We start from the raw sequence: 51,303 nt of genomic DNA, 5'->3' as shown, positions 1-51,303 counted from the left end.
AAGGAGATCGCATGCTCTCCCTGGCTCTGCCCAAGGGGTCCTCCCTGGAGGGGCGCACTCTGGAGCTGTTCGCCGCGGCCGGTCTGGAGATACGGCGCACCTCCCCCCACACCTACCGTGGCAGCATCGAGTACGGCGGCACCATCCGCGTGGCCTTCTACAAGCCGCGCGAGATCCCGCTCGTGGTGGAGAGCGGATCGTTCGACCTCGGTCTGACCGGCGCGGACTGGATCGAGGAGATGGGGGCGAAGGTCGAGACGCTTCAGTCGTTCACGTACGCCAAGCTGACGGACGCACCCTGGCGCATCGTCATCGCCGTCCCGGCGGAGCACCCGGCCAGGCACGCCGAGGAGCTGGCCGCCGGCACACGGGTGGCGTCGGAGTACGTCAACATCGGACGGGACTTCTTCCAGGACATCGGCGTACGCGTGCAGATGGTGCGGTCCTTCGGAGCCACCGAGGCCAAGATCCCCGAACTGGCCGACGCGGTGATCGACGTCGTGGAGACGGGGGATTCCCTGCGGCGCAACGGCCTGCGCATCCTGCAGACCATCCGCACCTGCACGCCCCAGGTCATCGCCTGCCCCCAATCCCTGGCCGATGAGACCACACGTGAGCGCATCCGCAGCCTGGTGCACCGGCTGAGTGCGGCCGGCCCCGGCAAGTCCCGCGTCCTGATCACGACCCGGGTCCGGGTGGACATGCTGCCCGCGGTGACGCCGCTCATGCCCGTCGGGTCCTGGCGGGCGGGGGTGGACCTGGCCGACGCCGACATCGTCGTGCTCCAGGGCCTGGCGCCGCGCAGTGAACTGCTGGCGGTCACGGACGCCATCCTGCAGGCCGGCGCCCTGGAGGTGACCGAGTCCGACGTGCTCAAGAGCGTGTCGGCCCTGGTGTGACCGGTCAGGTGCCGAGGAGGCTCTGCGCCCTCGCCGTCGCCCGGGCGTGCACGGCGATGTCACGCACCATACGGTCCACCCGCTCGTCCAGCATCCCGTCCCCGAGTGCGGTGCCGGGCCCGGCGAACCCGCCCGTGGTGATCACCGCCGTCGGCACGGTGGTCGCGTGCAGGGCCCGGCAGAAGTGGTCCATGGCGCTGATGGCGTTGGCGCCTCCCATGGGAGTGCCGCCCACGGCCATCAAGCCGGCGACCTTCCCGGTGAGCCAGGGCCGCTCGTCGCCCGCCAGGGCCTGGAGGTGGTCGACCGCGTTCTTCAGAGCCCCGCTGATCGTGCCGTGGTAGACGGGACTGCAGAAGACGATCGCGTCCGCCTTGCGCACCGCAGCCAGCAGATCCACCACGGCCGCGGGCGGATCGGTCAGCAAGGACTCCCGGAACACCGGCACGTCATGGCGGCCGAGGGAGTACAGCTCGGTGGCCATTCCCGCGTCCCGGGCGACGGCGAGGGTCCTGCGCAGCAACAGCTCGGCGCCGGAGCCCTCGCGGGTGCTCCCGCCCAGGCCGAGCACGGCCAGCCGGCGATCCATCAGCCCACCGGTCCGTGTGAGCGGCCGGCGCCGGTGCGGGTGTTCGAGGGGGGAAACTCCCCGGACGAACGGTGGGGGTTTTCCGTGCTCGCGCTCCGACAGGTCACCACATCACGGTCCTCTTCAACTGACACAAGGCCCTCCGTCCTGAGCCGTCCAGCGAGATGTCCGTCTTCGTCAGGCAGCGTACGGAGAACCGATCAGTAATGCATCAACATCCCATCAACGCCTCAAAAACGGCGGGCGCTTCCTTTTCCACTGCTCCCTCCCTTTTACTTCCCCTTCGAAGCGGATCCGCCGTACGGAGGCAGCGGATTCACCCTTGCCTTCCTCGTGGTCTTCCTCGTCCTCGCCTTTCTCGCGAAAGGAGCTGCGTTCATGCCCACCGCTTATCGGGCCTTCTTCGCCCAGCACCGGGTACCGTCCTTGTTCACCGCCAATTTCCTCGGCCGGGTCCCGAACGGGATGGCCCCGCTGGGTATCACCCTTTTCCTCCGATCGCATCACCACGGGTTCGGCTTCATAGGACTGGTGGTGGCCGTCTTCCAGTTCTCCCTGGCCGCGGGCGGCCCGCTGCTGGGACGGGCCGTCGACCGGTTCGGTCAGACTCCGGTGCTGTGTGCCGGCGCTCTGGGCTCCGGCACCGGGTACGCCCTGCTCGTCGGCGTGGGGGCCGGGCACCCCCAGGGCGCGCTCGCCGCCGTCGCGCTCGCGGGGTTTCTGGCACCGCCGCTGGAGCCGTGCCTGCGCAGTCTGTGGCCGTCCGTGCTGAGCGGCCCCGAGATGATCGCCACCGCCTACGCTCTCGACGCGGCCTTGCAGGAGATCATCTTCATCACGGGCCCCCTCCTCATCGTACTGGTGGGCGAACTGGCCGGCCGGGGCGTGGCGTTGCTGCTGACGGCAGTGCTCATGCTCGCCGGTACCGCGGCGTACGCGCTGCCCCACCAGGTGGTGCGCACCTGGCGCGGTCGGCCTCAGCAGCCCGACTGGGCCGGTCCGTTGCGGTCGAACGTGCTGCGGCGCTTCGTGCTGGCCATGGTCGGGATCGGCGTCGGACTCGGAGCCATGAACATCGGCATGGTCGCCTATGAGGAGCACGTCGGGCGGCCGGGCCTGTCCGGCATCCTGCTGGGCACCTTCGCCGGCGGATCGATGGTGGGCGGCCTGTGCTACGGCCTGCTGCGCTGGCGCATCCCCCCCACGCAGCGGCTGCCCTGGCTGATGTCGGGCGGCACCCTGGGCTTCGCCCTCCTCATCAGCATCCCGCACCCGGTCGTGGCGCTGATACTGACGGCCTCGGCAGGGCTGTTCCTGTCGCCCGTCATGGCCTGCGGCTTCGCCGTGATCAGCGACTGCGTGCCGAGTGGCACGGCCACAGAGGCGTTCGCCTGGATGGCCACCGCCGTCACCGCGGGCAACGCCCTGGGCGCCTACCTGGCCGGCTGGACCGTACAGCAGGGCGGTCTGCGCGCCTGCTTCGGCCTTCCCGTGCTGGCCGGTCTGACGGCCGCCCTCATCGCGCTGACCCTGCGGCAGGCCGCGCGCCGGGGACCTCTCACGGGCACCCCCGTGGTGGAGGAGGCAGTGCGCTGACGCTGCCGGGGCGCCGCCAGTCATGCACTGGGCGCCCCGGAGCCCCGTCCCGGCCCGGTGACGTCGCCCGCGCTCGCGCCGTCAGGAAACGGTGCGCGCCAAGGTGACGTGGTCGATGCGCTCGCCGTTCTCCGCCAGTGCCGAGACCACGAGTTCGGCTTCGCCGCCGACCGGTGCCGGCCGGCTCTCCACCGCGAGGAAGGAGTAGCCGGCGTAGCGTACGCGCGACCACTCGACCGTTTCGTCCACCTTGGCGTCCTCGCTCACCCAGTAGTAGGTGTCGATGCTGTCCACGTCGTGGACGTTGCCCTCGTAGCTGTCGGGTGCCGTGAACGAGTACAGGCCGGCACCGGCGCCGCCCGCGGTGACGTACACGATGCCGTCGTGCTCGGGGCGGACGGTGGCGCCTATCGGGGCGGGCTGTGCGACCGCGTTCTTCTTGATGGCGTCGGTGCGCTCGTAGATGTGGTTGTGGCCGTTGATGACCAGGTCCACCCCGTGCTCCTCGAAGAGCGGGACCCACGCGCCGCGGACGCCGGCGTCGGAGGCGTGCGCGGTGGTGCAGTAGGCGCAGTGGTGGAAGAAGACGACGACGAAGTCCACCTCGGGCTGCGCACGCAGGGACCTCAGCCGCCGGTCGAGCCAGGAGGTCTGACTGCCGCCGCTCAGGCCGCGGTTGGCGGGTATCTCCACGGTGACGTCGTTGGCGTCCAGCGCGATGACGCCGACGTTGCCGTAGACGAAGGAGTAGCAGCCGGGCGTGTCCGCTTCGCGGGCGCCGTTGCCGGGCATGCTGAAGCGCGCCTCGTGGCCGCCGTAGCCGTTGGGCGAGTACCAGGCCTCCATGTCGTGGTTTCCCATGGTGACCATCCAGGGCACCCGAGAGGCGACGGTCTCGGTCTGCGCCAGGAACTGGTCCCACACCCGGGCGTCATAGGCGTCGTCGGTACTGCCGGAGCCGGAGGTGTCGGCGTAGCAGATGTCTCCGGCGTGCAGGTGGAAGGCCGGGTTGTGGGCGAGGATCAGGCTGTCGTTGGCCAGCGCGTGGTAACTGACTCCCTGGTCCCCGAAGGCGGTGAAGACGAACCCCTCCCGGCGGCCGGCCGGGGGCGCGGTGGTGAAGGAGCCCACGGTGGCGAAGGCACGGGGTGAGGCGGGGTCGAAGCCGTCGTGGCCCACGCCGTAGTAGTACGTGGTGCCCGGACGCAGGCCGTCCAGTGCCGCGTGCAGGTAGTACTGGTCCACGGCCGGGGCCTTGGGGGTCAGTACGGGGGTGTGCAGGACGCGGACCTCCGCCTCGATCTTGCGGCTCAGGTCCCACGGTGCGGTGCCGACGCGCAGGTACGGCCGCCGCACGGCGAGCGGCACCTGCCAGGAGATCCGCATCTGGGTGCGGGCGTCCGCCCCGAAGGCGAGGTGCCGGCCGAAGGGGGCGACCAAGGAACCGTCCACCGCCGGGGAGTGCAGCAGCGGCGTGGGGGCGGCGCTGCGGCTGTGCGCGGCGGCGGGCGCCAGGCCGAGGCCCGGTCCGGCCAGGGCGCCGGCCGCAGCACCGCCGCGGACCAGGCTGCGGCGGGTCAGCCTGGCGCGGAGGTACTCGTGCTGTTCGGCCATGGTCATGCCTGCGGCGAGCCGGTCTGGGATGCCCGTGCGTGGTGTCTTCATCCGGGGAAAATTTCACGAGCACCGCCGCCGGGTAAACGAATGTTGAACAGGGCACGACGGCCCTGCGAACCCGGCGCTGCTGCTAGGAAGGACCTGGTGGGGTGTCCCGCCCGTCCACCCGGTCAGCCCAGCTGCGGGCGCCCCGGCGTGTCCAGCCAGGTGCTGAACAGGTCGTCCAGCTGCTGTCCGGAGATCTTCTCGGCCAAGGAGACGAACTCGGCGGTGGTCGCGTTGCCGTAGCGGTGTGTCAGGTACCAGGTGCGCAGCAGGGTGAAGAAGGCGTCGTCCCCGATGCGTTCGCGCAGCACCTGCAGCGTCATCGCACCGCGGTGGTAGACGGGTGAGCTGAAGAGGGTGTCGCGCTGCGGGTCGGAGACCTTCGTCTGCCAGAAGGCGGAGTCGGCGGGGCGGGAGTCGTAGTCGGCCAGGAAGGAATCGTGCGCGGTGGCGGTCCCCTGGTGCTCGGCCCACAGCCAGGTCGCGTAGGTCGCGAAGCCCTCGTTGAGCCAGATGTCCTGCCAGCGGCTGACCGAGACCGCGTCGCCGAACCACTGGTGAGCCAGCTCGTGCACGACGGTGGTGTCGTAGAGCTGGGACGAGTAGGCGGGTTTCGTCTGCAGTTCCAGCGAGAAGCCGATCTGCGGCACGTTGTCGACGATGGCTCCGGTCTCCTCGAACGGGTAGGGGCCGAAGAGCGTGGACCAGTAGTCCGTGACGGCGGAGGTGAGGCCGTAGACGTCCACGCCGTTGGTGTCGGGCAGGGACGGGTCGATGGCCACGTAGACCGGGATGCCACCGGGCGTGCGTCCGGTGCGGACGTCGAAGTCGCCTATGGTCGCGGTGGCCAGGTAGGTCGCCATGGGCTTGGCCTCGCGCCAGTGGGCCGTCGTGGTCGCGCCGTGACGGGTCGTCGACAGCAGCCGGCCGTTGGACACGGCGGTCAGACCCGTCGGTGCGGTGATCCGCAGGTCGAACGTCGCCTTGTCCGAGGGATGGTCGCTGCCGGGGAACCAGGTGGAGGCGGAGTCCGGCTCGCCGGCCACCAGGACGCCGTCCGACGTTCTGAGCCAGCCGTAGTCCGAGCCGCTGAGGATCGGCCCGTTGCGGGGTTGCGGGACGCCGCCGTACACGACGTCGACGGTGAAGCGGTGCCCGGCGCGCAGCGGGTGCTCGGGGGTGACGACGAGTTCGTCGCCGCTCCGGGTGAACGCGGCACGGTGACCGGAGACCGTCACGGACGTGACGTCCAGTTGCTGGAGGTCCAGGTCGAAGGCGGACAGGTCCTGCTCGGCGCGTGCGGTGACGGCGGCACGGCCGTCGAGCCGGCCGGTGGCAGGGTCGTAGGAGACGTCCAGCCCGTAATGGGCGACGTCGTAACCGCCGTTGCCCAGGTCGGGGAAGTAGGAGTCGCCCACTCCCGCAGCGCCGGGGACCGGCGCCGAGGTCGGCGCGGCCGCGATCAGGCAGGTCGTCAGAGCGGCGACGGCCAGATACGTCCGGCGCCGGGATGCTGTCCTGGTCCGGGAGGAACCTGTGGCGCCGGCAATGGCACCTGGTGCGGGCATGAGTGGTCCCTTTCAGTGGTGCGTATGGGGTCAACCGGTGTGTCCGCGCATCGGCGGCAGCCGGAGGATGGGTGTCAGCCGTCGGTGTCCGGGAGCCCGGCGGTGACGAGGACGGAGTTGGAGTAGCGGACGTCCTCGGTCACCTCGGTGCCGAACCAGGCCGGCGGGCGAAAGCGCCGCGCCTCCTCCTCGGTGGCGAACTCGACTTCCACCATGACCAGTCCGGCCAGGTGCTCGGCGAACACGTCGACGCAGGCGGACCGCCCGTCGGGCAGGGACACGAGGCGACGGGTCTTGGTGACCCGCGCCCCCTCGGTAGCGGGCCACAGGGCGTCGAAATCATCCGCGCTCAGGACGATCTCGTATTCCTGCCTCGTGAGTCCGCGCCCCTTCTTGACCGTGAGCGTGTAGGCGTCGCCGCTCTTCCTGATGCGTACGTGTGCACCGTCCGCCCGCACCAGATAGCCCTGTTGCACCGGAACGGCCGGCACGTCGGTGAACGGGCCGTCGGCCGGTGCGGTGAACTTCCGCTCTATTTCGCTGGGCACGAGCATCGGGTCCTTCCGATCGTCCAAGCCGTGTTGTCCGGAGCGTGCCGATGATCGGCTGCGACTTTCGGCGCCCGCCAGATACACCGAAGTGGGTGTCCTTTCGGGGGTAGCCGATCGTGCACCTCCAACGGTGCGACCCATGGCGCACTTGTCGGCCCTTCGGGCGGGGGCCGATGATTTCAGTACCTGGCCGGAATCTCCGGGGCTCCGCGGCAATCGCGTACGCGTCCGCGACCGAGCAACACCTCTTGGGTGAATCTGCAACAGGAGAAGGTGCGATGGGTGTGCAAGCCGCTTACGACGGCATTCTCGACGGCCTGGGGCCGCGCGGCCTGGAGGCTGTGCTGCGGACATTACCGCGGGCCACCGACGAGCGGAAAAAGGACGACAACCTCGAATTCGTCCGCCGCCTCGGAGCCCCGGCCTGCATCGGTGACCTGCTGTCCGCTTATCTCGACGACGACGAGTCGCTGAAACAGGTCGCGGGCCGCTCCTACCGGCACGTCAATCACTTCGACAAGATCGTCCTGGTGGATCCGGGAATTGTCGGCGGATATCGGCTCACGCTGCACGCGTGGTGTCCTCCCTATACCGAGGACGAACTGTGCGACGAACTCATCCACGACCACCGTTTCAGCTTCTGGTCGACCATCCTGACGGGTCGTCTGGTGTCACAGAACTTCTCCCGCCGACCCGCCGGCATGACGGAGCAGGCCGGTACGGCCGGTGGCGCGGTGACCAGCCTGCGGCAGTACCGCTACAGTCCGGAGAAGGCGGGTGTCTCGACCCAGGCGAACTTCTACCGGTTCGTCGACGAGGCGGCCCTGGAAATGACCGGTGAGTCCGTGGAGGACATGGGCAACGCCTACTACCTGGAATACCACCGCATTCACCGCGTGGTGCTGCCCATGGAGTCGATGACGTGCACTCTCGTGCTGCGCGGGCCACGTGAGCGGGAATTCTCCAACGTGTACAACACCGCCTATCCCTCGACCGACACCCAGTCCGCGAACGTGATGTTCACCCCCGACGAGCTGGCGGGCAAGCTGCGTGCCATCCGGCAGGCGGTCCTCGCCCGTCCCGGTGTCCGCGCCCTTTGAGGGTGCGCACGGCTCACCCGAGGCTTTCCGGGCGGGCGTGCGCGCCGTCGAAACGGTCACGGACGACTGGCTGACCCTTGCCAAGTACCACCTTGAGGTAGCGGATTCGCACGGCGAACCGCGGCAGCTGACCCGGCTGACCGCCCATCGCGGCGACCGCGCGGCAGTCCTGCTGTGCTCCCGCCGCCACGGCACGGTTGTGCTGACCAGCCAGCTCCGCCTTCCCGTAGTGCTGCACGGCCGACCGGACGGCCAACTCCTGGAAGTCCCCGGCGGGTTGCTGGACGAGCAGGACGTCTCCGAGGCCGTGCGACGCGAGGCCGAGGAGGAGACCGGTTTCCGTGTCGCCGCGCTGCGGCCCGTCTGCTGCGTCTACCTGGCCCCGCAGCTCAGCAAGGAACGCACGTACTTGTTCGTCGCCGACTACGACCCGCACGACCGGGTGGGCCCCGGGGGCGGTGTGGCGGCCGAGGGAGAGGACCTCCGCGTGCTCGAAATGACGTTGGAGCAGGCACTCGAACGTGTGCAGCGGCAGCAGCCGGCGGACGCCAAGACCCTGCTGCTGCTGTGGCACGCGCGGGCGCAGCGGCTGTGCGGCTGACGGGCCGGCGCTGCACGCAGTGGTCGTGACCGGCACGTCGGGACAGGGACAAGACACACATGAGAACAGGTGGCCATGACACAGCCCTCCCTCCACACCCCGGCATCGTCGCCCGCCTCTTTGCCCGGGTCGCCGCCCGGCGTCGACTGGCACCACGACAGGGGCATCCTGCACGTCCGCTGCGCACCGGACACCGGGCAGCCGGACGAGCACGACGACGTCCTGACCCGGATCGAGGTGGAGACGGACAACCGGGACAGGGTGACCGACGTCGTCATCAAGGACCTGCCCGCCTCCGTCGTGCGGCGGCTCGCCGGATACACCCGCGCGCCGGTCGACGAGTCCTCGCCCGTGGCCGGTGTCTCCGTCGACCCCGACGCCGGCCGGCTCTGGCTGCACCTGCGCGAAGGCCGGCACGGGCGGCGGCCCGACAGCCGCGGACATGTCCGCCTCTCCTTCGGCCATGGCCAACTGACGGGGGTAGAGGTGCAGTTGCCGGACCGCGGTGCCGCCGAGGCGCCCCACGAACCCCCTTGATGACACCTCTGCGTGCGTCCTCGATCCCGACGCGAGGCGCAGCTACGCCTTCGGCGGCACGGCCCGCTGTCGCGAACGACCCGCCAGCCACCGGCCCGATGCCACCGCACCGCAGGCAGCGGCGACCGACCAGATTCTGGAGGACCAAGCCCGATGAACGTGGCACTCATCGGTACGCGCCGAGCGGCGACGCACGCCCAATGGCTCGCCGCCGCCCCCGGCTTCACCGTCACCGCTATCGCCTACGACACCGACGAGCGGGCCGCCGTCCAACTGGCCGCCCGCCATCCCGGCGCCGAGGTCACCGCGGACGCGCTGTCCCTGATCAAGCGGGAGGACGTCGACATGGTCGTGGTGGCGACGCCGCCCCGCGCCCACGAGGAGATCGTCGCCCTGGCCCTGCGCCGGGATGTGCGGGTGGTCTGCGAGACACCGCTGGCCGCCGACCGGACCACGGCGCTGCGGCTGGCCGAGCTGGCCGCGATCCGCGGCACCCGCGCCCACGCCTCGTTCCCGTGGCGGCACAACCAGGGACTGCGCGAGGCCCGGTCCCGGATGCTCGGCGAGGAGATCGGTGAGATCGTCGCCATCGACCTGGTCCTCCACGACGACTCCCACCTCGGTCCCGGCACCCGCTGGCCGTGGCGGCAGCGCCGCGGCGAGGGCGGCGCCCTCATGGAGCTGGCCCCCCACGCCTTCGACCTGCTGCGCTGGATGACGGATGTCGCCGTGTGGGAGGTCCGCTCGGCCTGGACGCACCGGTTGTCCGACACCCGGCGCGGCCCGCACGGCGACACGGCCGTGGAGGTGGACGACGTGGCGCAGGTGGAGTTGACGGCGTTCGGGCGGGCGACGCGCGCCCGGGTGATGGCCTCGCGGGTCTGTCCCGAACGGTCGATGGAGGTGGTCCTCACCGGCAGCAAGGGCATCCTGCGGATCAAGGCCGACCCCAGCGACGGGTCCTCGGTACTGACCCTGAGGACCGGATCGAGGTCGGTGCAGCGGCTGACGGGACCCGACGACATGAACCCCTACACGCACTTCGACGACGACGCCCTGAGCGCCACCACCGCGACGTTCGACGACGCGCTCGCAGCGCTGGCATCCGCACACACCGCGCTCGCCGTGGCCACACTCCAGAACGAGGCGTGACCATGCCGGCCACCACCGGCGCCACCGCCCACCTGCTGTGCGCCCTGGCGGCACTGCTGATCGCGGCACACACCGTCGGACGGCTCTTCGCACGTCTGCGGCAGCCGCAGGTGATCGGGGAGATCCTCGGCGGAGTGCTCCTCGGCCCGATGGCGCTGGGCACAGCGGCACCCGCGGCGCAGCAGTGGCTGCTGCCCCCGCACGGAGCGGTCGCCGACGCGCTGAGCGGCTTCTCCACCCTCGGCCTGCTGCTCCTCGTCCACTTCACCGGCTCGGACCTGCGCCGCCCGGACAGCGCAGGCGAGCGGCGCACCGTCGCCCTGGTCACCGTCACCGGCCTGGTCCTGCCCTTCGCCGCCGGATGGGGCACGGCCCACCTGGCCGACCTCACGGGACTGTCCGGACCCAACGGCTCCGCCGCCACCCTGACGCTGGTGTTCGGAATGGCGATCGCGGTCACCAGCGTGCCCGTGATCTCCCGCATCATGCTGGACCTGGGCATCCTCAACTCGCTGTTCGCCCGCATCGTGCTGGCGGTCGCCATCGCCGAGGACGTCGTGCTGTACGTCGTCCTGGCCGTCGTCCTGGGGTTCGCGCAGGCCGGCAACTCCGGCGTTGCCGTGTTGCAACTGGCCGGCGGCGACGGGACGGTGCCGCCCGCCGTCACGTACGCGTACTACGGCGTCGTCCCCGTGGCGTTCCTCACCGCCCTGTGCCGGTGGGGTCCCGCGCTGTTCTCCCGCCTGGCCGGCGCACGCGCGAACCCGGTGGCACGGCGCAGCCCGCTCGCCCACCGCCTGGTGTTCGTCCTGCTGCTGTGCGCCGTGTGCTGCGGGCTCGGCATCGATCCGGTCTTCGGCGCCCTGGCCTCCGGGATGTGCGTCTCGCGGGCGACCGCCCCGTCGCTACGTCACGACCCGACACCCCACGGCCCCGGCGCGGCCACCGCCGGCGCACGCGAGCAGGAGCCGGACACGCTGCGCTCCTTCGCACTGGCGGTGTTCATTCCGCTGTACTTCGCCCTGGTGGGCCTCCAGCTCGACCTGGCCCACCACTTCGACCCCGTGTTCTTCTGCTGGTTCGTGGCCCTGGCCTGCGGGGCGAAGTCCTTCAGCGTGTGGGCGGGCGCACGCCTGGCCGGTGAGCGGCAGGCCACGGCCGTGAACCTCGCCGTGGTGATGAACGCGCGGGGCGGGCCCGGCATCGTCCTGGCCTCGGTCACCTATGCCGCCGGCGTCATCGACCAGGACTTCTTCACCGCACTCGTCCTGCTGTCCGTGATCACCTCCTACCTGGCGGGCCAGTGGCTGGGCCGGGCGGTGGCCCGCGGCCTGGCACTGACCGACAGGGACGCCCAGGGCCCGTCCACCGGCTGGCAGCAGGCGCCGGACACCGCACACCCCGGTCACGGGCCGGCGACGGCCCCCCACCCGAAGGAGCACTTGCCGTGATCGATCCGAAAATGCCCCAGGCCCAGGCCGTCTACCAGCGCTCCGGAGACTTCGTCGTCTTCAACCAGCTCGCGGTGAAGATCGAGATGGACTCCGTCTCCAACGACGACTACTACCGCTGGCTCGACGACATGACCGCGACGATCGGCGATCTGGTGCCCGGCGCGCAGATCGCCGAGAAGGCCGAGGCGCGCACCGCTCCCCCGCTCAACACGGCCGTCTACTACGACACCGAGGACTTCCGCATCCTGCACACCGGCGCGTTGCTGCGCACCTCCTGCAACAAGATCACCCACGCGTTCTGCGCCTTCAAGGCCGCGCAGGACGATCACCACGTCAGGCGTGACCACCGCTATGTCTTCGACGGCGAGGAGAAGGCGACCATCCAGGCGGCCCCGGACTCCGCCGAGGCGGTGGCGATCGTGCAGCGGCTGCTCGCCCGCACCGACATCGAGCACCCCGGGCTGTTCCTGGAGCGGGAGTACGGCATCCCGCGCACCGAGTTGTTCCCGGCCGTGCGCCTGGACGACTACCGCTACACGTTCTTCGTCTGGCTCGATCAGCAGGACGCCCTGCGGTGCAGCATCGACCGGGCGTTCGTCAGCAATCTCCGGCTGCCGTCCGAGCAGCGGGAGCGCCGGCCCGTCAGCGAGGTGGAGTTGGCGATCTACCCGCGGATCGCCGAGGACATCGCACAGGACCCCCGTGTGGTGCAGCTGATCAAGGTGCTCTCCAGCGAGTTGTGTGAACGCTTCGACACGCGCGTCACCTCGGACATCAAGTACCAGCGCGCGGCGACCGCGCTCCGGATGGGCGGCCGCTGACGGTGCCGGTCACCCGCCCCTCCGGTGGCCGGCGGCTGCTGATCTACCTGGTGCGCCACGGCCAGTCCGAGTGGCAGCTGGCCCCGGGGACCGATCTGGACATGCCGCTCAGCCCGCTCGGACACGAGCAGTCCCAGCGCCTGGCGGAGTGGTGTGCGCGTCGTGAACTGCTCGACACATCACGCCGGTTCGACGTCGGACTGCTGCGGACCAGCCCGCTCAAGCGGGCCCGGCAGACCGCCGATCACCTCGCACGAGCCCTGCCTCTGCCCGTGGGCACACAGCCGGCTCTGGCGGAGGCCCCCTTCCGCGTGGCCGACGAACTGCCGCGCTCCACAGACCCGTTGACCACTCCCTCGGGCGAGTCGTCCGAAAAATACGGGGCGTTCCAGGAACAGGTGGGCGGCGCATTCACCGAACTGGTACGGCTGGCGGCGGACAGTCACCGACCGGTGCTGGCCGTCACGCACGGCGGCGTCATCAAGACCTTGCTCAGAACGGTCGCCGGCAGCGACGCCTTCAGCGCCACGCTCTACAACTGCGGCATCACGGCCATCGAATGGAAGGACGGCCGGTGGCACGTGGTGCACGTCAACCTCTGGGACCACCTGCCGCCCGGCATGCGAACGGTCTGACGGCAGGACTCCGTGCAGCGGCGAACACAAGTCGCCTGCCCGCCAATTTCGCTTCTACGACGAGGCCCACGGAACTGCCGTACACGCTTCGCCCCGTAGAGCCGGGGCATACTTCTCCGCATGCGCACGACCCGGCGCCGGCGCGGTCCCGGCCGCGTCGACACTTACGCAAGGATTTTTGTCATCGCCGCCCTCGACGCTAGTCTTTGGCGTGGAGAGCGACGAGTTCACGACCATTTCGCCAGGCCGACGAAGCCGGTAGACGAACGACCACGCCGCCGGACGGCCAACAACTGAGACCACCCGCCTACCGGTCAAGAATGTGTGCGTTACCACGGGGAAAAGAGAAGGGCCAGCGGGTTGACGGACGAGTTCCACTTTGTCTTACTGGGAGCGGTGCGGGCTTTCCGAGGCGGCGCCGAGGTCCGCGTGGGTCCACCTCAGCAGCAAGCCGTACTGTCGGTGCTGTTGCTCAATTCCGGCCACGCCGTATCCATGACCAAACTCGTCGAAGCGCTATGGGGGGACAAACCACCCCATCGTGACGTGACGACGATACGCACCTATGCCTGGCAGTTACGCAAGCTACTGGAACCCGATGCGGACGGGCCCCGCGTGCTGAAGTCCGTCGGAGGCGGCTATCAGATGGCGGTCCCCCGCACGGCACTGGACGTACGCCGGGCGGAATCGCTGCTGAACGAGGCGCTGCGCGCCCGCGCGGAGGGACACAACCAGCAGGCCGACCACCTGCTCGGCGCGGCCTTGCGGATGTGGCGCGGCGACCCGCTGACCGGAGTCCCCGGCCCGTTCGCCGAGCGGCAGCGCGAACGGCTGGAGGAACTGCGGCTGGTCATCCTGGAAGAGCGCTATGACCTGGCTCTCGCGCGCGGGCGCCACCACATGGTCATTCCCGGGCTCACCGAACTCATCGCCTCCCACCCGCTGCGCGAGCGGCCGCACGGCCTGCTGATGCGCGCGCTGTACGCGGTCGGCCGACAGACCGACGCACTGTCCGTCTTCACCGATCTGCGCCACCGTCTGGTGGAGGAACAGGGCGTCGACCCGGGGGCCGATCTCCTGGCCATTCACCGCCGCATCCTCGACGCGGACCCGACCCTGCTGGTCTCCCCGCCACCGCAGCCCCCGGCGCGGATCAAGGCGCCGGGAGGTGACGGCACCGCCAGGGCCGCCGCCCGCCCCGCACCCGAGGACGACCACACGGCCCCACGGGACGGCGAACGCGAGGACGAGGCCCGCGCGCAGCCCGTACCGGCCCAACTGCCTCCGGGCCTGCCCGACTTCACCGGCCGCTCCGCGCATGTCGCGCTGCTGCACGACCTGCTCACCACGCGGGACCGGCCGACGCCGCCCCTGGTGGCGATCACCGGCATGGCGGGCGTCGGCAAGACGGCGCTGGCCATGCACGTGGCCCACCAGGTGCGGCACGCCTATCCCGACGGTCAGCTCTACGTCGACCTGCACGGCAGCCACGAGAATCCGGCGGATCCCTCCGTGGTGCTGAGCGGCTTCCTCCAGGCCCTCGGTGTACCGAACGAGTCGATACCCGATTCGCTCGACGAACGCAGCAAGCTGTTCAGGTCCGTCGTCAACGACCGACGGCTGCTGTTCCTGCTGGACAACGCCCGTGACGCCCAGCACCTGCTGGACCTGCTGCCCGGCAGCACGCAGTGCGGCGTGATCGTCACCAGCCAGCCCCGGCTGTTCGGGGCCCCGCTCAGTTTCCAGCTCAATCTCGACGTCTTCACCCCGGCCGAGGCACTGCAACTGCTGGGCGCCGTCATCGGCGAGCAGCGCCTCGCCGGGGAACGGGCGCAGGCGGAGGAACTGGTGCGGGCGTGCGGCTATCTGCCGCTCGCCGTGCGTATCGTGGCCGCACGGCTGGCGGGCCGGCCGCGGTGGACCGTCTCGGCGCTCACCGCCCGTCTGGGCGACGAGCAGCGCAGGATCGCGGAACTGCACGTCGGCGGCGTGGCCGTCAGGGCCGTCTTCGAGACGGGCTACCGCCAGCTGACGCCCGAGCAGGCCCATGCCTTCCGCCGGCTGGCGGTGATCGGCACCCACGACCTCAGGCTCCCGGCGGCCGCCGCGATGCTGGGAGTGGCGGACGAGCAGGCCGAGGACCTCTTGGAGTCCCTGGTCGACGCGGCGATGCTGGAGTCTCCCCGGCCGGGCGTCTACCGCTACCACGATCTGGTGCAGGTCTTCGCCCAGCGCCTGGCCGACGAACTGCACGAACACGACCAGCGCGACCGGACACTGCACCGCCTGCTGGAGTTCTTGCTGAGCACCGCGTGCAACGCGTTCGTCCACGCGGTCCCGGGCGACCCGGTCGCCGGCACACTGGCCCCCTCGACCACCGTGGGAGAGCGTTTCGCCGATGTCCACGCGGCGCGCGGGTGGGTCCAACACGAGATCTCGACCATCACGGCCGCGCTGCACCTGGTCGAACAGGCTCCGGCCGACGACACCGCCGCCCTGCGCATGGCCGTCGACCTGCTCATCGCACTCAGCCCGTTCAACCGAGACCTGCGCCCCGGGCAGCTCCAGGAAGGGGCCCTCGCCCTGCTGGAGGCCGCCGAGGCGACCGAGGACACGCGCACCATCGGACGCGCCCACCTGCTGTGCAGCTCGCTGGCGCTGCGAAACGGGCGGATCGCCGCGGTGGAGGAGCACGCCCGGGCAGCGGCGCAGGCATCGCGCCAATCTGGTGACATCGTTATCATCCGCCAGGCGCTCAACGATCTCGGGCTGGCGATGCAGTACACAGGGCGCTACGACGAAGCGGTTACCTGCTACACCGAAGCCATCACGCTGGCCCGTGAACTCGGCCACCGCTCCGGCGAAGCCGCCACCACCATCAACGCCGCCCTGGCCCAGGTCCTGTCCGGGCGGCCCGACCAGGCCGTGAGCGCCTGCGAGGCGACACTGCCGCTCCTGGACGACATCGGCGACACGGCCGGAACCGCCTATGCGCTGTACGTACTGGGTCTGGCCCTGCACGAACTGCGCCGCTACGACGACGCCCTGACGCAGTACCGGAAGTGCCTGGCCGTGAGCCGTTCCATCGGGCTGCGCGACCGGGAGATGTACACCCTCTACCGGATGGCCGAGACCCTGCGGCTGACCGGCAGACTCCAGGAGGCCGTCCACTGCGCGACCCGGTCCGTCGCCGGGTGCGAGGAACTGGACGCGGCCCGCGACCTCGCCCAGGCCCTGACGGTGCTCGGCCGGACACTGGCCGACCTCGGTCACATCGGTGTCGCGCGCCACCACCTTGAGCGGGCCCAGGCGCTCTTCGCCGAACGGGATCTACCGGAAGCCGCGCAGATCACACGACTGCTGGACACCATGCCGTACCTGCCCGGCGCCTGAGCCGCGCCGGGCGCGGCGGGAACCAGTGCTGTTCCAGTCGTCATCATCGTCCAGCCCTCCGGATTTTCGTGCACCTGCGGGCGAGGAAATCGGTACTTGAGGCGCCGATTTCCCTGCTGCGGAAAATACGTACGCGCCGCCAGGACAGACGTGGAACATCACAATCCACCTCGGTGTTCGATACATCGACACGCGAAAAAGAAACGCGATTGCGTGACAACTTGAGTACCACATGCCGCGCCGACCTGGGCAGCGTTCATCCGCGGACAGCGCACATATGTCGACGGCGAACCGAATCCGGCCATATCCGGCGCGCATTGTGCACAGGGCCCGACCAGTCCAATAATCACGGCCCATCGGCCTCTCCGATTTCCTGCCGCCGGCCCGAGGAGCCCTCTTGCCCGTGCACGTGCTTCAGCTCAGCGACACGCATCTCACGTCCTCCGTCAGCGATGACGCCCCCACGGGGCCGGACCACCGGCTGCACACGGCCCTGGAGGCGCATCGGCGTACCGGGGTGCGCGCCGACGTCACCGTGGTCAGCGGCGACCTCGCCGACGACGGCAGTGCGGCCGCCTGCCGGCGGCTGGCGGACGCGCTCACCCCGCTGCGGACACCGGTGCTGGCCGTGCCCGGCAATCACGACGCGCCCGGCACGGTGGCCGAGTTCTTCCCGGCGACCACGGTCGAGGCGGGCAACTGGAGGCTCGTGGGCATCGACACCTCACGCCCCGGCGACATCCACGGCACCATCGACACCGCGGCCGAGATGAAACGCCTGGACGCCCTGGACGAGCGGCTGACCGTGCTGGTCATGCACCATCCCCCGCTCAGCCCCTCCACCATCCCGGCCTTCCAACTCGCCGGCGCGGCCCACCTGTTGGCCGCGCTGCGCGAACGACCGCATGTCAAAGCCCTGTTGACCGGCCATCTGCACGATCCGTTCGAGCGGCAGGCCGACAACGGCCCACGGATACTGGGCTGCCCCTCCACCCTCATCGGGTTCCGGCACACGGGGGACGACACGGTCGTCGGCGAGGGACACGTCACCGGCGTACGGCAGGTGACGCTGCACGACGACGGCACCGTCTCCGCTACTGTCGTGACGTCCTGAGAAGGCCGTCCGAGGGCCGCGACGCGAGCCCGGTGCCGGCCAGGACGTCTCGGGCTTCGGTGAGCGTCAGACCGTCGGTGAGGACGCTGACGGCCCGGAGCCGGCCGTCGGCGTCCGTCACGAACGCCGCGGACAGCAGCTCCTGCGCGGACAGCCCGGCAGCCGACAGCACCCGGCCGCCGACGGTGGTGTCCGGTGCGATGTCGAACCAGGTCCAGGCATCGTGCAGGGCCTCCATGGCCCCGTTGCTCAAGTGCACGCCGTTGTTGACCTTGGTGACGGGAGTCCCGTCGAAGCGGGCCAGCGGCAGCAGACCGGCCGCCGCGTCACCGCGCAGACTGCCCGGTAGCGCCTTCGCCGGATCGGTCGCCCCACACAGCTCCCGGCGCACCCGCCACCAGGGCAGCGGCGTCGCCGACCGGGCGCGCACCAGGATCGCGACAGCGCTGGTCTCCCGCGCCTCCATCCGCGCGACCAGACCGGGCACGTGCGGGTTCAACACGGCGACCGGACCACCGGCCCACCCGTCGACGCCGTGCAGGACGTTCACGTGCAGGCAGTCGCCGATGCAGTTGGGGCCGTCCAGCCTGCCGCTGTCCAGGCCGTGGTGCAGCGCGCTGCGGGTCGCCCAGTCGTCCAGCGCCGCCGCCGCGAGCCCCTGCCGCTCGATCACGTCGTAGGCGGCCACCACCGGCAGCTCGTCGGCGCGCACCCCGTACAGCTCCGTCAGGCCCGGCCTGTCGTACACGGCGAGGAAGCGTTCCCGTTCGTGCCGGGTGAGGGACGCGTCGCGGGCGAAACGCATGCCGGGAAGGTAGTGCCGCGGCGCCAGGTGCCGGCTGCGGATCTCGGCACTGGTCACCACGCGGGCCCGGTCGGCTACGTAGCCGCTCTCGGCGAGCCGCTCGGCGACCTCGTGCAGCACTACCGGCGTGATCACCATACCGGGCTTGAAGAGCATGACTCCGGCCGGGTCCGGCACCGGACCCGCGGCGGGGCAGGGGTTGCGCCAGCCGCCGTCGCGCAGCACCCGGGACAGGCCGGGCGACCGGCACTGCGCGCTGTCGGGAACCGTGCGCAGGCGCCGGCGCAGGATGGAGGCCGCCCACCAGACCCGGTCGCACTCGCCGGCCTCGGCCATGTCCAGACGCAGGGACAGTCCGGTGCCGGCCAGCAGCGTGCGGTGTGCCGTCAGCCGGCGGGTGGTGAGCGGCAGGCCCAGATCGGCCAGGCTCTGCACCAGCCGGTCGGTGTCACAGTCCCCGTCCAGCAGCACGCCGTCCGGGGTTTCGACCTTGCTGTCCATGTGAGTGTTCGTCCCGTCGCGGATAGGCGGAAGGGGTCTCGTCCCCACGCTGGCGACGGCCGGGACCGGTGGATGCGCGGCCGCGCCGCGTGTACCGGCTCATCCTGATGACCTCGCGGATGTTCGATCAAGGTAGGGCGGGCTGTGGTTGCTTGCTCCCGCGCGTGCCAGGCTGAGCGTCGTCGGCGGCCGCGGACGGGCCGCCCGGATCGGATCGAGGGAGGATCGCACGTGGATGACGCCGAGCCGTTGCAGACCCCCGTCACCGGTTCCCTGCTGGTGCTGTCGGGGCCGTCCGGCACCGGGAAGACCACGCTGGCGCGGGCGCTGCTCGAGGCCGACCCGGATCTCGTGCAGGTGCCGTCCGTGACCACCCGGGCCCCGCGCGGGGCGGCGGAGGCCGCGGCGTACGAGTTCGTCAGCGAGGACGACTTCCGGCGGATGGCGGAGCAGGGACGGTTCGCGCAGTGGATCCACCCCACCACCGGGGTGTACTACGGCACTCCGCGTGAGCCGCTGGACGCAGCGCTGGACGCGGGCCGTGACGTCGTCCTGGACTACTCGCCGGAGGGCTTCCTCAACCTGCGGCGCCGCTACCCCGCGCAGACCGTGGGCGTCTTCGTCATGGCTCCCAGCGTGCGGGAGATGGCACGCCGACTGGCCGCCCGCGGCACGGAGAGCGCGCGGCAGATCGCGTTCCGGCGGGCGATGGCGGCCCGCGACTTCGACTTCGTCGACCAGCACGACTACCACGTCATCAACGACGACTTGGTGGCGACGCGGGAGCTGCTGCTGTCGATCCGGCGGGCGGAACGGGCCCGCATCGCCCGTCAGCAGGGCCTGCTGGAGGCTTACGCTCGACGCAGCAGCCCCACCCTGCTGCGCTACTACGACTGAGCCGCGGACGGCGCCACCCGCGCGGGCACGGCGGGGCGGGTGCTGTCAGACCCGTGCGGCGCGGACCTACGACCACCCCGTGCGTTCACGCAGCCAGCCGAGCGTCGCCTCGCCCTGGGCCCGCTGGAAGGCGCGCAGACCCGCCAGGTTGGGCGGGATGGGCTGCAGGGACTGGTACAGGAAGAAGCCCGTCGCGGCGGTCAGCACGCAGTTCACCGCCTCCGGGTCCACCTTGCGCTCGGCCAGGTGCTCGTCGAGCACGTCGATACCGTCCCGCCCGTTGTGCATGATGACGCTGCCGGCGAGGAAGACCACGTCGAACCAGGGGGCGCCGACCGCGCCGTGGGCCCAGTCCACGAAGACCACGCGGTCCTCGGTGAGCAGGATGTTGTCGGCCCTGAGGTCCGCGTGGACCAGGGCGGTGCCGGCGCAGGCACGTGTCCACTGGGCCTCCGCCTGCGCCAGGCGGCGCGCGTGGCGCCGGGTCCACGGGTCGGGCCACGGGTCGTCCGCCATCGCCCGGAAACCCGCGAACATGTCGCCGTAGCGGTCTTCGATGGTGGGGGACTCGATGGGCGCGGGGTCGAGGACGGCGGCCAGGTCCAAGGTGGCGTCCAGCACGCGGCGCAGGTCGGGAAGGTGCCACGGTTCGCTCGGCATGACGCCGTCGACGTCCTCGAAGACCAGCACCACCCAGCCGTCCAGGTCCTCGTCGGCCAGCAGCTGCGGGACCGGTGCCTGCGGTGGGATACGCCGGGCCACCAGCGCCTCGGAACGGTGGAAGCGGGGGCTGTCGGGGTTGAGGTCGGCGCTGACCGCCTTGATGAAGGCGCGCCGGCCGTCGGCGAGTTCCACCCGTGCCGCGACGCCCGGCGAGAAGCCGCCGGACTGGGTGCGTGCCGTGACCACGCGGGAGCCGAGCCGGCCCTCGACGGCACTGCGCACATGTTCGGGCACCTGTTCCCACGGCAGGCGGTCGTTGGTGGCAGTGGGCACCGGAGCCCCGTCGGCACGGGGTGACGTAGTCATGCGGGTCATCCTTCCCATCCTGATCGAGGTTGGCAAAGACGAACGCCGTGTCGGCTCACCCCGCCTCCTCTCCCCCGCCCGCGCGCCGCCCGGCCGGCGGGCCCAGTCCCAGATGGCCGCGGAGCGTCGTGGCGGTGTAGGCGCTGCGGTAGGCGCCGCGCTCCTGCAGTTCGGGGACGAGCAGTTCCACGATGTCCTCAAGGCCGTCGGGAATGACGTACGGGTTGAAGTTGAACCCGTCGACGGCGCCGTGCCGGGCGAAGTGCACGAACCGGTCGGCGAGTTGGGCGGGCGTGCCGACGTGGTCGGTCCGCGGGCCGAGGTGGACGACCGTGTCGCGCAGCGACCAGCGGTGGCGTTCCGCCAGGGCCCGCCACTCGGCGATGTGCTCCTTGTTGTGCACGGCCGCGGGCTCGTCCGCCGGCAGCGGATCGTCCGCGTCGCGGTCGCTGAGGTCCAGGCCCCACAGCGCTCCGGCCAACTGCAGGGCGAGCGCCGGGGTGATCTGCTGCCTGCGTACCCAACGGGCCTTCTCCTGCGCTTCCTCGGGCGTGGCGCCGATGATGACCTCGACACCGGGCATGATGCGCATGTCGTGTGCGCCACGCCCGGCGGTGTGCAGGCGTCGCCTGATGTCCTGTGCGAAGTCGAGTGCCGCGTCGAAGTCGGTGCCGAACGGCGAGAAGATCACGTCGGCGTTGCGCGCCGCGAAGTCACGGCCGGCAGGTGAGGCCCCCGCCTGGTAGATGACCGGGTGGCCCTGGGGACTGCGCGGAAGCGTCGCCCGCGCCTCGACGTCGATGTGCCGGCCGCGGTGGCGCACCCGGCCGATGGCGCCCCGGCGGGACCAGGACGGCGCGTCACGGCTCGCGGCGAGCGCGTCGTCCGGCCAGGAGTCCCACAACGCCCGGCACACGGTGAGGAATTCCTCGGCGCGCTCGTAGCGATCGGCGTGGTCGAGGTAGCCGCCGCGGCGGAAGTTCTCCCCGATCCAGGCGCTGTCGCTGGTGACGACGTTCCAGCCGGCGCGCCCTTCGGACAGCAGGTCCAGGCCGGACAGTCGGCGGGCGAGATCGGCGGGCTCGCTGAAGGTCGTGTTGGACGTGGTGACCAGACCGATGTGCCGGGTGTTCGCGGCCAGTGCGCACAACTGGGTGATGGCGTCGGGCCGTCCGGCCATCTCCAGGTCCTGGAGATGGCCGTCGACCTCCCGCAGCCGCAGTCCCTCGGGGATGAAGAAGGCGTCGAAGAGACCGCGCTCGGCCAGGTGCGCGGTGTGCCGGAAGGTCATCGGGTCCAGCGGGGGCCCGCCCTGGGGCAGGGCCCAGATGGTCCAGTGGGCGCGCCAGGAGGAGGGCGGGCCGCTGCCCGGTGCGGCGCCCAGTTTGGGGCCGCCGAAGAAGACGCCGAAGTGCAGGGCGGCGTCCGGGCGCGGGACGTCGGTGGGATCGGTGCGGGTCATCACGGCTCCGAGCGGACGGCGGTGAATCGGCTGGCGGGCCTGGGCAGGCCCAGCAGGCTGCGCAGGGAGGTGCCGGGCAGCGGCCGGTGGGCGACTCCCGCCCTCACGAGGGCGGGCACGACGCGGCCGGCCAGGACGGGCAGGTCCTCGTCGAGGACCAAGGGGTGGATCCTGACGCCGGCCACCTCGGGGGCGAGATCGCTCAGCAGCCTGGCCAGGCCGTCGGCGGACCCGATGTGGCGCAGGCGGCCGCGCTCCGGCCAGGGGCCGTGCCCTTCCAGGTCGGCCAGGCGGTCGAGGGCGGTCGAGGTGTCGGTGTCCAGGGCGACGTCCACCTCGGCGAAGGCCAGCGGCGCGTGGCCGTCGCGCGCCTGGGCCGCGGCCTCTTCGGGGGTGGGCCCGTCGACCAGGACGACGTCCGGCCGCACGACGTCGGCCAGGTGCGCGGGAGCCATCACCACCAGGTGCCCCTGGGGCGGGCGCGGAGTGATGGAGGGGCCCTTCACGCTGAAGGTGGCGCCCTGGAAGCCGATGTAGTGCAGGCGCTCGCGGTCGAGGTAGCGACCGCTCGCCGTGTCACGGACGACCGCCTCGTCCTCCCAGGAGTCCCACAGGTCCCGCACCGCCTGGACGACGTCCCGCGCCTCCGCGCGCAGGTTCGCCTCTCCGCTGACGCGCGTCAGGCCCCACGCCCGGGCGGCGTCCGCGCCGGGTTCGGTGCTCACCAGCCATCCGGCCCGGCCGAGGGAGAGGTGGTCGACGGACGCGAGCTGGGAGGCGAGGGAGGAGGGTTCCGCGTAGGTGGTGGAGACCGTGGCCACCACGCCGAGGAGGCTGGTGGAGGCGGCGATGTACGCGGCTCGTTCCACCGCGCCGAGCCGGCCGACGACGTCGGGTTCCGCGCCGGGTGGCACGAGGGCGTCGTCCAGGGTGACCAGGGGGAAACCTGCGGTCTCGGCCGCCCGGGCGGTGGCCACGAGCCGTTGTCCGCACAGCAGCCGGGCAGGGCGGTGCAGGGCGCGCCGCCAGGCGGCCGGATGCCCTCCGTCACCGTCGATCTCCAGGGCGAGGCGCAGAGCGGGTCGGGACATCGACGCCACCTTCCACGGTTGGGTCGGGCGACAGCGGGACGAAGCTGCGGGACAGCGGCACTCCGGGCCCGTGCGCTACTCCGCGGGAACGGACGCCGGTAGCTGGTCCTCCGGCGTGGTGGCGTGCTGCGGCGTGCTGCGGCGCGCTCCCGCGAGCTCGTGCGGGTCGGTGCCGGAGCGGCGGGCCCTGGCGCCGGCCACCGCCACGGCTGCCGCCAGCAGACAACCCCACAACACGAACATGCCCGGCGCCGCCGTACGGTGCGAGCCCGCCGCGGCGGCGGCGACGAGGGGGCCGAAGCTCGCGATGGTGGCGCCGAGTTGATAGGTGACGGCCAGGGCGGAGTAGCGGTGCCCGACGGGGAACATGTCGATCAGGAACGCGGAGAAGGCACCGTAGATCAGCGCGTGCCCCAGACCCATGGCCAGGACGAACACCAGGATCGTCAGCACCCGGTCACCGCTGGTCAGCCAGTCCGGGGCGACGAGGCCGACCACCGCGCACACCCCGTACCCGCACAGCATGACCGGGCGGCGCCCCACACGGTCGGACAGCCGTCCGGCGACCGGCAGCATGACGGCCTCCACTGCGGCTCCGACGAGCAGGGCGTCGAGTACCTGCGAGCGGTGGGCGGCGACGGGTCCGGAGGAGGCGTAGGACAGCAGGTACACCGTGTACACGCTGACCACCATGGCCAGTCCCAGGGCCGCGAACACACCGCGCACCACCTGCGCGGGTCCCTGGCGCACGGCGTCGGACAGCGGCAGGCGCGGTTGCCTCCCCTGGCTGCGCACCCGTGCGAACTCCGGGGACTCGGCGACCCCCAGCCGGACGAGCACGCCGACCACCACCAGGACGATCGAGGCGAGGAAGGGCAACCGCCAGCCCCAGCTGAGCAGTTGCCCGGACGGCAGGCGGGAGACCGCCTGGAACATCGCGGTGCTGGCGCACAGTCCGATCGGGAAGCCGCTGGCGGGGTAGCTCGCATACAGGCCCCGGCGTCCGGGGGGCGCGTGCTCGCCGCTCATCAGCACGCCGCCGCCCCATTCGCCGCCGATCCCGATGCCCTGGACGACCCGCAGCGTCACCAGCAGGATCGGCGCGGCGATGCCCGCCTGTTCGTAGGTCGGCAGCACACCGACCAGGAAGGTCGCCACGCCCATGATGAGGAGGGTCGACACCAGCATCGCCTTGCGTCCGATGCGGTCGCCGAAGTGCCCGAAGATCATGCCGCCGAACGGCCGGGCGACGAATCCCGCGGCATAGGTGGCGAAGGAGGCGAGCGTGCCCGCGGTCGCGGAGTGGCTCGGGAAGAACAGCGGGCCGAGCACGAGGGCCGAGGCCGTCGAGTACAGGTAGAAGTCGTACCACTCGATGGCGCTGCCGACGGTGCTGGCGAGCAGGACCCGGCGGGACACCGAGCGGTCCGGCACGGTGTGCGCCACGCCCGCCGGTCCGCCGGAATGGTGCACGGCCGTCATCGCCGGCCTCCGGTGCATTCGCGATCGCTCGTCACAGGAATTGCTCCCTTCTCGGCCGGCCCGCGGCAGGCGCATTCGGCGGGGACCGGGCGCAGCAGGCTCGGTGGAATGACACCGCGCCACGGGCAATTCGTTCTACTCGGCCCGGCGACGCAACGTCCACATCGTTCGACGCCTATGGCACGGCAGTTGCCCGGCATCGAGCATGCCGTGAAAATCGGCGGCGGAAAGCCCGCGCCCTGCGAGGAGGCAGACCTTGGACGAGGAAACCGGCGCACACGACGTATGGCTGGACGACGAGGGCCACGAAGTGGTGTGCCTGCGGCGCTGGAAGGGCACCTGGCCCGCCGACGACCCGCACGCCAACTTCAAGACCGAGGTGGCCTCGTACGGCCTGCTGGACCCGCTGGTCACGGTGCGGGGCATGTCCCGCAACCTCGACATTCCGGTGGGTGCCATCGCACGCTACGTGCTGGCGAAGTGGGCCACCGGCGGCAGCGGCGGGCTGCTCGAACTCGGGCCGGTGATGGTGCCGCGGCTGTGGGAGCCGATCGCCGCGGCCGAGGAGGCCGACAGCGACGAACAGCGCCTCGCGGCGTATCACCAGCTGCGCCAGATGATTTCCTGGCTCAAGATTCCGCTGGACCGTCCGGAGGTGTACCCGGCCCAGCACGACTGATCCGTCGGCCACGGTGTTCAGCCGAGGAAGTTCCCCGCTCGAACACGATATCCGCGTTATTCCGCAGCCCGGACCCACTGGAGTCGAGGAGAATGCCCGTGGAACTGAACGCCTCCTACGATCACGTCGTACTGATTTCCATCGACACCCTGCGCAGTGACGCGCTCTCCTGCAATCCGATACCGCTGTGGCCGCACAAATACAACGCGATACGACCGGTGCGCACCACCGTGCTGGACGAACTGGCCGGCAGTGGCGCCTACTTCCCGAACGTGATCAGCGCCGCCCCCTACACGGCGGCCGCCCACGGCGCCATCTTCAGCGGTCAGTTCCCCCTGCACAACGGCCTGCACGAGTTCTACAACGGCTCGCTGCGCGCCCCCACCGTCTTCACCTACGGACGCCGCGCGGGCCGGGCCACGGTACTCAAGACCGACTTCCCCATCATCCTCGGGCCGCAGCTGGGCTACACACGCGACATCGACACGTATCTCGTGGAGGAGGACGACACCTTCATCGACGCCGTCCTGGCCGCCGACTCCTCCGTGTCCTGCGCCCACTTCGGCGCCGTCCACTCGCCCTACGGCTTCCACAACCTCGCCTTCGGCGGTGACGCCTACCGCGAGAAGGTCGCCGAGCTGACGGCCGGGCTGCCCAAGTCGCTGCCCTTCACCGACCTGCTGGTGGAGAGCTACCGCGACCCCGAGGACACCGAACTGCTCGTGCGCTACAAGCGGGCGATCGCCTACCTGCACGCCGAGGGCCAGTACGACCGGTTGTTCCAGATCTACCTCGACGGCGTGCAGCACTTCTTGGAGACCCGGTTCGCCCCGTTCGTCGACCGGCTGCGCGAACGGATGGCGGCGGCAGGCCGGCGCATGCTGCTGGTGATCTTCGCCGACCACGGCGAGGAGTTCGACGAGCGCACCAACGGCCACTTCAACTCGATGGCCGAAGCGGTCCTGCGCGTTCCGCTGATCGTCGTGGGCGACGATGTCGCACCCGCCGTCCACCGCAACCGGATCCGTACCGTCGACATCGCCCCCACCGTCCTGGAACTGGCCGGTATCGCGGCTCCCGCCACCGGCGTCTTCGACGGCCGCTCCCTGGCCCCGGTGGTGCGCGGCACGGAGAAGCTGCGCGGCGACGCGCCGGCCCTCGCCGAGGCCTACACCTCCGAACTCAACGAGTTCGTCACCTACCAGCAGCGGCAGCTCGCCGGGCAGCAGCCGGGCGCTCTGCGGCACTACCTCGTCGGGCACAGCGCCTACCTGGACGACCGGCGCGTGGTGCGCCTCACCCGCCAGTACAGCGAGTGGTTCCAGCAGATGCAGTCCACCGAGATGTCGTGGGTCGAGCGCTTCGACGAGTCGTCGGTGCCGCGTCGCGACCCCGCCGACGACGGCGCCGATCTGCTGGCCGCGCTCGATGACTACCGCACCGCCCTGCGCGAGCCGGACCAGGTGTCCTTCACCGACGAGATCCGGGGCCAGCTGCGTGCGCTCGGCTACTCCGTCTGACATGGCGTCGCATCCCGGCACCGACACCCCGTCCGGCGCCACCCCGGCCACCCTCACCAGTGACCTCGGTGGCCCCGGCTGGAGGCCGCGCGCCACCACCCACGAGGAGGAGGTCGCCGCGGGCGTGCTGTGGACCCGCTGCGGCTACCGCTCGGAGTGGGCGCCCCTGCGTGACGTGCTGCTGGCCGAGCCGCCCGCCGCCGTCGCCTCGATCACCGACCCCGCCGGGCAGTTGATGCACCAGCCCCCCGATCCGGGGCGCCTGCACGAGCAGTTCGCGGCGGTGGCCGAGGCCTACCGGGCGCAGGGCGTGAACGTGCACACCTTCGTCCCGCCGGCCACCGCGGACCCGAACATCGTCTTCGTGCGCGACCTGTTCCTGGCCACGCCGCAGGGCGTCGTACTGGCCCGTCCGGCGTCCGCCCAGCGGGCCGGCGAGGAGCGCCACGCGGCGGCGGCGCTGGCGGCCCTGGGCGTCCCCCTGCTGCGCGCCATGACCGGCGCCGCGGTCTTCGAGGGCGCCGACGCCCTCTGGGTGGACGAGCACACCGTGCTGCTGGGCAGGGGGCTGCGCACCGACGACGCGGGGGCCGGCATCGTGCGCGAGGTGCTGGCCGCCCAGGGCATCGACACCGTGACGGTGCCGGTGGGCACGGGGGTGCAGCACCTGCTGGGCTCGGTCGTCTTCGTGGACCGCCGGCGTGCGGTGGTCCACACCGCCGCCCTGAGCCCGTCGGTGCGTACGCAACTGGCGCTTCGTGGCTACGAGTTGCTGGAGCTGGAGCCGGACGACGAAGTGGTCCGGCGGCGCGCCATGAACCTGGTGACGCTGGGACCCGGCCGGGTCCTCATGCCCGCGGGGTGCCCGGTGACCCGCCGCCGGCTGGAGTCGGCCGGCCTGGAGGTCTTCACCGTCGAGGTCGGCGAATACGTCAAGGCGGCCGGCGCGCTCGGCTGCCTCACCGGCATCCTGCGCCGCGACGACACGGCCTCCGGCCCGCCGCGGCCGGCCTGAGGCCGGGCGGCGGGCCGAGCCGCTTCACCGCGGCGGCGTGCTCGGAGCGCTCCCGTCCGTGCCCCTGGCCAGGGTGTGCCCGTTTTGCTCCCACGGGTCGGTGCGCAGGTCGTAGCTCTCGACCGCGTCACCGCCGATCTGCCAGATCACCTTCCGGCGCCCGCCCTGCTCGTCGTCCAGCCGTACCGACGACAGCGGCAGCAGAGAGGGGTACTGCCCGTCCGCCCGGCGCTCCTCCGGGTAGTAGGTCTCGCTGTAGGCCGGACGGGACTGCCCGGTCGGCTCCGGCCGCAGGAACTCCGTCAGCGACGCCCCGTCCACGCTCGCCTTGTCCATGCCGAGCAGTTCCAGCACGGTCGGGGCGATGTCCACCAGGCGGACCTGCCGGTCCGTCTCCGCGCCGCGCGGCAGTCCCGGGCCGGAGATGATCAGCGGCACATGCTGGGTGGTGTCGAACAGCAGACAGCCGTGCCCCTCCTCGTAGGGGTGTCCGAGCGAGCCGGCGTGGTCGTTGGGGTACCACCCGGCCAGGTCCTCGCCGTGGTCGGAGAAGCACACGATCACCGTGTCGTCGAGATCGTGGCCCATCTCCTCCATGCGGGCCAGCATCTTGCGCAGGTAGTGGTCGCTGTAGGCGACCTCGCCCTCGTAGGGGTTGGCGGCCGTGGGGCAGACGTCCTCGGGTGGCTCGTAGGGCCAGTGCGCGTCGAAGAAGTGGGCGAAAAGGAAGAACGGCTGTGTCTGGCGGGACAGCCAGTCCATGGCCCGCTCCACCACCACGGGGGCCCGCTTCAGGGCCAGGCCGCGCATCTTCACGTCCGGCACGGTCAACGGGTCGCTGCCGTCCGGCAGCCGCGGGATCTCGTCGTCGTAGAAGTCGAACCCCCGGTCCATGCCGTACCACCGGTTGAGTCCGGGGCAGGAGACCACCGCGCCCGTGGCGTAGCCGGCCTCACGCAGCCGTTCCGCCAAGGTGACCGCGTCCGGGGCGAGTTGCTCGCGCAGCAGATGGCGGATGCCGTGCCGGGCCGGCTGCAGGCCGGTGAAGACGCTGGCGTGACTGATCGGCGTCAACGGCGCGGAGGAGATGGCCTGCCGGAAAGTGGTGCCCCGGCGGCGGAGGTCTTCGATGCCCGGCATCTTCCCGGAGTAGGCGACATCGGCCCGGACGGTGTCCAGGGAGACGAGCAACACGTTGGGCACGTCCTGTTCCCTTCTGAAGTTGCTGATGGAGCGTTGATGGATTACTGATCGGGGCTTCGTAGGCTCCCTGATGGAAGCGGGTGTTCCGCTGGCTCCCTCAACACGGAGGCCCCATGTCAGCTGAGGACAATCGGGTACGACACATCCCCCACGAACCAGTGCACTTGGTCCCGGTCGACGCACTGTCCGTCGCCGCCTGCCCCCGCCTGTCGGGTGAGGACCCGGACCATCTGCGGACACTGCTGGAGACCTCGAGCGAACTGCCCCCCATCCTCGTCCACCGGCCCACCATGCGTGTCATCGACGGCATGCACCGACTGAGCGTGGCCCGGCTGCGCGGACAGTCCCAGATCGCCGTGCACTACTTCGACGGCAGTGAGGAAGACGCCTTCGTCCTGGCCGTGCAGAACAACGTCCGCCACGGACTGCCGCTGTCCCTGGCCGACCGCACCGCCGCAGCCACCCGTATCGCCCGCACCCACCCCCACTGGTCGGACCGGACCATCGCCCGGACCGCCGGTCTGTCCCCGAAGACCGTGGCCGCCATCCGCCGGCGTTCGTCCGCGGAGATTCCCCCCTCGAACACCCGCATCGGCCAGGACGGCCGGATGCGGCCCGTCGACGCCGGCGAAGGGCGCCGCCGCGCCAGCCAACTCATCGCCGCCCACCCCACCATGCCCCTGCGCGAGGTCGCCACGAAAGCCGGCATCTCCCTGGGCACCGCCCACGACGTACGTGAACGATTACGCACCGGCCGCGACCCCCTCCCCGAACGCCTGCGCCGCACCGGCTCCCCGCCGCCCCCGCTGCCGTCGGCCCCCGCCCCCCAGGACCCCGCCACCCCCCACCCCTCACCAGCGCGAACCCTCCCCGCACACGACACCCCCGCCCCCCGCGTCCTGCGTCTGCCGGAGCGTCCCCGCACCCCTGCCACGCTCCTGCAACTGCTGCGCAAGGACCCCTCCCTGCGCCTCACCGACACCGGACGGGCCCTCCTGCGCCTGTTCGACGCTCAAGCACAGCTCGTGCCACAGTGGGACCGGCTCGTCGACAGCTTCCCGCAGCACTGCGCCGACATGATCGTCGACCTCGCCGACACCTACGCGACCTACTGGCGGCACATCGCCGCCCATCTGCGCACCGCCACGGCCGAAACCGACCGCACCCAACTCAGCAGCTGAGAACCCCTCTCAAGCCGACTGGCAAAGGAGCGCTTCATGGCACCCAAATCCCTCGCCCTGGAGTTGTACGCGAACGCCGATGAACTGGTGGACCACCAGTTCATGAACCAGATGCGCGAACAGGACGTCACCCCGGTCCCCACCGACCCGTCGCTGCCGCGCTTCACCCTGGTCGTGGGCCCGTCCCCGTTCACCATGCCGCGTGGCTGGGAGTTCTTCCTGACCTCACCGTACGAGGGCGCGAGCTACATCTCGACCGTCCTGCACAACGCCGGCTACCCGGTGCGCATCGTCGACGTCCGCTACGACCTCGACCCGCTGAAGTCGGCCTACGACCAGATCGTCGGGCAGACCGACGTGCTGGGCCTGTGCACCTTCGAGGACAACTTCCCCTTCTGCCGCGAGCTGATGGCGAAGGTCCGCGAGGCGGAGCCGGACGTGCCGATCATCGTGGGCGGCTCCCTGTGCACGTCGGTGCCGCACATCTTCATGGAGCACACCGCGGCGGACATCGTCGTCATCAGCGAGGGCGAGATCACCATCCTGGAGCTGATGGAGAGCTACGCCTCCGGCAACTGGTCCCGGGACCTGCCCAACATCCGCGGCATCTGCTACCGCACCCCGGAGGGCGAGGCCAAGCGCACCCGGCCGCGCGGCCAGATGATGGACCTCGACGCGCTGCCGCGCATGCGTCTGGACCTGTGGCCCCAGTACCACAGCCCGATGGGCCTGCAGCCGCAGATCATCTCCTCCTACAGCCGCGGCTGCAAGATGGACTGTTCCTTCTGCTACCGGACGACGCCGCAGGTCAGGGCGAAGTCGCCGGAGAAGATGGACCGGGACATGGCATGGCTGAAGAGCCAGTACGGCATCGAGTTCTCCTTCTTCGTCGACCTGACGTTCAGCTCCCACCGCAAACAGACGCTGGAGATCTGCGACGTCATCAAGGACCACGACATCCGCTGGACGTGCCTGACCCGGTGCGCCGACATGGACGAGCCCCGCATCAACGCCATGCGCGACTCCGGCTGCGACATCATCCTCTACGGCGTGGAGTCGCTCGGTACCGAGGTGCTGCGCGAGGCCCGCAAGGGCAGCAGTGAGAACCTGACCGTGCGGGCCATGCGGACCACCTTCGACGCCGGTGTGCGCTTCGGTTCCCTGCTCATCGTGGGCCTGCCCAACGAGAGCGAGGAATCGCTCAGCCACATGGTCGAGTTCGCCGAGACGTACAACCACGTCACCCGGGTGAAGTACCTGTCGGCCATGCCGGGGACCACGATCTACAAGCAGGCCCTCGCCTCCGGCACCATCCGCTCGGAAGTCGACCACCTGAACTGGCTGTCGATCGAACAGGCCCTGCACGAGGACGAGTTCCTCAACGTCTCCGGACTGCCGGAGCAGGTGTGCCGGGACGCCTACAAGCGCATCTACGACGCCTACCAGCCTGGGCCGGTGATGAACTTCCGGCACTTCCCCGAGCACTTCCAGTACTTCCACCCGCAGCCCGACGACGGGTCGGAGCGCTCGACCAGCTACGCGGGCCGTCAGTGGCGCGCCGAGTTCAGCTCGGCCGCCGGCCCGCTGGCACCCGGCTCGGAGCGCTTCACCCTCGACCAGTGCGCCTCGCCCGAGGTGGCCCGGGCCGGCAGCAGCCTGATGCAGTGCGGCGCCAAGACGATGCCCTCGCCGTCGCTGGCCGGTGTCGGCGAGGCATGACGGACCAGCACGGTCCCGTCCTGATCATCGGGACCGAACGATCGGGCTCCAACCTGCTGCGGCTGATCCTCAACGCCCACTCGCGGATCACCATCCCGCATCCACCGCATTTCATGCGGTTCCTCACGCCCGTCGCCGGATCCTACGGGGACCTGTCGGACCCGGCCGGGCGTGCGCGGGCGGTGGCGGACGCCCTGGGTCTGCTGCGCCGGCACATCCATCCGTGGCCGCACCCCGTCGATCCCGGCCGGGTGCTGGCCGCGGCCGCCGCCGCACCGGACCTGTTCGGGATCGTGGCCGCCGTCTACGAGGAGCACCGCATCGCCACCGGCAAGGCCCGCTGGGGATGCAAGAGCACCTTCATGGTGGACCACGTGGCCGAGGTGCTGGCCGGCCGCCCGGACGCACGGTTCGTGTGGCTGGTGCGCGACCCGTGCGACGTGGCGGCCTCCGCCAAGCGCGCGGTGTTCGGCCCCAGCCACCCCTACCGCATGGCACAGCTGTGGCGGGCCCAGCAAGAGCGTGCCCAAGCGGCGCTGGAGACCTACGGCGCCGAACGGGTGCACCTGCTGCGCTACGAGGACCTGGTCTCGCGGCCACGGGAGGAGATCGGCCGGCTCTGCGCCTTCCTGGACGAGCGTCCGGAGCCGGCCATGTTCGAGCATCACAAGTCCGCCGACGCGCGCCAGACGGCGCGGTTGGCGAAAGCCTGGCACCAGGCCGGCCAGCCGGTCGTCACCGACCGTATCGGCACCGGCCGCCAGGGGCTCTCCCGCCGTGAGCGGCTGCTGGTGGACAAGGTGACCGGGCCGCTCAAGCGGTCGCTCGGCTATCCGGTCGACCCCGCGGCGGCCACCGAACCGGATCCCTCACCGCTGGCCGTGGCCGTGCGCTCGGCCTGGCTGCGCGCGCGTATCGAGTGGCACTCCCTGCGCGAGGACGACAACCACCGCGCCCGCCTGCGCCGCGACGTGTACGTGCGCCGGCTCCGCCTGCGCACGGTCCTGCGACGCGTCCGCGTCCCCGCGGCGGGAACGGCGCCGCACCTGCCCGCGCGCCGTACCGCCCTGTGACGCCGCGCAGCCCGACACCACCGCTCTTTCCCGGTCCGCCCCCTGCCCGCTCGCGACGGGGCGGCGGACCCGGAGCCGACTGCGAGGAGTTTTTGTTGACCATCAGTCGCAAGGACGTAGCCGAACACTTCTCCCTGCGGGCACCCACCTACGACCGCTCCAGTTCCTGGTGCACCGACACCGAACTGGGCGATCTGCTGCTCGAACTCGCCCGCCCGGAACCGCACTCCCGCGTCCTCGACGTGGCCTGCGGCACCGGCCTGGTGTCCCGTCTGTTCAGCGGACGCGTCGCGGAGCTGGTCGGCGTCGACCTCACCGAGGGGATGGCCCAGCAGGCCGCGCCCCACCTCGACCGCCTGGTCATCAGCCCGGCCGAGAACCTCCCCTTCGAGGACGACTCCTTCGACGTCGTCGTGTGCCGGCAGGGCATCCAGTTCATGGACCTGCCGGACGCGGTGGCGGAGATGGTCCGCGTGGTCCGGCCCGGCGGCCGGGTCGTCGTGGTCAACCTCTGCGCCTACGACGAGCGGGACCGCGAGGAGTACTTCGAGATCCTGCGGCTGCGCAACCCCGTACGGCGCCACTTCTTCCTCCCCTCCGACCTGGAGGACCTGCTGCGCAAGGCGGGGTGCGACCGGACGGACACCCGGTCCTACGTGTCGCTGGAGGACGTGGACGTCTGGTCGGACAACGGAGCCATCGAGGAAGAGCGCCGGGAGGCGATCCGCGAGGTCTACCGCACCGCCTCGCTGGACTTCCGCGCACTGCACGCCGTCCGCGAGGCCGACGGGCGCTTCACCGACCACATGCTGTTCGTCCTGGCGGCCGGCACCAAGCCCGAGCCCGTGCGCACTCCTTCCGAGGAGAGTTCCCGAGGAGAGTCATGACGTATCTGTCCGACGCACTCGCGGGTGACCTGCGCGCGGCCGTGGCCGCCGAGGCGGCTTCCGCGGTGCGCTACACCTACTTCGCCCAGACGGCCGAGATCGAGGGGCACGGCGAGATCGCGCGGCTCTTCACCGAGCTGGCCGACAGCCTCGTCTGCGCCGCGCACGGCCATCTCGACGTGCTGCGCGAGGCCGGCGACCCCGACCGCACGGACGGTGTCGGGGACACCCGGCTCAACCTCGCCTCCAGCGTGGTCGACACCCTCCACGACGCCGGCGAGCTGTACCCCCGCCTGACCGCCGCCGCCCATGCGGAGGGCCACGCCGACGCGGCGAGCTGGCTGAGCACGCTGACGGCGCTCAAGAAGCGGCACACCGGTCGCCTGAAGACCGCGCTGGACCAGCTCACGGACGCGTCCGGCGTACAGCCCGCCCTCCTCATCTCCCCTGGAGGCACGGATGACTGAGGATCTCCTCACCCAGACCGCGGTGGCGGCGGACCGGTACGACGCCTCGTCGATCGTGGTCTTCTCCGGACTGCAGGCCGTACGCCGCAACCCGTCGATGTACATCGGGTCGACCACGGCGGACGGCCTGCACCACCTCGTGTCGGAGCTGCTGGACAACGCGGTCGACGAGCACAAGGCCGGCTTCTGCACGACCGTGTCGGTGACCCTGCGCGAGGACGGCACCTGCGTCGTGGAGGACGACGGCCGCGGCATCCCGGTGGACCCGCACCCCGACTCGGGCCGCCCGGCCTGCGAGGTCGTGCTGACCACCCTGCACGCCGGCGGCAAGTTCACCGCGGGCAACTACGTGCACTCCGCCGGACTGCACGGCGTGGGACTGTCGTGCGTCAACGCACTGTCGGCATGGCTGCGCGTGGACGTGCGGCGCGCGGGGACGCACTACAGCCAGGAGTACGTACGCGGTGAGCCGACCGCCGCGCTGAGCGTCCGGGGACCGGCCGAACGGCGCGGCACCGTCATCGCCTTCCGGCCCGATCCGGAGATCTTCGACACCGTCGAGTTCTCCGCGTCGGCGCTGGGCGAACGGCTCCAGGAGATCGCCTTCCTGCACAGCGGCCTGACCGCCCGCCTGGTGGACGAGCGCACCGGACAGGTGACGCGCTACGCCTTCAGCAGCGGGGTGCGCGGCTTCCTGGACCACCTCAACGCCGGTGCGACCGTCGTCCACCCCGAACCGGTGGTGGTGTCGTTCGCGGACGACGCCTCGGTCTCCTTCGATCTGGCCTTCCAGTGGACCGAGGGCTACACCGAGGAACTGCGGAGCTTCGTCAACGGCGTGCGCACCGACCAGGGCGGGGCCCATGTGGACGGCATCCGGGCCGCGTTGTCCGAAGTGATCAACCGCTACGCCACCGCCCAGGGGCTGCTGGACGCGCGCACCGGCGAGCGCATCACCACCGTCGACGTCCTCGAAGGCCTCACCGCGGTCGTCTCCCTGCGGATGGCCGCTCCGCGCTTCGACGGGCAGACCAAGAAACGGCTGCAGAACGCCGAGGTGGACCGCGTCGTGCACGACGCGGTGGCGGCCGAGTTCACCCGGCGCATCGAGAGCGACGACCACCTGGGACGGCAGGTGGCGCACCGCGTCCTGGACGCCGCCCGGGCCCGCCTCGCCGCCCGCCTGGCCGGCCGCACCGCCCGCCACCAGCGCCGCGAGCTGGACATCGACTACACCGTCTACCAGCGGCAGTTCGGCATCCGGTCCAAGAACTGGCACGACTCGTGCACCTGGCTGACGGACGAGGAACTGCTCGCCAAGCACGTGGAGATGTGCGAGGTGCCGGCCGACGCCAGGATGCTCGACGTGTGCTGCGGCAGCGGCGTCGTGGGCGGCTCCTTCAGGGGCCGGGTCGGGGAGATGATCGGCCTGGACCTCACCCCGGAGATGGTCGAGCTGGCGTCGTCCCGGCTGGACCGCGTGGACCGCGGCACCGTCTACGACCTGCCCTACCCGGACGCCTCCTTCGATCTGGTGGTCACCCGCGAGGTACTGCACCTGCTGCCGCAGCCCGAGCGGCCGGTGTCGGAGATCTTCCGGGTCCTGCGCCCCGGCGGTCAGTTCATCGTCGGCCAGATCGTGCCCTTCGCCGACGAGGACGCCTTCTGGATGTACCGCGTCTTCAAGAAGAAGCAGCCGCTGCTCTACCAGATGTTCCGCGAGGAGGAGTTCCGCGCCCTGCTGACGGGAGCGGGTTTCACCGACGTGCGGATGACGGAGCACCTGCTGTGGGAGTCCATCGACCTGTGGATCGACACCCACGAGACGACCCCCGCGCACCGGCGCGAGATCCAGCAGCTGTTCTACGACGCGCCTGCCGAGGTCCGCGACGTCCACCCCTTCGAAGTGCTGCCCGACGGATCCATCCGTGACCAGTGGCGATGGTGTGTGTATTCGCTCAGGAAGCCCCTGTGATCCGGGCGACGGACGGGCACCGCGACACCAGCGCACCCGATGTGCTGCTGTCGCTGCACGACCGGCTGCGGGTGCTCAGGCAGGAACGGGCCCGTCCGCTGGAGGACTTCACCGCCAGGGTGCGCTCCGTGCTGGTCATCGCCTCCAGCTCGCGCGGCGGCTCCAGCATGCTCACCGAGACGCTGCGCGCCTCCCAGGACCTGCTGCACCTCCAGGCCGAGATCAACCCGTTCCTGCGGCTGGTGGACCTCGTCCCCCCGGCCAGCGGCACCGGCTCCGACCGGCTCGACGCCGGGCACCTCGACGCGCTGCTGCCCAGTGCCCGGCACCTGCTCGACCAGGAACTGGCCTGTGACGCCGGTACCGCGTCCGCCGGGGGCGACCCCGAACAGCTGGCGCTGGACATCGCCTGGCGGCTCACCGTGCAGTGGCCGCACCTGCCGCTCGACCCGCTGGAGATCGCCGCACAGGCCAGGAAACTGCTGAGCCGGGTCCCGCCGCCGGATGCGGCCGAGGTGACCCTGGCGATGCTGCGGCACCTGCATCGCCAGGGCCTGGAGGTCAGCCCCTGGTACTACGACCTGCCGCACGACCTGCTGCGCCGGGAGGGGTTCGGTGCGCCCTCGCCCCGGGCGCCCGGGCCGGTGCTGGTCGAGGAGCCGCCGTTCGTGCTGGCCCGCCCGTGGCGCCGGGTGACGCCGGCCGACCTGCGCGAGCGCACCCTGGTGATCAAGACGCCCAGCAACGTCCATCGCCTGGACTTCCTGCGGGCGCTGTTCCCCAACGCCCGGATGCGGATCCTGCACCTGACCCGCAACCCGGCCGCCGCGGTGAACGGCCTGTACGACGGGTGGCTGCACCACGGCTTCCACGCACACCGCGTCAGCACCCCGCTGGCCATCACCGACTACGTGGAGCGGTGCGAGGACAACCGGTGGTGGTGGAAGTTCGATCTGCCGCCCGGCTGGCAGGAGTTCACCGGCGCCCCGCTGCTGGACGTGTGCGCCTTCCAGTGGCGCAGCAGCCACCAGGCCGTACTCGACGACCTCGGTGCCTGCCGGTCGGAGAGCCTGACCCTGCGCTTCGAGGACTTCATCGGCAGTGCCGAGCGCCGGGTCGCCTCCTTCGAGCGGTTGTGCCAGTGGCTCGGCATCCCGTTGCGTGACGGGCTGCGGCGCGCCGTCCACCAAGGCATCGCCCCCGTCGTCGCCACCGCCGCGCCGCGTGCCGGCCGCTGGCACAGCCGCGCCGACCTGATCGGGCGGGCGCTGGACAAGGCGACCCTGCACGTGGCCGACCGCCTCGGCTATGCCGACCCCGCTCACTGGATCTGACGGAGGAACACATGACCTCGTACGAACGGCCGTTCGCGACCGTCCCGCTCGACGCCGCCGACGAGCGGGCGGCCGAGATCCTGCTCGGCCGCCGGCTGGCGGGTTTCATCCGCGACGTCCCCGACTACCCGCGTCCGGGTGTCGTCTTCAAGGACATCGCGCCTCTGCTGGCCGATGCGCAGGCACTGTCCTCGCTGGTCGGCCTGTTGTCCGCGATGTGCCGACGGCGCGGTGCGACGAAGGTGGCGGGGCTGGAGGCGCGCGGCTTCCTCCTCGCCGCGCCGGTGGCCGTGCAGTGCGGCATCGGGTGCGTCCCGGTGCGCAAGGCCGGCAAGCTGCCCGGGGCCACCCTCAGGCAGTCCTACGAGCTGGAGTACGGCGCGGCGGAACTGGAGATCCAGCAGGACGCCTTGGCCGCGGACGACCGCGTGGTCGTGATCGACGACGTCCTGGCCACCGGCGGCACCGCGGAGGCGGCCATCGGCCTGATCCGGGCCGGCGGCGCGCAGGTCGCCGGTGTCGCCGTCCTGATGGAGCTGTCGTTCCTCGCGGGCCGCGCACGGCTGAGGAGCCTGCTCGACGGCGACCACGTCGACGCGGCGATCACCGTCTGACGCCGGCCGGTGTCCTCACTCCCAGATCCTGGACGCGGCCAGCGCGACCTCGGTGCGGTTGGAGCAGTCGAACTTCAGCATCAGGTTGGACAGGTGCCGTTTGACACCGTGGATCGAGATGCCCAGCGCCCGGGCGATCTGCTGATTGGTCAGCCCCTGCACCAGCAGTCTCAGCACGGACAGTTCCCGGGCGGTGAGCCGGCTGCTGCGGCGTGCCGGCCGGCCGACGGCCTCCGCCTCCGCGCGCAGCGGAGCCGCGGCCCCGGTGGCCGGCAGCGCCATCTGCCGGAACGTCTCCGTAAGGACGTCCAGGGTGATGCACTGCTCCAGCAGCCAGGCGTCCACGCTCCGGCCGTGGGCGAGCCCGGGGTGCAGCGCCGCGGTGTCGGACAGGCTCAGCACGAGCCGCGCGCCGCGCTTGCGGGTCAGCGCGCCAAGAGCGGGTCCGTAGGCGCTCAGCGGCAACACGCACACGTCGAAGTCCGCGCCGTCGGTGAGGTGGCGCTCGGCGTCACCGCTGTCCTGGCACACCACGTAGCGGCCGACCGAAGGCACCTGGTCGAGCAGGGCCGGAATGCCGTAGAAGGCCAATTCGTTGTGGGCGAGCCACATGACGTTCAACTGCCGAGCGTTCAACCGAGTACTTCTTCCAGCGCGTCGGTGCAGCAACTTCAGCCTTAAGTAGGAGTATTCCTCACCTGCCTGATTTCGAGAAGTTCGACCTCGAACAGAGAACGGGGTTGAATTCGCCGCGAGGTTGGCCATTGGATGGACGCGACGAGCGGTTTGGCTCGACCGTCACCGGACGCCGCCGTTCGTGCCGATGACACCCCCTGCCGCTAGGAGCGAGAAATGACCGATCTGCCCGACGCCGAGATCGGCGTCATCGGCGGTTCCGGCTTGTATTCCTTCCTCGACGGCGTCACCGAGGTGACTGTCGAAACACCCTACGGTCCGCCCAGTGACGCGCTGCTCATCGGCGAGTACTCGGGGCGGACCGTCGCCTTCCTGCCCCGGCACGGCCGCGGGCACTCCCTGCCACCCCACCGCATCAACTACCGCGCCAACCTGTGGGCACTGCGCTCCGTGGGCGTGCGCCAGATCCTGGCGCCCTGCGCCGTGGGGGGCCTGCGCCCCGATTTCGGTCCCGGTACGCTCGTCCTGCCCGACCAGGTCGTGGACCGCACCTACGGCCGGGAGCACACCTTCTACGACGGCCACCAGCGCTCCGACGGCGCCGTTCCGCAGGTGGTGCACGTCCCGATGGCCGACCCCTACTGCCCGGCGGGCCGCGAGGCAGTGCTGGCGGCGGCCCGCGCGGAGGGCTGGGAACCCCGTACGGAGGCCACGCTCGTAGTCATCCAGGGCCCGCGCTTCTCCACCCGTGCCGAGTCCCGGTGGAACGCCGCCGCCGGCGGATCGATCGTCGGCATGACCGGCCTGCCCGAAGCCTCGCTCGCCCGTGAACTCGGCCTCTGCTACACCTCCATCGCGCTCGTCACCGACCTGGACGCCGGCGTGGAGGTGGGCGAAGGCGTCACCCACGACGAGGTGCTGCGGGTCTTCGCCGAGAACATCGACCGGCTGCGCCCCGTCCTGTTCGGTGCCGTCAAGGGACTCTCCAGCACGCGCTCGTGCCCCTGCGGCCATGCCCTGGACGGGGTGGAAACCGGCCTCGGCGTGTCCTGACCCCCGCCTCGTCCGAGGCGTGACACCGGCCCCGAAACGCCCTGCCGCCCCATGTCCGCGGCATGCGCGAAAAGGATTCGGAGCCGGTGTTCAGGCATGCCCGAATTCGCTTGGAATAGCCGCCGAAAAAGCGGTCCTAAATTTCGCGGGAACGGCTTGCACGGCCTGCCTCGGCTCTGATGGACTTTCCATCGCCGGTTCGATCGGCAGAATAATCCCAGCAACAGATTGGAGATCGTCATGCGCGAGTACCGTCGCCCTGAGATCAGCGACACCGAGATGAAGCGCACGGCCGTCGAAGGCCCGTGACGCGACTGCGCCCGCTCATCGCGCGGAATTCCTTCGGATCCGCGTGATCCCGGGCTCCCGGTCGGTGTGACCCCGTGGGCGCACCGGCCAGCAGGCCGGGGAGGGACTTCCCTCCCCGGCCTGAATTGGCCTCAGGCACATCGACGCTAAGGAACCAAGACTGTGGAAGCACCACCGTTGAGGCGTTACGACGTGCGGGTCTCGGTCGGTGAGGACGGGCCCGTACTCATCCAGTACGGCAAGGCGTTCACACTCAACGCGCTCGGGCTGGAGATCTGGAAACGGTGTGACGGAAAGACCAGCATCGCCGACATCGGCGCCGCCATCGCGCAGACCTACGCGGCCGACGCCGAGCTGGTCCAGGCGGACACCGCCGAGTTCGTCGCCACCCTGCGCACCCGTGGCCTCGTCGCCCCGGCACCGTACTGACCAACCCCGCCACAACCGGCCAGGAGAGACCGTGCACAGCGAGATCTTCCCCGTCTCCATGCTCACCGACATCGGCAGCCGGATCGTCACCGGCACCCACACCGACGCCGCCATCGCCTACATCAGCGGGTCCCTGGTCGAGGGATACGGGAACGAGACGTCGGACCTCGACATCTACGTCATCTACGAGAACCCCACGCCCGAGCAGTCCCAGTCGGGCCGCAGCGACCTGTACGCCATCGAGACCGACTTCGTCGGCGAGCTGCGCACCGACACCGAGATCTGGTCGCTGAAATGGCTGACCGGCCTGGCGGACCGCATCAGCGGCTGGCAGCCGATGGACTGGGCGGGCGCCCAGTCCTTCGAGAACCGCGACCTGGACCTGGCCCACCGCCTGCGCATCGGACTGCCCATCCTCGGCGGGGACCGCTTCCAGGCGCTGCGCGAACGCTTCGACTGGCAACGGCTGGCGGGCATCATCATGTTGAAGCGTTTCCTCGCCTACACCGGGGCCGCGGAGGACGCCATCGGCTCGGTGGACGCCGGCCGTCCCCTCGCCGCCATGCTGCACTCACGCGACGCACTCGGTTACGCCGTCGACGCGCTGCTCGCCGCCCACGGCAACACCAACCCCAAGCCCAAGTGGCGCGAGTCGAAACTCGCCGACCTCGCGGACGACACGCTGACCCGCCTCTACACCGAGGCCGAGCTGGACTGTTCCAGTGAGCCCGACGACCTGACGGCGGGCGCAAGGCGGCGGCTGAGCGTGGCCAGCGGCATCGCGGCCGAGGCACTGGCTGTCGCCCTGGAGGCATGAACTTTCGATGCTCGACGAGCGAGAGCGCCACCGCAGGAACACGGGGCGGACGTGGCACGGTGCCTTCCGGATCCTGTGGTCGGCGACGGTGGTCTCCCGCTTCGGCGACGGGCTGCGCAAGACCGCCGTCCCCCTGCTGGCGGCGAGTCTGACCTCCTCCCCCTTCCTGCTGTCCCTCGTGTCGGTCGTCAACTACCTGCCCTGGCTGCTGTTCGGCATGGTGGGCGGAGCGTTGGCCGACCGGGTGGACCGGCAGACCGCGATGTGGGTCACCGACCTCCTGCGCGGCACCGTGGGCTGCGTCCTCGCGGTCCTCGTGGCCACCGGACACGCCGGCATCGGCGCTCTGATGCTGGTCGGCTTCGCCTTGTCGTGCCTGCAGACGCTGTTCGACAGCGCCTCGTCGTCGATGCTGCCCTCCGTGGTGCCGGCCGACGAACTCATGGTCGCCAACGGCCGCCTCAGCGTGGCGCGCACCATCGCCGAAACCCTCATCGGCGCGACTGTCGCGGCCACACTCTTCGGGGCGGCCCCTTCCCTCCCCTTCGTGCTGGACGCCGCCAGCTTCCTGGCTGCCGCCGCCCTCGTACTGCGCCTGCGCCTACCGGCACCCTCCGGGGCACGGGTCGGCCACCGCCGCCCGGCGCGGCCGTTGCGCCAGGAGGTCGCGGAGGGCCTCGGCTGGCTCGGCCGGGACAGGCAGGTGCGGACCGTGTGCGGCGCCGCGTGGGTCAGCAGCCTCGGCATGGCCGTCTACGGCAGCACCCTCGTGCTGCAGTTGACACGGGCCATGCACACACCCGTCGACCGGTACGGGGTGGTGATGGCCGGCTCCGGGGTGGGCGGGCTGCTCGGCGGGCTGGTCGCGGCCCGGGTCACCCGGGCGCTGGGAACACCCCGTGCACTCGGCTGCAGCCTGCTGGCCTGTGCGACGGGGGTGGCACTGCTGGCCGTCTGCCCGGACTACCGTGTCGCCGCCCTGCTGCTGGGGGTGGTGTACTGCGGGTTCATGGTGTGGAACGCCAACGAGACCACCGTCCTTCAGCAGCGCGTCCCCGAGGACCTGCGCGGACGCGTCCTCGCGGCCAACCACACCCTCAACGTCGTGGCGTTGCCCGTGGGAGCGCTGCTGGGCGGCATCACGGCCCAGCACTTCGGTCTGGCCGCCCCCGACTTTCTGGGCGCCGCACTGCTGTCGGCCGGGGTCCTGCCGGTGTGGCGCCTGGTGTCCCTGGACAGCCCCGCGGCCGGCCGCAAGCCGGCCGCGGGGCCTGCTGAGCCGGGTACGGCCCCGCACGAGGCGTGAGCCGCAGCCGGCCGCTTCACCGCAGCGTGAACTGCCGCACCTGGTCGAGCACTATGGATTCGACACCGCTGAACGCCGCGACCTCCGGCAGGAAGCTGAGGATCTTGACTTCCTCGTCCACCGCGATGACCCACAGCGGCAGCCGGTCGGTCAGGGAGAGACTCCGCGTGGTGTGAATGACCCCGTCCTGGCCGAACCCCTCCATGGCGTGGAACACGGCGGTGTTGGCCAGCCCATGGACCTTCGCCCGGCGGACGATCTCGCAGTACAGCGGCTTGTGGTTCCAGGTCGTGCCGCCGGGGACGATGACGGTGAGCCGGCAGCCGACCACCAGACCGGGGGGACGCCTCTCCTCGGCCGCCGCCTCCGCGGCAGGTTGCGGAGAGGTGCGTGACCGCCAGGCCATCCCTCAACCTCCCTTGTCTCGGCGGGCGTCGATGCTCCCATGTGTCCGCGACGCGACGGGCCCGGACAGGGCGGGCGCCTGCTCACGGCGTCCTGGACACGAGCCACATACTGGGGCCGCCCCCACCACGCCCGCCACCGTTCATCCGGGAGCATTCCTCCCTCGAACACGCGCCGGGACCTCTCACCCGGGCCCGGGCTCCCGGGCGGAGTACTCCTGCGCCCGGTGCCGTACGAGGTCCGGCAGCTCACCCCGGGCGAGATCGGCACACGTGGTGGTCTCCAGCACCTGACGCAGACTGGCCCGCACGGCCCGCCACACATCGGGCAGCGCCGCCGCGGCGCCCGGGTACCGCAGGCCGCTCAGACTGAGATCGCGCACCTTGGCCAGGGGACCGTCCACCGCCCGGATCACCGCGGCCAGGCTGATCTCCTCCGCCGGCGCGGCCAGCACGTATCCGCCGCGCGGGCCCCGCACACTGCGCACGAGATGGGCCATCCGCAGGGCGCGCAGCACTTCGAACAGGAACCGCACCGGGATGTCCTGCCGGGCAGCGACCTGCTCGGCCGTCAGCGGCGTACCGGCACCGGCCGCAAGCTCCGCCATGGCACGCACCGCGTAATCCGCCCTCGCCGAGATCCGCATGCGCCGAACCTCTCACACGTCCGCACCTCGGCGAAACGTGCCTCCCTCGTACGCGCCCACGCTTGTTGCCGGTAGTTCATGAAAATGGTGAACTACCGCCTACCGGCGCCGGCCCAGCCCGCCTCGCCTCCCGCAACCGGGCCTCCGCCGCCGGATCCGTCTCTCCGTCGAAGCCTTCGCCGACGCCACCGCGCCCGGCACCGTACGAGGCCCCATCGCACCGACCGGAGGCAGTATGAGGTCTTCCGCATCCGTCACCCGCGGATCCGTGGCCGTCGTAGGGATGGGCGCGGCCGGCACACTGGTCGCCCTCCAGCTCTGCGAGATCGCCGTACGCCGGCACCTCCCGCTCGACATCCTGCTGATCGACCCGGCGCCCGAAGCGGGCCGCGGCCGGGCCTACGCCACGCGTGATCCGCGGCACCTGCTGAACGTGCCCGCCGGAGGCATGAGCTGCTATCCGGACGACCCCGGTCACTTCGTGCGCTGGCTGTGCCGCCACGGCCAGCCCACCGTCACCGCGGCCGACTTCGTGCCCCGCCACCGCTACGGCGCCTACCTCGCGGACATCCTGGGCCAGGCCATCATCGCCGCCCACGGCACCGCCGCGATCCGGCGACTGCGTACCCGGGTGACCGACTGCCGCGTCAGCGGCCGCACGGCCTGGCTGCGGATGGCCGACGGCACCACCGTCGAGGCGGACGGGGTGGTGCTCGCCGTCGGCCCCACGTCCCTGTCCGCCGCCCGCCTGCCCGTCACCCTGCACAGCAGCGACCGCTTCGTCCCCGACCCCTGGGCGCCCGGCGCCCTGGACGCCCCCGCCGCCCCCGGGTGCACGGACGACGTCCTGCTCGTGGGCACCGGGCTGACCGCCGTGGACGTGGCACTGCACCTGGAGCGACCCGGCCGCACCGTGCACGCGATCTCCCGCACCGGCCTGCTCCCCCAGGCACACCTGGTCACCGCCCTGCCCCCGGCGGACGTCGGCGACCTCCCCGCGGACCTCGGCCTGCGCGCGCTGCGCACCGCCGTGTACCGCCATGTCAGCCGGGTGCGGCGCACCCAGGGCGACTGGCGCCCCGCGGTGGACGGACTGCGCCCCCACACCGCACGCCTGTGGGCTTCCCTGTCCCCCGAGGAACGCGCCGAGTTCCTGCGGCACGACGCTGCCCTCTGGAACACACACCGCCACCGCATGCCGCCGACGACCTCGGAAGCACTGGCCCGCATGCTGCGCACCCGGCGCCTGCGCACCCGCCGCGCCGAGGTCACCGACGCCCACCGCCGCACCTCCACCACCTGGGCTGTCGACCTCAGCGACGGCCACCGGCTCACCGCGGGCTGGATCATCGACTGCACCGGAGCGGGCCTGTCCCTGACGGACTCCACCGATGTGCTGTGGCGCAACCTGCGGCGGCACGGCCTGGCGGTGCCGGGTCCCCTGGGCATCGGTGTGGCAACCCGCGGCGGGCGGCTCTGCGATGCGGCCGGGCACCCCCGTCACCCCCTGTGGACGCTGGGCGCGCCGCGCCGGGGCGAACTGTGGGAGACCACCGCGATCCCCGAGATCCGTGCCCAGGCCGTGACGGTGGCCGACCAAGTGCTCGCCCTGCCCGCCTTCAGCCACGCGACCGGCACACCGGGCCGCCGCGCCCGCAGACGCCCCACGGACGGCGGCGGGCTCGCCCTCACCACCCACTCCGCTGCCGCAGCCGCGTACCGCTCGGGAACCGAGCGCGTGCTCAAGGTGCAGGCGGGCGCCGAGCGGGCGTTCCGCCGCGCCACGGCACTCGACCCGGGCTTCGCCGTCGCCCACGCCGCTCTCGCCCTGATCGGTTACGAGAGCGGTGCCGACGTGGACATCTCCCGCGCCCTGGCACAGGCGCGCAGGTGCGCCGGCGAGCGAGCCGACGACCGCGAGCGCGCCTTCGTCGACATGGTGCTCACGCGCGTCAGCGGCCGGGCCCCCGAGGCCGACGCCGCCCTGCTGCGCTACCTCGACGACTTCCCCGGCGACCGGCTCGCCCTCGCCGCCGCGGTCCCCACCATCTCGTTCGCCGGACTGCACGACGCCCACAACGGCGTCGCCCGACGTGTGGTGGAGCGCACCGCGCCGGCCCACGCGGGACACTGGTTCCACACCTCCCTGCTCGCCTTCGTACGGCAGGAGACGGGGCATTTCGACGAGGCCGGTCAACTGGCCGAGCAGGCACTGGCCGCGCAACCCGACGCGGGCCACGCCATGCACGCGCTCGCCCACGTGCACTACGAACAGGGCGATCACGCAACAGGACGCGGCAGGCTGGACGACTGGCTCGCCGGCCACGGCCGCGGGGGCAGCCACCGCGCTCACTTCTCCTGGCACGCCGCCCTGCACGAGCTGGCCCTTGACGACAGCGCGGCCGTACGGCGCAGGTGGGCGGCCCAGTTGGCGCCCGGCAAGGTCACGGGGGTGCGCGCGCTCGTCGACTCCGGCTCCCTGCTGTGGCGGGCGTGGCTGGCCGGTTGCTGGCAGGGGCGGTTACCCATCACCGAAGTCGTGGACGCGGTCGCCGCCGACGCGTTCGAACGCCCCGCCACCGCCTTCACCGCCCTGCACGCGGCGATCGCCCTCACCGCCGCGGGCGACCTGCCGGGACTGCGGCGCCTGCGCTCCCACGCGCGGACGGCCGACCTCGCGCAGCAGCAGGTCATCGCCCCATTGTGCGAGGCGTTCGAAAGCGTCGTGGAGGAGGCGTGGTCCCTGGCGGCACGGCGGCTGGAGCGTCTCCTGCCCGCTCTCCCCCGCGTCGGCGGCAGCGCCGCTCAACGCGAGGTCATCGAGGAGACCCTGCTTTACGCACTGGTCTCGGCAGGGCACTGCGACGCGGCCCGCAAACGCCTGCAACAGCGTCTGGACCGGCGTTTCTCCCCCCACGACAAACGACGACTCGCGGCCCTTCCGGCCTGACGCCGATTAACGCCGGATCTCCCGCCCCGGCCGTCAGGCCCTCGCCGTGGTCGTCGCTCGCCACCAGGACCCGGCAGCGCGGGGCTGTGCGGGGTCGCGTCCCATGCCGCCCCTTCGGCGCTGTCCGGCTGGTGGCCGCGAAGGCAGGAAGTGCCTCAGACCAGCGAGCATGAGGATTGCCGAGGTCCTTGTTCCCGCCACCATCGGAGGCACTTTGCTCTGGGAGAGGGAGTCGGCGGTGCCGCCGTGTGATGGTCGCGGAAATCGCGGCTGGTGAGGTCGTCGACAGCCATGGCTGGCAGGAGGGCGACAGCGCCGTCGATCTCGTCGTTGGTCTCCTCAACCGTCGGCGTGTGGACGACAGTCGGGGCGCGGACCTCGTCCGACGGCGCAGCGCATGCAGCACCAGCGTCCCGTCATCGGTGCCGGGCTGGGTCGTCCACGCCCAGGGCCCGCGCGAAGCCCGCTGCAATGCCGGAGGCAGCCGACCGCCGATGCCCGGCACTGCGTGGCCGTCGGGATGTAGCACCACCTTCGTCCAGCCCTCGTCACGGGCGTCGAAGTGCTCGTAGCGCCTGCCCCGTGCCCCCTTACGCTCGCAGGTGCTAGGACGGGCTCGGGCTCCGTGGCTGCGGCACGCCTCTGCGGGCCGTTCACCAGAGGTCCGCGTACACCTTCGGCGCGATACAGCCTTCACCGACCGATCAGCCGACTCTTCCGTACCGGACCACTACCGATCAAGGACGCGTCTCCGAGTTCGCCGGATTCGGGGTCGGCAGTCCGCTGAAAGCCCAGACCGGCCTGCCGAGCAGCTCGGACCAGAAAGCAGCCAGCCGCTCGGGGTCCGTGGCATCGACGGTGAGGGCATTGATCTGCATAGATGAGTCCGCGATGCCTCGATCCTCTCAAACGAGGAGTCCGCAGCCGCTGCGTACGCGAACCTCCCGTCAGGTGCGCCCGGGATCGTCGGCGCCCCTCAGCCACGAGACGTAGAACGCCAGGTGGCGTTCCGCAGCCGTGGCCCAGGTGTGGCGGGCGGCGAGTCGACGGCCCCTTGCCCGCCGCTCGGGGGTGTCGTCCGCGAGCGCGGCGCCGAGCTCGGCGGCCAGGTCCTGGTGGGTGGTCGCGAAACGCGCGGCGCTGTCGAACACCTCGCGCAATACGGGCAGATCGCGTACGACCAGCGGAACTCCCGCGGCCAGTGCCTCCATCGCGGCGAGTCCGAAGCCCTCCTTGACGGACGGGAAGGCGAAGGCGGAGGCGGCGGCCACCAGGGGCGGCAGTTCGTCCTCGGCGACCTGGCCCAACACGACCGGTTCCACCCGGAGTTCGGCTGCCCGTGCCTCCCAGCGGGCTCGGTAGTCGCGGTAGTCGAAGAGGGTCTCACCGCCCGCGATCACCAGTCGTACGTCCGGGTGTGCGCAGCGCAGCAGCGCGTACGCCTCCAACAGGTCCAGCGAGCCCTTGCGCGGCTCGATGCCGCCGACGGTCAGGACGTAACGGCCCAGACGGGCACGCCAGTTCGCGCGGGCGGCCGGCTCGGTGGTGGCGAAACGGTCGTAGGCCACTCCATTGGGGATGACCACCGCCTTGATGCCCCAGCCGTCGGACAGTTCCGTGGCGACGGCCGCCGACACGCAGATGTGCGCGTACGGTTCGACGATGGCTCGCTCGTGGCAGACGGCCAGTTCGGGGGTGGTGAAGTGGTCGATGTGGTGGACCGTGCGGATGCAGCGGCCGCCGACCGCGTTGGCGCTGATGCAGTCCTGGGCGTGGACGATGTCGTACGCCGCCGCGAAGGGCTCGAATGCCCCGCCCAGGACGGTGATGGAGCGCAGGATCCGCTCGCCGACGGACTCCTCCGGCGGGCCGTCCGGGAACGGCACGATCCGCAGCCGTACGGCGGGGTCGACCGGCCGGAAGAAGCCCGCGTCGCCGCCGCGACCCAGCGTCCACACGGTGACGTCCTGCCCGGCTGCGGCGAGCGCCTCGGCGAGGGCGAGGGTGTGGACGACGCCGCCGCGCGGCTTGGTGGAGTAGCTCAGCAGCGCGATCTTCACGACGGGTTCTCCCGGTAGGCGTCGGGCCGGCGTTCGTCGAGGTGGCGCAGGATGCGCCGGGCGCGGTCGATCTCCTCGGCGACGTCGATCTCGGCGACCGCCAGGCCGGCCTTGGCCCAGGTGCGGGCGAGGATGTCACCGCCCGGGCCGACCACCTTGGACTGGCCGAGGAACCGCATGCCTCCCATGGAGCCGGTCTGGTTGGAGGAGGCGAGGACGAGCTGGTTCTCGGCGGCGCGGGCCTGGTCGTACAGGTCGAAGAGCCTGGCCTGGCGGTCCTGGGCCATGCGCGGGGCGCGGTTGGTGAGGGACGTGGGCCAGGCGGAGAGGCAGGCCAGGATCTCCGCGCCGTCCAGGGCCAGCGAGCGGGCCGACTCGGGAAAGGTCTTGTCGTAGTCGATGAGCATGCCGATGCGGCCGACGGGGGTGTCGAAGGCGTCGAAGCGGTCACCGGGCGCGTAGGCGGCGACCTCGCCGGCCGGCAGATGGACCTTGCGGTGGCGGCCGAGGACACCGTCGCCGCTGACGCAGACCGCGGCGTTGTAGCGTTCGTCGCCACCGTCCTCGCAGTAGCCGAGGCAGACCACCATCTCGGCGGCCAGACGGGCGACTTGGAGGATCAGCGGATCGTCCGGCTTCAGGGCCGGCGGCAGAGCGTCCGGGTCGGGGTGGCGCAGGTCGGCCAGGTAGCCGCCGAGCGCGGCGTCGGGCAGGACCAGCAGACCGGCGCCGGAGGCGCGCGCGTCGTCGATGAGCTTGGCGATGCGGGCCAGGTCGAACTCCAGGTCGCGGCCGAAGTGGGCGGCCGCGGCCGCGATCCGGATCGTGCTCATGCGCTGACTGCTCCTGTGGGTAGGTCGTAGGTCTCGGGCCGCCGGTCGCGCAGGTGTCCCATCGACCGGCGGGCGGTCTCCAGTGCCTGTACGACGTCCAGTTCGGCGACGGCGACGCCGGCGGCGACGCCCGTGTCGGCGAGGATCTCGCCGCCGGGGTCGACGACCTTGGCGCTGCCGACGAAGCGTAGCGACCCGAACGTGCCCGCCTGGTTGGCCGACAGCCACACGATCTGGTTCTCCAGCGCGCGGGCCCGGTCGAACAGGTCGAAGCGGCGTTTCCAGCGGTCCTCTTCGAGGCTGGCGGCCGCGTTGGTCCGGGATCCCGGCCACGCGGAGACGCAGACCCCGATCGCGGCGCCGTCGAGCGCGAGCGCGCGGGCGGACTCCGGGAACGCCTTGTCGTAGCAGATCATCATGCCGATCCGGCCGACCGGCGTGTCGAAGGCGTGGAAGCGGTCCCCGGAGGCGTAGCTGGCGTCCTCGCCGAGTGGCTGGTGGACCTTGCGGTGGTTGCCGAGGACGCCGTCGCCGGTGACGCAGACGACGCTGTTGTAGCGGGCTTCCCCGGCCGCTTCGCAGTATCCGGCGACGACCGTCATCTCCCCTGCCAGGGCGGCCAGTCGGCGGATCTCGGGGCCGTCGAGGGCGAGCGCGGGCGGGCCCTCGTCGAGTTCGGCGGAGTCGTCGAGGCTGAGCAGATACCCGCCGAGGCAGGCCTCGGGCAGCGCCAGCAGGCGTACGCCCTCCTCCCGGGCTTCCTTGATCAGCCGTTCGGCGATCTGGAAGTCCTCCTCCAGATCGCGGCCGAACTCGGCGGCGACGGCGGCCATGCGCAGGGTGGTCATGCCGTTCCCATCCCGGTCACGGTGGACATGACCGCTTCGGTGATCTCTCCGTCGGGCCAGCGCAGCCCGACGCCTTCTCCTCTGGTGAGCTCCCCGCACACCGCACCCGTGGCGGGTCCGGCGGGCAGGGGCGGTGCGTCCGGCCTGTCGGCCGTGAGCATCGCGAAGCCCGGGAAACAGGTGAGCCAGTCCCCCACGGTCGCGGCGCTCGGCCGGGGCACGGCGGCCACGTCGAGCACCGCGCGGCAGCCGCTCGCCTCGGCGAGCATGCCGAGGGTGCCGGCGATGCCCGCCATCGACACGTCCTTGGCGGCGGCGGGCCGTACGGCGGCCACCGCGCCGGTCATCGTGCGCAGTTCGTCCGTACGGCGGTGGCTGGTCGAGTCCCACTGGCGGCCCCGGTAG

Annotated in this window: 45 protein-coding genes and 1 pseudogene (1 of these 46 running past the window's edge); 28 read left to right on the top strand and 18 right to left on the bottom strand. The window is 71.2% G+C overall.

Features of this window, described 5'->3' with window-relative positions; translation table 11 throughout:
• Window positions 1-11: 11 nt before the first annotated feature.
• Complete coding sequence (hisG, locus tag ACYF6T_RS19650; RefSeq protein ID WP_461698074.1) at window positions 12-899, top strand: ATP phosphoribosyltransferase; 888 nt, start codon at window positions 12-14, stop codon at window positions 897-899.
• A gap of 4 nt (window positions 900-903) precedes the next feature.
• Here hisG and ACYF6T_RS19645 read toward each other — a convergent pair whose 3' ends face one another.
• Window positions 904-1,488, bottom strand: a complete 585-nt coding sequence (locus ACYF6T_RS19645) for an NADPH-dependent FMN reductase (protein ID WP_461698073.1) — start codon at window positions 1,486-1,488, stop codon at window positions 904-906.
• Between the two features lie 378 nt (window positions 1,489-1,866).
• Between ACYF6T_RS19645 and ACYF6T_RS19640 the strand changes: the two genes are divergently transcribed.
• Window positions 1,867-3,084, top strand: a complete 1,218-nt coding sequence (locus ACYF6T_RS19640) for an MFS transporter (protein WP_461698072.1) — start codon at window positions 1,867-1,869, stop codon at window positions 3,082-3,084.
• A gap of 81 nt (window positions 3,085-3,165) precedes the next feature.
• On the opposite strand, the gene ACYF6T_RS19635 is transcribed toward ACYF6T_RS19640, so the two are convergent.
• From ACYF6T_RS19635 to ACYF6T_RS19625, 3 genes are all read right to left on the bottom strand, one after another.
• Window positions 3,166-4,749: a purple acid phosphatase family protein gene (locus tag ACYF6T_RS19635; RefSeq protein ID WP_461698071.1), complete on the bottom strand. Its 1,584-nt coding sequence runs from the start codon at window positions 4,747-4,749 to the stop codon at window positions 3,166-3,168.
• 122 nt (window positions 4,750-4,871) lie between these two features.
• The gene (locus ACYF6T_RS19630; protein ID WP_461698070.1) at window positions 4,872-6,314 is read right to left on the bottom strand and encodes a M1 family metallopeptidase; all 1,443 of its coding nucleotides are present in this window, start codon (window positions 6,312-6,314) and stop codon (window positions 4,872-4,874) included.
• A gap of 74 nt (window positions 6,315-6,388) precedes the next feature.
• Window positions 6,389-6,868: a CYTH domain-containing protein gene (locus ACYF6T_RS19625; RefSeq protein ID WP_461698069.1), complete on the bottom strand. Its 480-nt coding sequence runs from the start codon at window positions 6,866-6,868 to the stop codon at window positions 6,389-6,391.
• 275 nt (window positions 6,869-7,143) lie between these two features.
• Between ACYF6T_RS19625 and ACYF6T_RS19620 the strand changes: the two genes are divergently transcribed.
• The 9 genes from ACYF6T_RS19620 to ACYF6T_RS19580 all read left to right on the top strand — a co-directional run bounded on the left by ACYF6T_RS19620 (window position 7,144) and on the right by ACYF6T_RS19580 (window position 17,672).
• On the top strand, window positions 7,144-7,965 hold the full coding sequence (locus ACYF6T_RS19620; RefSeq protein WP_461698068.1) for a hypothetical protein: 822 nt from the start codon (window positions 7,144-7,146) through the stop codon (window positions 7,963-7,965).
• A gap of 37 nt (window positions 7,966-8,002) precedes the next feature.
• Window positions 8,003-8,566: an NUDIX domain-containing protein gene (locus tag ACYF6T_RS19615; RefSeq protein ID WP_461698067.1), complete on the top strand. Its 564-nt coding sequence runs from the start codon at window positions 8,003-8,005 to the stop codon at window positions 8,564-8,566.
• Window positions 8,567-8,641: 75 nt separating this feature from the next.
• Complete coding sequence (locus tag ACYF6T_RS19610; protein ID WP_461698066.1) at window positions 8,642-9,103, top strand: hypothetical protein; 462 nt, start codon at window positions 8,642-8,644, stop codon at window positions 9,101-9,103.
• Between the two features lie 153 nt (window positions 9,104-9,256).
• Complete coding sequence (locus ACYF6T_RS19605; RefSeq protein ID WP_461698065.1) at window positions 9,257-10,255, top strand: Gfo/Idh/MocA family protein; 999 nt, start codon at window positions 9,257-9,259, stop codon at window positions 10,253-10,255.
• 2 nt (window positions 10,256-10,257) lie between these two features.
• Window positions 10,258-11,706: a cation:proton antiporter gene (locus tag ACYF6T_RS19600; RefSeq protein ID WP_461698064.1), complete on the top strand. Its 1,449-nt coding sequence runs from the start codon at window positions 10,258-10,260 to the stop codon at window positions 11,704-11,706.
• Entirely contained in the window at window positions 11,703-12,530 is an 828-nt protein-coding gene (locus ACYF6T_RS19595) for a hypothetical protein (RefSeq protein ID WP_461698063.1), read from the top strand. Before ACYF6T_RS19600 ends, ACYF6T_RS19595 begins: the two co-directional genes overlap by 4 nt.
• A 2-nt stretch (window positions 12,531-12,532) precedes the next feature.
• Complete coding sequence (locus ACYF6T_RS19590; RefSeq protein ID WP_461698062.1) at window positions 12,533-13,165, top strand: histidine phosphatase family protein; 633 nt, start codon at window positions 12,533-12,535, stop codon at window positions 13,163-13,165.
• A gap of 324 nt (window positions 13,166-13,489) precedes the next feature.
• The gene (locus ACYF6T_RS19585; protein ID WP_461698061.1) at window positions 13,490-16,558 is read left to right on the top strand and encodes an AfsR/SARP family transcriptional regulator; all 3,069 of its coding nucleotides are present in this window, start codon (window positions 13,490-13,492) and stop codon (window positions 16,556-16,558) included.
• Window positions 16,559-16,961: 403 nt separating this feature from the next.
• On the top strand, window positions 16,962-17,672 hold the full coding sequence (locus ACYF6T_RS19580; protein ID WP_461698060.1) for a metallophosphoesterase: 711 nt from the start codon (window positions 16,962-16,964) through the stop codon (window positions 17,670-17,672).
• On the opposite strand, the gene ACYF6T_RS19575 is transcribed toward ACYF6T_RS19580, so the two are convergent.
• The gene (locus ACYF6T_RS19575) at window positions 17,653-18,978 is read right to left on the bottom strand and encodes a hypothetical protein (protein ID WP_461698059.1); all 1,326 of its coding nucleotides are present in this window, start codon (window positions 18,976-18,978) and stop codon (window positions 17,653-17,655) included. The genes ACYF6T_RS19580 and ACYF6T_RS19575 overlap by 20 nt on opposite strands.
• A gap of 231 nt (window positions 18,979-19,209) precedes the next feature.
• On the opposite strand from ACYF6T_RS19575, the gene ACYF6T_RS19570 reads away from it, so the two are divergent.
• A complete protein-coding gene (locus ACYF6T_RS19570) occupies window positions 19,210-19,875 on the top strand; it encodes a guanylate kinase (protein WP_461698058.1) in 666 nt (221 codons plus the stop codon).
• Between the two features lie 66 nt (window positions 19,876-19,941).
• Here ACYF6T_RS19570 and ACYF6T_RS19565 read toward each other — a convergent pair whose 3' ends face one another.
• The 4 genes from ACYF6T_RS19565 to ACYF6T_RS19550 form a co-directional block, all read right to left on the bottom strand.
• Window positions 19,942-20,904, bottom strand: a complete 963-nt coding sequence (locus ACYF6T_RS19565; protein ID WP_461698057.1) for an aminoglycoside phosphotransferase family protein — start codon at window positions 20,902-20,904, stop codon at window positions 19,942-19,944.
• 55 nt (window positions 20,905-20,959) lie between these two features.
• On the bottom strand, window positions 20,960-22,366 hold the full coding sequence (locus ACYF6T_RS19560; protein ID WP_461698056.1) for an NtaA/DmoA family FMN-dependent monooxygenase: 1,407 nt from the start codon (window positions 22,364-22,366) through the stop codon (window positions 20,960-20,962).
• Complete coding sequence (locus ACYF6T_RS19555; protein WP_461698055.1) at window positions 22,366-23,457, bottom strand: LLM class flavin-dependent oxidoreductase; 1,092 nt, start codon at window positions 23,455-23,457, stop codon at window positions 22,366-22,368. Before ACYF6T_RS19555 ends, ACYF6T_RS19560 begins: the two co-directional genes overlap by 1 nt.
• 75 nt (window positions 23,458-23,532) lie before the next feature.
• Window positions 23,533-24,939 (bottom strand): MFS transporter, encoded by a 1,407-nt coding sequence (locus tag ACYF6T_RS19550; protein WP_461698054.1) that lies wholly within the window; start codon window positions 24,937-24,939, stop codon window positions 23,533-23,535.
• Between the two features lie 256 nt (window positions 24,940-25,195).
• Between ACYF6T_RS19550 and ACYF6T_RS19545 the strand changes: the two genes are divergently transcribed.
• The 3 genes from ACYF6T_RS19545 to ACYF6T_RS19535 all read left to right on the top strand — a co-directional run bounded on the left by ACYF6T_RS19545 (window position 25,196) and on the right by ACYF6T_RS19535 (window position 28,153).
• Entirely contained in the window at window positions 25,196-25,618 is a 423-nt protein-coding gene (locus ACYF6T_RS19545) for a DUF6027 family protein (protein ID WP_461698053.1), read from the top strand.
• Window positions 25,619-25,716: 98 nt separating this feature from the next.
• Window positions 25,717-27,138 carry a sulfatase-like hydrolase/transferase gene (locus ACYF6T_RS19540; RefSeq protein WP_461698052.1) on the top strand — a complete coding sequence of 474 codons (1,422 nt, stop codon included), beginning with the start codon at window positions 25,717-25,719 and terminating at the stop codon, window positions 27,136-27,138.
• A 1-nt stretch (window position 27,139) separates the two neighbouring features.
• The gene (locus ACYF6T_RS19535; protein ID WP_461698051.1) at window positions 27,140-28,153 is read left to right on the top strand and encodes a dimethylarginine dimethylaminohydrolase family protein; all 1,014 of its coding nucleotides are present in this window, start codon (window positions 27,140-27,142) and stop codon (window positions 28,151-28,153) included.
• A 24-nt stretch (window positions 28,154-28,177) separates the two neighbouring features.
• On the opposite strand, the gene ACYF6T_RS19530 is transcribed toward ACYF6T_RS19535, so the two are convergent.
• The gene (locus tag ACYF6T_RS19530; RefSeq protein ID WP_461698050.1) at window positions 28,178-29,356 is read right to left on the bottom strand and encodes a sulfatase; all 1,179 of its coding nucleotides are present in this window, start codon (window positions 29,354-29,356) and stop codon (window positions 28,178-28,180) included.
• A gap of 113 nt (window positions 29,357-29,469) precedes the next feature.
• On the opposite strand from ACYF6T_RS19530, the gene ACYF6T_RS19525 reads away from it, so the two are divergent.
• The 8 genes from ACYF6T_RS19525 (at window position 29,470) to ACYF6T_RS19490 (ending at window position 38,606) form a co-directional block, all read left to right on the top strand.
• The gene (locus ACYF6T_RS19525; protein ID WP_461698049.1) at window positions 29,470-30,537 is read left to right on the top strand and encodes a hypothetical protein; all 1,068 of its coding nucleotides are present in this window, start codon (window positions 29,470-29,472) and stop codon (window positions 30,535-30,537) included.
• 36 nt (window positions 30,538-30,573) lie between these two features.
• Complete coding sequence (locus ACYF6T_RS19520; protein ID WP_461698048.1) at window positions 30,574-32,256, top strand: B12-binding domain-containing radical SAM protein; 1,683 nt, start codon at window positions 30,574-30,576, stop codon at window positions 32,254-32,256.
• The gene (locus ACYF6T_RS19515) at window positions 32,253-33,329 is read left to right on the top strand and encodes a sulfotransferase family protein (protein WP_461698047.1); all 1,077 of its coding nucleotides are present in this window, start codon (window positions 32,253-32,255) and stop codon (window positions 33,327-33,329) included. The genes ACYF6T_RS19520 and ACYF6T_RS19515 overlap by 4 nt, the downstream gene beginning before the upstream one ends.
• A gap of 95 nt (window positions 33,330-33,424) precedes the next feature.
• The gene (locus ACYF6T_RS19510; RefSeq protein WP_461698046.1) at window positions 33,425-34,216 is read left to right on the top strand and encodes a class I SAM-dependent methyltransferase; all 792 of its coding nucleotides are present in this window, start codon (window positions 33,425-33,427) and stop codon (window positions 34,214-34,216) included.
• On the top strand, window positions 34,213-34,683 hold the full coding sequence (locus ACYF6T_RS19505; RefSeq protein WP_461698045.1) for a rubrerythrin family protein: 471 nt from the start codon (window positions 34,213-34,215) through the stop codon (window positions 34,681-34,683). The genes ACYF6T_RS19510 and ACYF6T_RS19505 overlap by 4 nt, the downstream gene beginning before the upstream one ends.
• Complete coding sequence (locus tag ACYF6T_RS19500; RefSeq protein ID WP_461698044.1) at window positions 34,676-36,658, top strand: methyltransferase domain-containing protein; 1,983 nt, start codon at window positions 34,676-34,678, stop codon at window positions 36,656-36,658. The genes ACYF6T_RS19505 and ACYF6T_RS19500 overlap by 8 nt, the downstream gene beginning before the upstream one ends.
• A complete protein-coding gene (locus tag ACYF6T_RS19495; protein ID WP_461698043.1) occupies window positions 36,655-37,992 on the top strand; it encodes a sulfotransferase in 1,338 nt (445 codons plus the stop codon). The genes ACYF6T_RS19500 and ACYF6T_RS19495 overlap by 4 nt, the downstream gene beginning before the upstream one ends.
• A gap of 11 nt (window positions 37,993-38,003) precedes the next feature.
• A complete protein-coding gene (locus ACYF6T_RS19490; protein WP_461698042.1) occupies window positions 38,004-38,606 on the top strand; it encodes an adenine phosphoribosyltransferase in 603 nt (200 codons plus the stop codon).
• A gap of 15 nt (window positions 38,607-38,621) precedes the next feature.
• On the opposite strand, the gene ACYF6T_RS19485 is transcribed toward ACYF6T_RS19490, so the two are convergent.
• Window positions 38,622-39,242: a helix-turn-helix transcriptional regulator gene (locus ACYF6T_RS19485; RefSeq protein ID WP_461698041.1), complete on the bottom strand. Its 621-nt coding sequence runs from the start codon at window positions 39,240-39,242 to the stop codon at window positions 38,622-38,624.
• Between the two features lie 216 nt (window positions 39,243-39,458).
• Between ACYF6T_RS19485 and ACYF6T_RS19480 the strand changes: the two genes are divergently transcribed.
• From ACYF6T_RS19480 to ACYF6T_RS19465, 4 genes are all read left to right on the top strand, one after another.
• Window positions 39,459-40,295: an S-methyl-5'-thioadenosine phosphorylase gene (locus ACYF6T_RS19480; protein WP_461698040.1), complete on the top strand. Its 837-nt coding sequence runs from the start codon at window positions 39,459-39,461 to the stop codon at window positions 40,293-40,295.
• 471 nt (window positions 40,296-40,766) lie between these two features.
• Window positions 40,767-41,033, top strand: a complete 267-nt coding sequence (locus ACYF6T_RS19475) for a PqqD family protein (protein ID WP_461698039.1) — start codon at window positions 40,767-40,769, stop codon at window positions 41,031-41,033.
• A 31-nt stretch (window positions 41,034-41,064) separates the two neighbouring features.
• Window positions 41,065-41,850: a nucleotidyltransferase domain-containing protein gene (locus ACYF6T_RS19470; protein WP_461698038.1), complete on the top strand. Its 786-nt coding sequence runs from the start codon at window positions 41,065-41,067 to the stop codon at window positions 41,848-41,850.
• Between the two features lie 7 nt (window positions 41,851-41,857).
• Window positions 41,858-43,156: an MFS transporter gene (locus tag ACYF6T_RS19465; protein WP_461698037.1), complete on the top strand. Its 1,299-nt coding sequence runs from the start codon at window positions 41,858-41,860 to the stop codon at window positions 43,154-43,156.
• A 16-nt stretch (window positions 43,157-43,172) separates the two neighbouring features.
• Here ACYF6T_RS19465 and ACYF6T_RS19460 read toward each other — a convergent pair whose 3' ends face one another.
• Both ACYF6T_RS19460 and ACYF6T_RS19455 read right to left on the bottom strand, forming a co-directional pair.
• On the bottom strand, window positions 43,173-43,562 hold the full coding sequence (locus ACYF6T_RS19460; protein ID WP_461698036.1) for a DUF190 domain-containing protein: 390 nt from the start codon (window positions 43,560-43,562) through the stop codon (window positions 43,173-43,175).
• Window positions 43,563-43,745: 183 nt separating this feature from the next.
• Complete coding sequence (locus ACYF6T_RS19455; RefSeq protein WP_461698035.1) at window positions 43,746-44,207, bottom strand: RrF2 family transcriptional regulator; 462 nt, start codon at window positions 44,205-44,207, stop codon at window positions 43,746-43,748.
• A 235-nt stretch (window positions 44,208-44,442) separates the two neighbouring features.
• On the opposite strand from ACYF6T_RS19455, the gene ACYF6T_RS19450 reads away from it, so the two are divergent.
• Window positions 44,443-47,157: an FAD/NAD(P)-binding protein gene (locus ACYF6T_RS19450; RefSeq protein ID WP_461698034.1), complete on the top strand. Its 2,715-nt coding sequence runs from the start codon at window positions 44,443-44,445 to the stop codon at window positions 47,155-47,157.
• Between the two features lie 779 nt (window positions 47,158-47,936).
• On the opposite strand, the pseudogene ACYF6T_RS19445 reads toward ACYF6T_RS19450, so the two are convergent.
• The 5 genes and pseudogenes from ACYF6T_RS19445 to ACYF6T_RS19425 all read right to left on the bottom strand — a co-directional run.
• A pseudogene (locus ACYF6T_RS19445) lies at window positions 47,937-48,050 on the bottom strand (VOC family protein); the annotation flags it as partial.
• 54 nt (window positions 48,051-48,104) lie between these two features.
• Window positions 48,105-49,217 carry an MSMEG_0565 family glycosyltransferase gene (locus ACYF6T_RS19440; protein ID WP_461698033.1) on the bottom strand — a complete coding sequence of 371 codons (1,113 nt, stop codon included), beginning with the start codon at window positions 49,215-49,217 and terminating at the stop codon, window positions 48,105-48,107.
• Entirely contained in the window at window positions 49,214-50,050 is an 837-nt protein-coding gene (locus ACYF6T_RS19435) for a carbon-nitrogen hydrolase family protein (RefSeq protein ID WP_461698032.1), read from the bottom strand. The genes ACYF6T_RS19440 and ACYF6T_RS19435 overlap by 4 nt, the downstream gene beginning before the upstream one ends.
• A complete protein-coding gene (locus ACYF6T_RS19430) occupies window positions 50,047-50,898 on the bottom strand; it encodes a carbon-nitrogen hydrolase family protein (protein ID WP_461698031.1) in 852 nt (283 codons plus the stop codon). Before ACYF6T_RS19430 ends, ACYF6T_RS19435 begins: the two co-directional genes overlap by 4 nt.
• On the bottom strand, window positions 50,895-51,303 hold the 3' end of the coding sequence (locus tag ACYF6T_RS19425) for an MSMEG_0567/sll0787 family protein (RefSeq protein WP_461698030.1). 1,103 nt of this gene lie beyond the right edge of the window; the window shows 409 of its 1,512 coding nt (coding positions 1,104-1,512); its start codon lies beyond the right edge, outside the window; its stop codon occupies window positions 50,895-50,897. Before ACYF6T_RS19425 ends, ACYF6T_RS19430 begins: the two co-directional genes overlap by 4 nt.

The organism is Streptomyces sp. 7R007 (genome assembly GCF_054850255.1).
Note: the sequence above shows the minus strand (reverse complement) of the source record. Positions and strands in the feature narration are given on the sequence as shown.

Bases quoted from the DNA above. Each gene is read 5' to 3' on its own strand.
- hisG (WP_461698074.1), top strand. From the start codon at position 12: ATGCTCTCCCTGGCTCTGCCCAAGGGGTCCTCCCTGGAGGGGCGCACT.
- ACYF6T_RS19645 (WP_461698073.1), bottom strand. From the start codon at position 1,488: ATGGATCGCCGGCTGGCCGTGCTCGGCCTGGGCGGGAGCACCCGCGAG.
- ACYF6T_RS19640 (WP_461698072.1), top strand. From the start codon at position 1,867: ATGCCCACCGCTTATCGGGCCTTCTTCGCCCAGCACCGGGTACCGTCC.
- ACYF6T_RS19635 (WP_461698071.1), bottom strand. From the start codon at position 4,749: ATGAAGACACCACGCACGGGCATCCCAGACCGGCTCGCCGCAGGCATG.
- ACYF6T_RS19630 (WP_461698070.1), bottom strand. From the start codon at position 6,314: ATGCCCGCACCAGGTGCCATTGCCGGCGCCACAGGTTCCTCCCGGACC.
- ACYF6T_RS19625 (WP_461698069.1), bottom strand. From the start codon at position 6,868: ATGCTCGTGCCCAGCGAAATAGAGCGGAAGTTCACCGCACCGGCCGAC.
- ACYF6T_RS19620 (WP_461698068.1), top strand. From the start codon at position 7,144: ATGGGTGTGCAAGCCGCTTACGACGGCATTCTCGACGGCCTGGGGCCG.
- ACYF6T_RS19610 (WP_461698066.1), top strand. From the start codon at position 8,642: ATGACACAGCCCTCCCTCCACACCCCGGCATCGTCGCCCGCCTCTTTG.
- ACYF6T_RS19605 (WP_461698065.1), top strand. From the start codon at position 9,257: ATGAACGTGGCACTCATCGGTACGCGCCGAGCGGCGACGCACGCCCAA.
- ACYF6T_RS19600 (WP_461698064.1), top strand. From the start codon at position 10,258: ATGCCGGCCACCACCGGCGCCACCGCCCACCTGCTGTGCGCCCTGGCG.
- ACYF6T_RS19575 (WP_461698059.1), bottom strand. From the start codon at position 18,978: ATGGACAGCAAGGTCGAAACCCCGGACGGCGTGCTGCTGGACGGGGAC.
- ACYF6T_RS19565 (WP_461698057.1), bottom strand. From the start codon at position 20,904: ATGACTACGTCACCCCGTGCCGACGGGGCTCCGGTGCCCACTGCCACC.
- ACYF6T_RS19560 (WP_461698056.1), bottom strand. From the start codon at position 22,366: ATGACCCGCACCGATCCCACCGACGTCCCGCGCCCGGACGCCGCCCTG.
- ACYF6T_RS19555 (WP_461698055.1), bottom strand. From the start codon at position 23,457: ATGTCCCGACCCGCTCTGCGCCTCGCCCTGGAGATCGACGGTGACGGA.
- ACYF6T_RS19550 (WP_461698054.1), bottom strand. From the start codon at position 24,939: ATGACGGCCGTGCACCATTCCGGCGGACCGGCGGGCGTGGCGCACACC.
- ACYF6T_RS19535 (WP_461698051.1), top strand. From the start codon at position 27,140: ATGGCGTCGCATCCCGGCACCGACACCCCGTCCGGCGCCACCCCGGCC.
- ACYF6T_RS19525 (WP_461698049.1), top strand. From the start codon at position 29,470: ATGTCAGCTGAGGACAATCGGGTACGACACATCCCCCACGAACCAGTG.
- ACYF6T_RS19520 (WP_461698048.1), top strand. From the start codon at position 30,574: ATGGCACCCAAATCCCTCGCCCTGGAGTTGTACGCGAACGCCGATGAA.
- ACYF6T_RS19515 (WP_461698047.1), top strand. From the start codon at position 32,253: ATGACGGACCAGCACGGTCCCGTCCTGATCATCGGGACCGAACGATCG.
- ACYF6T_RS19505 (WP_461698045.1), top strand. From the start codon at position 34,213: ATGACGTATCTGTCCGACGCACTCGCGGGTGACCTGCGCGCGGCCGTG.
- ACYF6T_RS19500 (WP_461698044.1), top strand. From the start codon at position 34,676: ATGACTGAGGATCTCCTCACCCAGACCGCGGTGGCGGCGGACCGGTAC.
- ACYF6T_RS19490 (WP_461698042.1), top strand. From the start codon at position 38,004: ATGACCTCGTACGAACGGCCGTTCGCGACCGTCCCGCTCGACGCCGCC.
- ACYF6T_RS19480 (WP_461698040.1), top strand. From the start codon at position 39,459: ATGACCGATCTGCCCGACGCCGAGATCGGCGTCATCGGCGGTTCCGGC.
- ACYF6T_RS19465 (WP_461698037.1), top strand. From the start codon at position 41,858: ATGCTCGACGAGCGAGAGCGCCACCGCAGGAACACGGGGCGGACGTGG.
- ACYF6T_RS19460 (WP_461698036.1), bottom strand. From the start codon at position 43,562: ATGGCCTGGCGGTCACGCACCTCTCCGCAACCTGCCGCGGAGGCGGCG.
- ACYF6T_RS19455 (WP_461698035.1), bottom strand. From the start codon at position 44,207: ATGCGGATCTCGGCGAGGGCGGATTACGCGGTGCGTGCCATGGCGGAG.
- ACYF6T_RS19450 (WP_461698034.1), top strand. From the start codon at position 44,443: ATGAGGTCTTCCGCATCCGTCACCCGCGGATCCGTGGCCGTCGTAGGG.
- ACYF6T_RS19435 (WP_461698032.1), bottom strand. From the start codon at position 50,050: ATGAGCACGATCCGGATCGCGGCCGCGGCCGCCCACTTCGGCCGCGAC.
- ACYF6T_RS19430 (WP_461698031.1), bottom strand. From the start codon at position 50,898: ATGACCACCCTGCGCATGGCCGCCGTCGCCGCCGAGTTCGGCCGCGAT.